The sequence below is a fragment of the Fodinibius halophilus genome, assembly GCF_011059105.1.
Classification (GTDB): Bacteria; Bacteroidota; Rhodothermia; order Balneolales; family Balneolaceae; genus Fodinibius; species Fodinibius halophilus.
On sequence record NZ_JAALLS010000002.1, the window covers coordinates 287,341 to 343,862 of the forward strand.

50 protein-coding genes, 1 tRNA gene and 1 other RNA gene (1 of these 52 running past the window's edge) are annotated in these 56,522 nt (G+C 43.6%); 26 read left to right on the top strand and 26 right to left on the bottom strand.

The annotated features are described in order from the left end of the window. On the top strand, positions 1–246 hold the 3' end of the coding sequence (gene aat, locus G3569_RS02970; RefSeq protein ID WP_165265922.1) for a leucyl/phenylalanyl-tRNA--protein transferase. Its footprint begins 354 nt before the window's first position; 246 of the gene's 600 nt are visible here — the last part of the coding sequence; its start codon lies beyond the left edge, outside the window; its stop codon occupies positions 244–246. A gap of 137 nt (positions 247–383) precedes the next feature. On the opposite strand, the gene dxs is transcribed toward aat, so the two are convergent. The 4 genes from dxs to G3569_RS02990 form a co-directional block, all read right to left on the bottom strand. Further along, positions 384–2,306, bottom strand: coding sequence for a 1-deoxy-D-xylulose-5-phosphate synthase (gene dxs / locus G3569_RS02975; RefSeq protein WP_165265924.1), 1,923 nt, complete (start codon positions 2,304–2,306; stop codon positions 384–386). A 6-nt stretch (positions 2,307–2,312) separates the two neighbouring features. Then, a complete protein-coding gene (gene xseB, locus G3569_RS02980) occupies positions 2,313–2,531 on the bottom strand; it encodes an exodeoxyribonuclease VII small subunit (RefSeq protein WP_165265926.1) in 219 nt (72 codons plus the stop codon). A gap of 57 nt (positions 2,532–2,588) precedes the next feature. Beyond that, a complete protein-coding gene (locus tag G3569_RS02985; protein WP_165265928.1) occupies positions 2,589–3,905 on the bottom strand; it encodes an AI-2E family transporter in 1,317 nt (438 codons plus the stop codon). Positions 3,906–3,974: 69 nt separating this feature from the next. Continuing rightward, positions 3,975–6,398, bottom strand: coding sequence for a DNA internalization-related competence protein ComEC/Rec2 (locus G3569_RS02990; RefSeq protein ID WP_165265930.1), 2,424 nt, complete (start codon positions 6,396–6,398; stop codon positions 3,975–3,977). 177 nt (positions 6,399–6,575) lie between these two features. Here G3569_RS02990 and G3569_RS02995 point away from each other — a divergent pair, with 177 nt between their 5' ends. Further along, a complete protein-coding gene (locus G3569_RS02995) occupies positions 6,576–7,613 on the top strand; it encodes an isoaspartyl peptidase/L-asparaginase family protein (protein WP_165265932.1) in 1,038 nt (345 codons plus the stop codon). A 57-nt stretch (positions 7,614–7,670) separates the two neighbouring features. Here the strand turns inward: G3569_RS02995 and G3569_RS03000 are convergent, their stop codons facing one another. Continuing rightward, positions 7,671–8,507: a purine-nucleoside phosphorylase gene (locus G3569_RS03000; RefSeq protein WP_165265934.1), complete on the bottom strand. Its 837-nt coding sequence runs from the start codon at positions 8,505–8,507 to the stop codon at positions 7,671–7,673. Positions 8,508–8,525: 18 nt separating this feature from the next. On the opposite strand from G3569_RS03000, the gene G3569_RS18705 reads away from it, so the two are divergent. Beyond that, positions 8,526–8,657 carry a hypothetical protein gene (locus tag G3569_RS18705; RefSeq protein ID WP_276611285.1) on the top strand — a complete coding sequence of 44 codons (132 nt, stop codon included), beginning with the start codon at positions 8,526–8,528 and terminating at the stop codon, positions 8,655–8,657. Between the two features lie 4 nt (positions 8,658–8,661). Here G3569_RS18705 and G3569_RS03005 read toward each other — a convergent pair whose 3' ends face one another. The 6 genes from G3569_RS03005 to G3569_RS03030 form a co-directional block, all read right to left on the bottom strand. Further along, on the bottom strand, positions 8,662–9,288 hold the full coding sequence (locus tag G3569_RS03005; RefSeq protein WP_165265936.1) for a DivIVA domain-containing protein: 627 nt from the start codon (positions 9,286–9,288) through the stop codon (positions 8,662–8,664). Positions 9,289–9,333: 45 nt separating this feature from the next. Then, a complete protein-coding gene (locus G3569_RS03010) occupies positions 9,334–9,702 on the bottom strand; it encodes a hypothetical protein (protein WP_165265938.1) in 369 nt (122 codons plus the stop codon). Then, positions 9,699–10,016, bottom strand: a complete 318-nt coding sequence (locus G3569_RS03015; RefSeq protein WP_165265940.1) for a hypothetical protein — start codon at positions 10,014–10,016, stop codon at positions 9,699–9,701. The genes G3569_RS03010 and G3569_RS03015 overlap by 4 nt, the downstream gene beginning before the upstream one ends. 77 nt (positions 10,017–10,093) lie before the next feature. Then, on the bottom strand, positions 10,094–10,387 hold the full coding sequence (locus G3569_RS03020) for a hypothetical protein (protein WP_165265942.1): 294 nt from the start codon (positions 10,385–10,387) through the stop codon (positions 10,094–10,096). Continuing rightward, entirely contained in the window at positions 10,387–10,704 is a 318-nt protein-coding gene (locus tag G3569_RS03025; protein WP_165265944.1) for a hypothetical protein, read from the bottom strand. The genes G3569_RS03020 and G3569_RS03025 overlap by 1 nt, the downstream gene beginning before the upstream one ends. Before the next feature lie 79 nt (positions 10,705–10,783). Further along, a complete protein-coding gene (locus tag G3569_RS03030) occupies positions 10,784–11,488 on the bottom strand; it encodes a YggS family pyridoxal phosphate-dependent enzyme (RefSeq protein WP_165265946.1) in 705 nt (234 codons plus the stop codon). 287 nt (positions 11,489–11,775) lie between these two features. Here G3569_RS03030 and G3569_RS03035 point away from each other — a divergent pair, with 287 nt between their 5' ends. The 3 genes from G3569_RS03035 (at position 11,776) to rnpB (ending at position 14,062) form a co-directional block, all read left to right on the top strand. After that, positions 11,776–12,816, top strand: a complete 1,041-nt coding sequence (locus tag G3569_RS03035) for a Nif3-like dinuclear metal center hexameric protein (protein WP_165265948.1) — start codon at positions 11,776–11,778, stop codon at positions 12,814–12,816. A 33-nt stretch (positions 12,817–12,849) separates the two neighbouring features. After that, positions 12,850–13,584 carry a zinc ribbon domain-containing protein gene (locus tag G3569_RS03040; protein WP_165265950.1) on the top strand — a complete coding sequence of 245 codons (735 nt, stop codon included), beginning with the start codon at positions 12,850–12,852 and terminating at the stop codon, positions 13,582–13,584. Positions 13,585–13,697: 113 nt separating this feature from the next. Continuing rightward, positions 13,698–14,062, top strand: an RNA gene (gene rnpB, locus G3569_RS03045) — RNase P RNA component class A. 68 nt (positions 14,063–14,130) lie between these two features. Here the strand turns inward: rnpB and G3569_RS03050 are convergent. The 5 genes from G3569_RS03050 to G3569_RS03070 form a co-directional block, all read right to left on the bottom strand. Next, positions 14,131–14,907, bottom strand: coding sequence for a M90 family metallopeptidase (locus G3569_RS03050; RefSeq protein ID WP_165265952.1), 777 nt, complete (start codon positions 14,905–14,907; stop codon positions 14,131–14,133). Positions 14,908–14,916: 9 nt separating this feature from the next. Beyond that, entirely contained in the window at positions 14,917–15,384 is a 468-nt protein-coding gene (gene smpB / locus G3569_RS03055) for an SsrA-binding protein SmpB (RefSeq protein ID WP_165265954.1), read from the bottom strand. 68 nt (positions 15,385–15,452) lie between these two features. Next, complete coding sequence (locus G3569_RS03060) at positions 15,453–15,869, bottom strand: hypothetical protein (RefSeq protein WP_165265956.1); 417 nt, start codon at positions 15,867–15,869, stop codon at positions 15,453–15,455. Between the two features lie 64 nt (positions 15,870–15,933). Further along, complete coding sequence (locus tag G3569_RS03065; protein WP_205720002.1) at positions 15,934–17,163, bottom strand: site-2 protease family protein; 1,230 nt, start codon at positions 17,161–17,163, stop codon at positions 15,934–15,936. A 13-nt stretch (positions 17,164–17,176) separates the two neighbouring features. Further along, positions 17,177–18,400, bottom strand: coding sequence for an arginine deiminase family protein (locus G3569_RS03070; RefSeq protein ID WP_165265958.1), 1,224 nt, complete (start codon positions 18,398–18,400; stop codon positions 17,177–17,179). A gap of 243 nt (positions 18,401–18,643) precedes the next feature. On the opposite strand from G3569_RS03070, the gene G3569_RS03075 reads away from it, so the two are divergent. Next, the gene (locus G3569_RS03075) at positions 18,644–19,498 is read left to right on the top strand and encodes a transglutaminase-like domain-containing protein (protein ID WP_165265960.1); all 855 of its coding nucleotides are present in this window, start codon (positions 18,644–18,646) and stop codon (positions 19,496–19,498) included. Positions 19,499–19,698: 200 nt separating this feature from the next. Here the strand turns inward: G3569_RS03075 and G3569_RS03080 are convergent, their stop codons facing one another. The 3 genes from G3569_RS03080 to G3569_RS03090 all read right to left on the bottom strand — a co-directional run bounded on the left by G3569_RS03080 (position 19,699) and on the right by G3569_RS03090 (position 24,935). After that, a complete protein-coding gene (locus G3569_RS03080) occupies positions 19,699–21,990 on the bottom strand; it encodes a glycosyltransferase (RefSeq protein ID WP_165265962.1) in 2,292 nt (763 codons plus the stop codon). Positions 21,991–22,183: 193 nt separating this feature from the next. Beyond that, positions 22,184–23,551 carry a sensor histidine kinase gene (locus G3569_RS03085; protein ID WP_165265964.1) on the bottom strand — a complete coding sequence of 456 codons (1,368 nt, stop codon included), beginning with the start codon at positions 23,549–23,551 and terminating at the stop codon, positions 22,184–22,186. After that, positions 23,541–24,935, bottom strand: coding sequence for a sigma-54-dependent transcriptional regulator (locus G3569_RS03090; protein ID WP_165265965.1), 1,395 nt, complete (start codon positions 24,933–24,935; stop codon positions 23,541–23,543). The genes G3569_RS03085 and G3569_RS03090 overlap by 11 nt, the downstream gene beginning before the upstream one ends. A 255-nt stretch (positions 24,936–25,190) precedes the next feature. On the opposite strand from G3569_RS03090, the gene G3569_RS03095 reads away from it, so the two are divergent. The 9 genes from G3569_RS03095 (at position 25,191) to G3569_RS03135 (ending at position 38,770) form a co-directional block, all read left to right on the top strand. Then, positions 25,191–26,480 carry an efflux RND transporter periplasmic adaptor subunit gene (locus G3569_RS03095; RefSeq protein WP_205720003.1) on the top strand — a complete coding sequence of 430 codons (1,290 nt, stop codon included), beginning with the start codon at positions 25,191–25,193 and terminating at the stop codon, positions 26,478–26,480. A gap of 189 nt (positions 26,481–26,669) precedes the next feature. Beyond that, positions 26,670–27,359: an ABC transporter ATP-binding protein gene (locus tag G3569_RS03100; protein ID WP_165265967.1), complete on the top strand. Its 690-nt coding sequence runs from the start codon at positions 26,670–26,672 to the stop codon at positions 27,357–27,359. An 81-nt stretch (positions 27,360–27,440) separates the two neighbouring features. Further along, complete coding sequence (locus tag G3569_RS03105) at positions 27,441–29,846, top strand: ABC transporter permease (protein ID WP_205720004.1); 2,406 nt, start codon at positions 27,441–27,443, stop codon at positions 29,844–29,846. Between the two features lie 181 nt (positions 29,847–30,027). Continuing rightward, positions 30,028–32,475 (top strand): ABC transporter permease, encoded by a 2,448-nt coding sequence (locus G3569_RS03110; RefSeq protein ID WP_165265971.1) that lies wholly within the window; start codon positions 30,028–30,030, stop codon positions 32,473–32,475. A 207-nt stretch (positions 32,476–32,682) separates the two neighbouring features. Further along, the gene (locus G3569_RS03115) at positions 32,683–34,530 is read left to right on the top strand and encodes a M61 family metallopeptidase (protein WP_165265973.1); all 1,848 of its coding nucleotides are present in this window, start codon (positions 32,683–32,685) and stop codon (positions 34,528–34,530) included. Between the two features lie 129 nt (positions 34,531–34,659). Next, positions 34,660–35,526: a DUF72 domain-containing protein gene (locus G3569_RS03120; RefSeq protein WP_165265975.1), complete on the top strand. Its 867-nt coding sequence runs from the start codon at positions 34,660–34,662 to the stop codon at positions 35,524–35,526. 300 nt (positions 35,527–35,826) lie between these two features. After that, positions 35,827–37,446, top strand: coding sequence for a peptide chain release factor 3 (locus G3569_RS03125; protein WP_165265977.1), 1,620 nt, complete (start codon positions 35,827–35,829; stop codon positions 37,444–37,446). A 108-nt stretch (positions 37,447–37,554) separates the two neighbouring features. Then, a complete protein-coding gene (locus G3569_RS03130) occupies positions 37,555–38,184 on the top strand; it encodes a hypothetical protein (protein WP_165265979.1) in 630 nt (209 codons plus the stop codon). A 79-nt stretch (positions 38,185–38,263) separates the two neighbouring features. Continuing rightward, positions 38,264–38,770, top strand: coding sequence for a YdeI/OmpD-associated family protein (locus G3569_RS03135; protein WP_205720005.1), 507 nt, complete (start codon positions 38,264–38,266; stop codon positions 38,768–38,770). An 84-nt stretch (positions 38,771–38,854) separates the two neighbouring features. Here G3569_RS03135 and G3569_RS03140 read toward each other — a convergent pair whose 3' ends face one another. Next, positions 38,855–39,646 carry a peptidase gene (locus tag G3569_RS03140; RefSeq protein WP_165265981.1) on the bottom strand — a complete coding sequence of 264 codons (792 nt, stop codon included), beginning with the start codon at positions 39,644–39,646 and terminating at the stop codon, positions 38,855–38,857. 88 nt (positions 39,647–39,734) lie between these two features. Between G3569_RS03140 and G3569_RS03145 the strand changes: the two genes are divergently transcribed. The 8 genes from G3569_RS03145 to G3569_RS03180 all read left to right on the top strand — a co-directional run bounded on the left by G3569_RS03145 (position 39,735) and on the right by G3569_RS03180 (position 46,777). Continuing rightward, complete coding sequence (locus G3569_RS03145) at positions 39,735–40,238, top strand: cupin domain-containing protein (protein WP_205720006.1); 504 nt, start codon at positions 39,735–39,737, stop codon at positions 40,236–40,238. A 202-nt stretch (positions 40,239–40,440) separates the two neighbouring features. Then, the gene (lpdA, locus tag G3569_RS03150; RefSeq protein WP_165265983.1) at positions 40,441–41,847 is read left to right on the top strand and encodes a dihydrolipoyl dehydrogenase; all 1,407 of its coding nucleotides are present in this window, start codon (positions 40,441–40,443) and stop codon (positions 41,845–41,847) included. A gap of 148 nt (positions 41,848–41,995) precedes the next feature. Further along, complete coding sequence (lipB, locus tag G3569_RS03155) at positions 41,996–42,760, top strand: lipoyl(octanoyl) transferase LipB (protein ID WP_165265985.1); 765 nt, start codon at positions 41,996–41,998, stop codon at positions 42,758–42,760. Between the two features lie 15 nt (positions 42,761–42,775). Continuing rightward, positions 42,776–43,654: a lipoyl synthase gene (gene lipA, locus G3569_RS03160; RefSeq protein ID WP_205720007.1), complete on the top strand. Its 879-nt coding sequence runs from the start codon at positions 42,776–42,778 to the stop codon at positions 43,652–43,654. 93 nt (positions 43,655–43,747) lie between these two features. After that, a complete protein-coding gene (plsY, locus tag G3569_RS03165; protein WP_165265987.1) occupies positions 43,748–44,452 on the top strand; it encodes a glycerol-3-phosphate 1-O-acyltransferase PlsY in 705 nt (234 codons plus the stop codon). Between the two features lie 4 nt (positions 44,453–44,456). Then, positions 44,457–45,467: an NAD(P)H-dependent glycerol-3-phosphate dehydrogenase gene (locus G3569_RS03170; protein ID WP_165265989.1), complete on the top strand. Its 1,011-nt coding sequence runs from the start codon at positions 44,457–44,459 to the stop codon at positions 45,465–45,467. Positions 45,468–45,619: 152 nt separating this feature from the next. Further along, positions 45,620–46,288: an AlbA family DNA-binding domain-containing protein gene (locus G3569_RS03175; RefSeq protein ID WP_165265991.1), complete on the top strand. Its 669-nt coding sequence runs from the start codon at positions 45,620–45,622 to the stop codon at positions 46,286–46,288. Between the two features lie 36 nt (positions 46,289–46,324). Next, positions 46,325–46,777: a HesB/IscA family protein gene (locus G3569_RS03180; protein ID WP_165265993.1), complete on the top strand. Its 453-nt coding sequence runs from the start codon at positions 46,325–46,327 to the stop codon at positions 46,775–46,777. Positions 46,778–47,328: 551 nt separating this feature from the next. Here G3569_RS03180 and G3569_RS03185 read toward each other — a convergent pair. The 4 genes from G3569_RS03185 to G3569_RS03200 form a co-directional block, all read right to left on the bottom strand. Continuing rightward, complete coding sequence (locus tag G3569_RS03185) at positions 47,329–48,459, bottom strand: DmpA family aminopeptidase (protein WP_165265995.1); 1,131 nt, start codon at positions 48,457–48,459, stop codon at positions 47,329–47,331. A gap of 676 nt (positions 48,460–49,135) precedes the next feature. Beyond that, positions 49,136–50,395 (bottom strand): NAD(P)/FAD-dependent oxidoreductase, encoded by a 1,260-nt coding sequence (locus tag G3569_RS03190; RefSeq protein ID WP_165265996.1) that lies wholly within the window; start codon positions 50,393–50,395, stop codon positions 49,136–49,138. An 18-nt stretch (positions 50,396–50,413) separates the two neighbouring features. Then, positions 50,414–51,319 carry an Hsp33 family molecular chaperone HslO gene (gene hslO / locus G3569_RS03195; protein WP_205720008.1) on the bottom strand — a complete coding sequence of 302 codons (906 nt, stop codon included), beginning with the start codon at positions 51,317–51,319 and terminating at the stop codon, positions 50,414–50,416. A 95-nt stretch (positions 51,320–51,414) separates the two neighbouring features. Then, a complete protein-coding gene (locus tag G3569_RS03200; protein ID WP_240894592.1) occupies positions 51,415–52,584 on the bottom strand; it encodes a Glu/Leu/Phe/Val dehydrogenase dimerization domain-containing protein in 1,170 nt (389 codons plus the stop codon). A gap of 386 nt (positions 52,585–52,970) precedes the next feature. Between G3569_RS03200 and recJ the strand changes: the two genes are divergently transcribed. Continuing rightward, positions 52,971–54,683 carry a single-stranded-DNA-specific exonuclease RecJ gene (gene recJ, locus G3569_RS03205; protein WP_165265998.1) on the top strand — a complete coding sequence of 571 codons (1,713 nt, stop codon included), beginning with the start codon at positions 52,971–52,973 and terminating at the stop codon, positions 54,681–54,683. Between the two features lie 76 nt (positions 54,684–54,759). Beyond that, positions 54,760–54,832 (top strand) — tRNA-Phe (locus G3569_RS03210). A 379-nt stretch (positions 54,833–55,211) separates the two neighbouring features. On the opposite strand, the gene G3569_RS03215 is transcribed toward G3569_RS03210, so the two are convergent. Beyond that, complete coding sequence (locus tag G3569_RS03215; protein WP_165266000.1) at positions 55,212–55,673, bottom strand: hypothetical protein; 462 nt, start codon at positions 55,671–55,673, stop codon at positions 55,212–55,214. Beyond that, on the bottom strand, positions 55,666–56,160 hold the full coding sequence (locus G3569_RS03220) for a hypothetical protein (RefSeq protein WP_165266002.1): 495 nt from the start codon (positions 56,158–56,160) through the stop codon (positions 55,666–55,668). The genes G3569_RS03215 and G3569_RS03220 overlap by 8 nt, the downstream gene beginning before the upstream one ends. Positions 56,161–56,522: the final 362 nt, after the last annotated feature.

Here is a 56,522-nt window from a genome sequence, read left to right on the forward strand (position 1 = left end):
TTGGGCGCTGCTTATTTTGGGGAATCGGTGTTTGGATGGGCTAAAGAAGCCTCCAAGGTCGCCCTGTACTGGACCCATAAAGCGTTGGAACAGGGAGGGTTTGAGTTATGGGATACCCAGTTCTGGACCGAGCACCTTGCTCGGTTCGGCTGTGTTGAGATTCCTGCTGATGAGTATGAAAAACGATTGGATGATGCGCTTAAAAAGGAGGCCTCATTTGAATCTGTATCAACGGATATGGAGTAGTATAATCTCAATATTATCGAGCCTTTCTTAATCTTTACTTATCAGAAGGATAGCTTTATGGGGTAGCGAAAGGGTTTAAAAAAAGCTCTCAGGATTTTGTTCCCGAGAGCTTTAAAAAATGATTAGTGAACTGCCTTTTAGCTTTTTAAAACAGTCGTTTTTAAAACTTCTCGTACTTTGTTTTTAATACTTTCCGGGTCAAGACCAACTTCTTGGTGAAGCTCTTTTTGGGTGCCGTGTTCTACAATGCGATCTGGAATACCCATAATGGTAGTAGGGGTATGGTACGGTTTGTCAGCCAAGAATTCTGCGACTGCGCTTCCGAATCCTCCTAACTTGGTTCCATCTTCAATGGTGATGATGTGGTCATAATTATGGCAAACCTCTTCAACCAGATAAGTATCCAGTGGTTTGGCAAAGCGCATATTGAAGTGTCCTACATTAATACCCTCTTTGGCAAGGTCGTCTGCTGCATCCATAACATAATTGCCAAACGGTCCGAAGCTTAAAATGGCTACTTCATCCCCGTCGCGCAGCTTTTGGCCTTTGCCTATCTCCATTGGTTTAAACCCTTCGGGGTAATCCATGCCGGTAGCTCGTCCTCTTGGATATCGGATGGCCCACGCTGCCTCATCATATTCAGAGGCGGTGTACATCATATCCCGAAGCTCTTCTTCGTTCATGGGAGAGGAGACAATCATGTTAGGAACTCCACGAAGATATGAGATGTCATATGCTCCGTGATGAGTTGGGCCGTCAGCACCAACAAGACCTGCTCGGTCAATACAAAATACTACGGGCAGCTTTTGAATGGCTACGTCATGAATAACCTGATCATACGCTCGCTGCAGGAAAGTAGAGTAAATAGCAGCAAAAGCTTTTTTGCCTTCTGCTGCCAGGCCGGCCGCAAAGGTTATGGAATGTTGTTCGGCAATACCCACATCAAAGGCACGGTCAGGATATTTTTCCATCAGAGGCCACAAGCTGGAGCCGCTGGGCATGGCCGGGGTAATACCGACAATATCTTCGTTTTCATCCGCCAGTTCTACCACCGCTTCTCCAAAAACATGCTGGTATTTGGGGGGCTTGGGAGTGGTATCGGGATCTAATGTTTTACCCGTAATCTTATCAAAAGGGCTGCTTTGTGCATGCCATTTCGTTTGTTCGCGTTCTGCAGGGGCAAACCCCTTGCCTTTAACAGTGACGGCATGCAGGAGCTTGGGACCAGGAATATCTTTCAGATCTTCGAGGTGGCGCCGCATGGTATCAACATTGTGCCCGTCAACAGGCCCGTAATATTTGAAACCCAGCGCCTGGAACAGGCCGCCCGGGGTAATAGCAGCAGTAACAGCTTTTTCCAGCTTTGATGCCACTTTACGCATTTTGTCACCGGCAGATTTAAAGTGTCCCAGCATGTCGTAAATTTCATCGCGCAGCTTATTAAAGGTTTTGCTGGTAGTGATATCTGTTAAATACTCTTTGAGTGCACCAACATTTGGGTCAATAGACATGCAGTTGTCATTGAGGATAACCAAGATGTCAGAGTTCATAACCCCTGCGTTGTTCATTGCTTCAAACGCCAACCCGGCAGTCATGGCTCCATCACCAATAACAGAGACCACTTTTTTATCGCTTTCATCAAGGTCGCGAGCTACAGCCATACCAAGTCCCGCTGAAATAGAGGTGCTGGAGTGGCCTACCCCAAAAGTGTCATATTCGCTTTCGCTGCGTTTGGGGAAGCCTGAAAGACCGCCATACTTGCGATTTGTGTGGAAGTTATTGCGGCGACCGGTAAGAATTTTATGGCCGTATGCCTGGTGACCAACATCCCACAATAACAGATCTTTGGGAGTGTCATATACATAGTGCAGGGCTACTGTCATCTCAACAACCCCAAGGCTGGCACCAAAGTGACCACCATGAATGGATACGATATCTACGATAAAATCCCGCAGTTCGTCACATACATCAACAAGCTGTTCGGGATCTAATTTTTTGAGATCGTCCGGAGAGTCAATTTCAGCTAATAAAGGTCCGGGCGTAATTTCTTCAAATTCCATATTCTGCTATTCATTATCATTATCGTTGGCATGTTGTTCCGCTACATTTTCAATGCGCAACTCTGCCTCTTCAAGCGTTTCTGTACAGAGGTTAGACAATTTAATACCCTCTTCGTACAGTTCGATAGACTTCTCCAGGGAGATCGATTCATCTTCCAGTTCTTTTACTATCGATTCCAGTCTAGATAAAGCCTCTTCGAAGCTTGGTCGTTCCTTCTTACTCATAAAAAAATTTATTAAGCCTATTTGTCGCAATATAGAAAACCATAAAAATAAAAAGGTTTAACCGTTGGAATCCAATTCTTTTTCCATTTCCTGCTCTTTCTTCTTTTTCTGTTTTTGGGTTTCCCGATCAAATTGCTGGATAAAGGAGTCTAATTCACTGCCACTCAAAAACGAGATCTTCTGTGTTTCCCGATATTGTTCGTAAAATACGGAAATTAATGCAGCCGAGGGAACGGCAATAAGTAAGCCCAGAAGGCCAAACATAAAACCAAATAGCAGCAATGATACCATTACAAGCAGAGGGTGGAGCCCCACATGGCGGCCTACCACTCTTGGTACAATAAATCCTGATTCCAAAACCTGTTCAATGGCAAAAACGATATAGATACCGGGCAGAAATTCGTACCAGGGTTGACCGGTAGAGATACCCACTAATGTACATAGTGTTACACTGAACCACAGCCCAAAAGTGGGGATGAAATTTGTGAGTCCTGCTACAATACCTAGTACCAAGGCATAGGGGATGCCAACAAGATAAAAACCGATACTCAGGTTTACGGCGCTAATCAGTACAACAATAAACTGTCCACGCAGGTATGCCCCTACAATTCGACTAATTTCCGTGGTATAGTCCGTAGACACATTAACAGGGGTGATCAGTGAGCGTACAAATACCCCGATTTTTTTATAGTCCCGGATCATAAAAAAGCAGAGAAAAGGCATCAGTATGATAAGAAATACTACGGTAACAATACTACCGAGCCCCGCGACATAAGTTGATGACAGGGAGGTAAGTCCACGGTAAAACTCTTGAGTAAGCAGGTTAAGCTGGGTAACGAGTTTTGTTTTTATAGATGCCGTATCAAAGCCAAGTCGCTCAAAGATGATAAGGATGCCGGAGTCTTCTACAACTGCTTCGGTATTGTTGGAGATTTCGTAGAAGAAAGAGCCCAGTTTTGAAATCTGTTCGATAAGTGGGGGGATAGCAAAAAACAGCACAAGGGCCAGTACCCCAAGGCTGGCTACGGTAAAGACGCCGGCGATAGCTCCGCGTGGTATACGGCGCCGTTCGAGCATCTCAACAAGCGGATTTATGATGAATGCAATAATATAAGCCAAGACAAAAGGAATGAGCAGGTGTCCGGAATCATAAATAAGCCAGAGTCCCGCCGAAAAAAAGGTGGCATATAAGAGGGCCCGTGCTACCGGTTGTTTCCTGATAGGATACAGCACAATGCCGATTAGCAGGCCATAGCCCAGTGGGTTAATAAGATGTTCCAAAAGGTACATCAAAAAGAGCAGGCCGGCTACTCCGCCGCCCATCAGTATTAATTGCCCGCGCTCGTTAAGCCACGAATGTGGATGTTTTGCCATAAGTATATCTGTTATTCAATGAGAAACAATTTAATTGATGCATAAGAATTGTCCAACCTTCTGGGAAAGCTATTTTAGGGGTTGTTTGGTGATATCCTGACCGTCGGAGATAAAAACGGCAGCCCCGTTAAGGCTGGTAAAATGGAGGGCAGAGATATATTTCTGAAGTCGCCTTATAGCTGCTTTATGCGGGTGATTAAACTTGTTTTTTAAGGCGAGTGATACCACACCTTTTTGCGCCGTAGTCTGTTGTAACAGGGAGGCGGTAGAGCTTGTTTTGCTCCCGTGATGGGGCACCTTAATAAAATCTGTATTCATTAATCTCGGGTAATTGGTAAGTAGCTCTTTTTCTTGCTCCTGTTCGGCGTCTCCCATAAAGAGAAATTCTGTACTGCCATAGATAAGCTCAAGTATAAGTGAACTGTTATTCATGTTAGCACTATGTTCTTGTGCGTTGGGACCATATACAAAAATTCGTATTGAGGGATCCATCGTTACTTTATTCCCGGCGCTAAGTGGTACTATCGGAATGTTCTTCTTCGCCGCTTTTTGATGGTATTGTTGATACAGTTTGGAATTATAAATAGCTCCTGAGTTATAGATGGTATCGATGGGGATTTGGTTAATGAGTTCAAGGATACCTCCAATATGGTCGGCATGCGGATGAGAAAGAAAAACGCCATTGAGTTTATCAATGCCTTGTGCTTTAAGGTGAGGCAGAAGAATGTATTTCGCACTGTTGTAGTTGGGTTGCCAGCGACCTGCATCTATAAGAAAGTGTTTGTTGTTTGGAGTACTTACCAGTGCGGCATCTCCCTGGCCTACATCAAAGACTGTTATCTTTAGTTTTTGAGGAGCTGTTTTGTGGATGATAGACTTGCCTTGGTTTGCACAGAGCAGCAGGAGTAATAGGATAAGTGTTTTCCAGCGTAGTTTTGGGATCGGGAGAGCGGCAAGAAATAAGATGGATACAGCCCAGATTCCGAAGAATAGCAGGCTGTCAATATGAACCTGAATCCAGCTTCCGGGCCAATGAGCTAACACCGTTACCAGCTGATCCAGACCTTGCAGAAAGTATTCTATTGGGAGGTTTAGCAGTTTTGCTGCTTCTGGGAACAGCATCCCAATGGGTAGCAGTAGAAGGGCCAGGGGCACAGCAATCCCCAAGAAAGGAACGACGAGTGCATTGGCAAAAGGCCCGACAAGCGAAAACTCTCCAAAGTAGTAAGCCAATAGCGGAAATAAGCCCAACTGTACAATAAAGGAAATGACAACAATCATCAGGGGCTGTCCATAGCAACGATGTTGTACCCAGCTTGGGAGCGCGATTGATATTACAGGTGCAACCAGTAGAATAATGTATACAGCACCAAATGAAAGCTGGAAGCCAATGGAAAATAGGTCGCTCGGATTTAGTAATAGAATAATAAGTGCCGCGACAGCCGTTAGGTTTTTGGAATTTCGAACTTTATAAAAGAGCTTGCCATAGGCCAACAAGCCCCCTACTAATGAAGCTCTTGTGACTGAGGCCGAAAAGCCAGTAAGGCCGGCGTAAAAGAAGAGAAAGCCAATCAGAATGGCCAGCCCCAGCTGTTTGCCAAAACGAAAGGTCCAGAAAAAGGGGATTATGACCCAAAATGGGGCCAGGATAAAACCAACGTGCAGGCCCGATACGGCCATGATATGGGAAAGCCCGGCGCGCGAAAATGCCTGTTTATCTTCTCGGGTTAGTTCATTCTTGTGACCAATAAGCAGTGCTTTGGCCAATGGGGCGGTCTGTTTGCTAAAGTTGTTATTGATAGCATCCAGTATCCGTTGCCGTATATCGGACCATCCCGGGAGGGAGGTCTTGACAGGGGCAATATGATGAATGGTCTTAATACCTGCTTGTGTATAAATACCTATTGAGGCCAGATAGTTTTTATAATTGAATTGAGATGGGTTACTTGGATCTTCAAGTGGATATATTGTAGCCGTAAAGGTAATTCGGTGACCCAATTTTATTTTGGGAGGTAAGGGAGAGTTTGTTGAGTCAAGTAGAGTTCGCAACGTGTAGGGTTTAGCCCAGCTAATATCATTTGGAAAGGTGGTTGTGTCTACATCTATATCCAGCTGGTATTTTCCGGAAGCTGTTGGCTTTATCTGCTGTATTGATCCATGAAAAGAGAGCTCCTCCCAGGTGTAGCTATTGAGTAGCTGGGCACTTGGAGGGGGTACTCTGTAGTCAAAAAAAGAATGCCAGCATCCGCCAAAGGTAATTATCATCCCCAAATAACAACAGAGGGCAATGCGGAACGAGGTAGTACGCAAAGAAACCTGATGATACCATTCACTTATGATATAGATACCGGCTAAAATTCCAAAAGTGGTGGCCCAAAAAGAGGTAGGGAGGGGCGCCTGATAGTCTATAATAATACCGGTACCCAGCAATATAAGCAGTCGTATCGCCGGGTAGGAGGCAAAAGGGAATCGATATGTTTGATGAATATCCACATAAGTATGACCGATTATTGGCCTGATCCTTACTAATTATTAATAAATAATGTTTCAGGATGAAGATGAGCTTTGAAATGGCATTGGCGGTGCTTATAATTTTAGACGGATAAAGAGCGCTACTACTGCAGTATAGCTGAGGCGTAACGATATAATTACAATTAAACTTTAAGGGATATGAAATTCGGTAAAGCATTAATCACTGTTCTTGTGCTGGGGGTTATCACAGGAGCTGTTTACATCAGTAATCAACAGGAAAAGACGACAGACACAAAAAAGAAAGATTGGGCACTGGTTATTCATGGAGGTGCTGGTACCATCTCTAAAGATAAGCCGGATTCGGTAGTAAAGGCCTATAAGAATGATTTAAGTGAAGCACTCGCTATTGGGGAAGATATTTTGAAAAGCGGGGGCTCTGCCTTGGATGCGGTTGAGAATGTGATAAACTACCTGGAAAATAATCCCAAGTTCAATGCAGGAAAAGGAGCTGTCTTTACTCATGACGGTGGACATGAGCTGGATGCGGCAATCATGCTTGGAAACACGCGTGAGGCCGGGACGATAACCGGGGTTAAAACGGTTAAAAATCCTATTTCATTGGCAAGGTTGGTAATGGAAAACTCTAAGCACGTGATGTTTGCCGGCGACGGGGCCGAAAAATATGCTGATAAGTTTGAACTGGAACGGGTAAATCAGGAATATTTTTATACAGAGCATCGTCATAAGGCATGGAAGCGAGCACTCAAAAGAGAAAAGCAGAAAGATGCACAGTCCGGGTTAATGGAACTGACTCCCAAAGAGCTGAAAGAAAAGTATGGAACTGTTGGGGCTGTAGCTGTAGATAAAGAGGGGCAGATTGTTGCAGGGACTTCTACGGGCGGCATGACAAACAAAAAGTTTGGTCGGGTTGGCGATGTCCCCATTATTGGTAGTGGTACCTATGCCAGCGATGTAGTAGCAGTATCTATGACAGGCTGGGGCGAAAAAATAATGCGCGCTGTTTCCGGCCACACGGTTAGTGCCTATATGAAGCACAAACCGGCGAGTCTTGAAGAGGCAGGAAGTTACCTGCTCGAGGATCTGCTTAATAAAGGCGAGGCCGGAATGATCGCCGTAGATAAAGATGGAAATACGTATATGGGCATGAATACACTAGGAATGTTTCGCGGAGCTGCAGACTCGGAAGGGAACCGGGAAGTGGCAATCTGGGAATAAAGAAAATAATAGAAAAGTGAGGGGCATAGGTATAACTGCTTATGCCCCTTTTCTATGTTACAGGCGTTTGAGCACTCCTGTAATAACTTGGGTCATTTGTGGTTCTGCAATACCTGCCGCTTCTAATACTTCTTCGATATTGACAGGTTCCAGGGCATCAGGGAAACATTCATCTGTTATTACCGATATTCCTAACACTTCCATGCTCATATGAACAGCAGCAATCACTTCGGGTACAGTGCTCATGCCTACCACATCGGCACCAATGTTGCGCAGAAAACGATACTCCGCTTTGGTTTCAAGAGTAGGTCCGCTTAGGGCAAGGTAAACACCTTCGTGCATTTTAATTCCTTTATCCAGAGCTACTTGCTCAGCAATGTCGCGTAGTCGTTCGGTGTATGGATCGCTCATGTCAGGAAAGCGGGGTCCAAGCTCATCGTCGTTGGGACCAATAAGCGGATTGTCGCCCAACATGTTAATATGATCATTAATAAGCATGATTTCTCCACGGCCAAAGTTTGGATTCATGCCGCCGCAGGCATTACTCACAATAAGTGTATTGGCACTGAGCTCTTTTATAACCCGAATCGGGAACGCGATCTCTTGCATCGAATAGCCTTCGTAGTAGTGAAACCGTCCCTGCATGGCAACTACATTTTTTCCACTCAGGGTGCCAAAAAGAAGGCGACCGGCATGGCTTTCAACCGTTGAAACGGGAAAATGAGGAATATCGGAATAGGAAATACTGTCTTCGACGTCAATTTCGTCTGCCAAGTCGCCAAGTCCTGTACCGAGGATCACCAAATAATCAGGTCGTTCGTCTGTTTCTTTTTGCAGAAAGGTGAGTGCTTCATCGCGTTTTTTTCGAAATTCTTCTACAGATTCTCGGTGCATAAAAGGGTAGCTGTTATTTTGAGTTGCCAATCAGAGTTGATCCGGAAAGATAAAAAAGATGCAGAGAAAACGGTATCCGAAAATAGTACGGCTTACGAAAAGGATAGCCTGTGGGGCAGTGTATCGCTGGGCTATGAGCTGAGCTTATAAGTTGCTAGTCCAGCTCGTCGATGATGTCGTCCATATCTTCGGCCCCGGGAGGTAAGGGTTGAGCCTCTTCTTCAAAATCGTTGTTTTCATTTTCGACAACACTTTGGGTCCGCCGTTGGGCCTTTTCATTCAATTTATCAGAAAATTTATCTTCATCGGCAGGCAGGTCAAAAAGTGCTGCTTCATCTTTGGAAAACTGTTCCAGCGATTCTTGGGCCATCTCCAGGTATGAGCGGATGCCACCGATTATTTCTTTTCGGCGATCAAGTAAACGGATGATACTCTGCCGCACTTGTTGGCGCTGCTGCGTAGCCTCTCGAATAATGGATTCGGCTTCCATTTCAGCCTTTTCAATTTTATTGCGTGCATCTTTACGTGCGCCTGTCAACTTCTGTTCTGCCGACTCTTTGGCCGTTTGCAAGGTCTCGTGCAGTGCTTCTTCGACACGTTCATAGTGCTTGAGTTTATCTTCAAGCTCATCAATACGGTTTTCCAACTCCCGGTTTTTGGTAACCATATGTTCCCATTCGTTGGACATGAGATTCAAGAACGCCTGAACTTCGGCTTTGTCGTAACCGCGCAGCGATTTCTCAAATTCCTGTTGCTTGATTTCAAGTGCAGTCAGTTTCATAGCTTGGGCCCTAAATAATCAGATAAATTTGTGTAATGTAACGTGCTACTCGTGTAGCATATTCTTTAAATTACTATCATCATTGGAACCGGATTGTTCCTTGGTTGTTTCTCGATCTTCTATTTCAATGCTTTTTTTAGGTGCTTCAATCTTTTTAGTGTCTTCAGAAGATGACGATTGTTCTGATTGTTCATCTGTAGCAATCGTTTCTAAATTTTGCAGACGCTTTTCGGTATTCTTTTTGTGTTCCATAAATGCTTTAGCCAACCTGTTAAACTGTTCTTCTTCAACAGAGCTGTTTTTTCTATTGATCCAGGCTTTTATTAATCCAAATGTTTTTGATGCCAGGTAGCCAACAAGGGCAAAAGCCCCCAGGGAACCTACCAAGGCAACTACCATCTCTTCAAAACTCATGATCGTATTTTTTCTTTTTCATTAAGATCGTTTGATAATTCATTCTCTGGTTCAGGCGGTGCTTCCAGTTCTATGTAAGATTCACTGCTATCTTTCTTCTCAGCAATAGCTCGTTCAATATTATTCATTCGTTGTTCCATCTTCTTCTTATGCTGTACAAAAGCTCTTGCCAGGCGGTCGAAATCTTCAGCGTCAATGGAAGTTTTTTTATTTTTATTTATCGATGACCGAACCATGTCAAACAGCTTCCACATAATTAGGCCACCCAGGAAAGTACCGAATCCTATTAAAATTAGTGCTACTAAGGTATCCATAACTTCATCCTCCTTTGTGCAGTGACATTAATATCTTCCATACGACATTCTGCTTGGGTTGATGTTGTAGTATGGAGCTAGGACCTTGTTTTTTCTCCTTGGCGAAGATCGTTGGTCAATGTGCTTTCTTCAGCCTCAGGAGCTTCAATCTGGGAATAGTGTTCCTCTTCGCCGTCTTCTTCAGTAATAATGGCTTCAAGGTTTTCTACTCTTTGCTCCATATCTTTTTTGTGTTGTACAAAAGCTTTGGCCAACCGGTCAAACTGGTGTTCCAGCTCGCTATTGTTGTTTTTCCGATTTAGCCACGACTTAATGATGCCGGTTGTACACCCTATCGCCACAAGAATAATGACAAAAACTTCACCTTCCATTATTTGGTCCTCCGTTTATCAGCCATATTTGAGACTTCTTGTTGATTCTGCTCTTTGATGGATGGTTCTTCTTCAATTTCAATCTCTTCCATTCCACGTCCTGATCCGGTTGAAAACTCTTCGGGTTCGCCGGCCGCAATAGCTTCTAAGTTCTCGATTCGGCCTTTGAGAGCATTAACGAGCTTTCGCAGATCTTCCACTTCTTCTTCATTTTGACGACTCCGGTTCATCATTGACATTTTATTTTTTTGATATTCGATGATGAAGCCGCCAATAATTGCTACGAGTGGTATAAGAACCCAGATCCAAGCTGCCATAATAGAAGTCTTTTAAGTTATCATTATGTAATGTACTAAATCTCAAAGAGATTGAAAGTACTTTTAACGATAATTTGCACTAGTAGTTACGTTCTCCGAAAATAGCGCGTCCTACACGTACCATCGTTGCTCCTTCTTCGATAGCAACTTCCATATCGTTAGTCATGCCCATTGATAATTCATCAAGTTGCACATTGTCAGCTTCAAACTTGCGGTGGTTATCTCTAATTTGGCGTAATTTCTGGAATTGTGGACGTACTTTTTCTACCTCTTCGGGATCAACAAAAGAGGCCATACCCATTAAGCCGCATACGCGCACATGATCCAGCCCCTGGGCATAGGTTAGTATTTCTTCGAGATCGTCTTCTTCACAGCCACTTTTTTGATCTTCCCCGCTGATATTAATCTGGATAAGCGTATTAATCGTTCGGTTGATGCGAGAAGCTCGTTTTTCGATTTCTCTCAAATACTTTGATTTTTCGATCGAATGAATCCAGTTAACCCGCTCAACCATATATTTTATTTTGTTTGTTTGCAGGTTTCCTACCATATGCCACTGAATTTGTTCTTCTTCGTAGGCTTCCATCTTATCTTGTAGCTCCTTCGCACGGTTTTCTCCAAAGTGGATCTGGCCGCAACCAAAAGCTTCTTTAATGTTTTCCAGCGGTTTCATTTTGCTGACTGCTACAAGGGTGATTTCCTTGGGGTCGCGCCCAGCTTGCTTACAAGCTTCGGTAATGCGGTTGTTTAGCGTAGATAGGTTTTGGCAAATATCTTCGGACATGCAGCTGTATTTTGTTTTTAGTTTTTAAAAAGATCTTCTGCATCCATTGTTATAATAAATGAATGTTTTGTGCTCGAATGATTCGATTAAAAAGTAGTCGGTATATTGTTGAAAATAAGCTTTTAAGAAAGGTATTAAAATGGTATTTTGTAAGTCTGAAAACAAAGACTCGAACATACATTGATCACTCTCACACTGAGTATTTTTTATTTCGACTCTGATATAATTGCTCATCGCCTCAGGTGCGATTTAACCACAACACCAAAGCACGGAGGGCGATAGCCAGAATGAATATTCAGGTCCGGCATATTTCCACTTTCTTACACCAGTGGGCACCGCCCAGCACCAAGCTCGATTACGACAACGTCGGATTGCTTGTTGGCGATCCCAACCAAGAAATTTCGCGAGCACTTACCTGTCTTGATGTAACCTTAGATGTTGTGGACGAGGCAATTCAAAAGGGTTGCGATCTTATCATAGCTCACCATCCCCTTATTTTTAACGGTATTGACCGTATCAATCCTACCAATGAGCAGGGGAAGATTATATTTAAGCTGATTAAAAGCGATATTGCGCTTATTGCAGCCCATACCAATCTCGACGCTGCCCTCGATGGGGTTTCTTTTGTACTTGGCAAAAGATTGGGTCTCGAAAACATGAAGTTTTTGGATAACAGCTACAATATCAGCCGTAAAATTGTATTGACTACGAACCATTCTGACAGCGAATCGGTACTAAAGCTCTTGAACTACTATTCGGCTGAAGAAGCACACTATTATAAGGTAGAAGGGAAAAAAGAAGGGCAGTTTACCTATGAAGCCATTATGGATGAACATAATGTTTCGGACCTAAAGAAGGAACTTCAGAAAAATGGCTTGTTGCGCAGCGGTAGCTTCCAGGTGATGGATGTTGCCAGTGCTTCTAACAATGTAGGTATGGGCGTAGTTGGCTTTTATCGCGACAAGGGATTGACCCAGCAACAGTTTTTGGACACCGTTTCTGAAGCATTAGATGTAGAAGCTATCCGTTTTTCAGGCTCTGTTGACCGCATTAAAAAAGTAGCAGTTTGTGGCGGAGCGGGTGTATCACTGGCACGCAAAGCAATTGGACAGGGCGCGCAGGCCTTTGTAACAGCAGATATTAAATACCACGATTATTTTACCGATACCGAAGATTTTTTACTGGTCGATGTAGGCCATTACGAAAGCGAAGTGCCTATGGTAGCGGCGCTTCAGCAGGAACTGTCTGAGGCATTTGAACAGCTGGACGTTCTTGAAACAGAAGTAGTTACCAACCCAATGCAGGTTTTTATACCTGGAAATAAATAAAATCCGCAGGAATAAACGACGATACCCTAATCTATGGAAGAAGTACTTCAACAATTAGCTAATCTCCAATATATCGACAGCAGAATCGACGAGCTAAAGCAGCTGCGCGGAGATCTGCCGGAAGAGATCCTTGATATTGAGACGGACATCAATCGGTTCGAAGCCAAAATTGAGCGGCTTGAAAATGAGAAGACAGACTTGAAGGTTGAGAAAGACAACCTTGAGCTTGAGATTAAAGACGCTCAAAATAAGATGGACAAATATGAGGAGCAGCAGATGTCGGTGCGTAATAATCGCGAATACGATGCGCTGACCAAAGAGATTGAGTCTCAAAAGCAGATTATAGAAAATGCAGAATCACGCCGAGAGGAGATCGATAAACGGTTAGATGAGATTGATCCTGAAATTGAAAAGTATCAGGAACAGCTCGAAAAAACTCAGAAGCTGCACGACGAGAAGCAAGCCAACCTCAAAGAGGTTAAAAAGGATACTCAGAAAGAAGAGGATATGCTCGAAGAGAAACGTGCTGAGGTCGAGAAAAATATCGACGATCGCTATCTCCGAAGCTATAACCGCCTTCGAAATGGGTTGTCAAACGGCCTGGCTGTTGTACCTATGGAAAAAGGTGCTGCACTTGGAATGGCGTTACCTCCTCAAACCCAAGTCGAAGTTCGTCATAAGAACAAGATTATTATCGACGAAAATAGTGGGCGTATTGTAGTGCATCCCTCTTTCTTTGAGAATGCTAAAGAGCAACTGTCGCTGTAAATAGCTGATTAGATACTGTTTTATATGGAAGATGTACGCATCTAGAATGATGTGGTACATCTTTTTTGTTTTAAGAATATAATAACGACTCTTGTAAAAGAGTTGCATATTATGAGGATGGTCGGGCAATCGCCCCGCACATAATTATGTGCGGGGAGGAAAGTCCGAACACCAACGAGTACCGTGCTTCCTAACGGGAAGATCCGGGTAACCGGTTAGCCAGTGCCACAGAAAATAGACTACCCCGCTTTGTGCAGGGAAAAGGTGAAAAGGTGAGGTAAGAGCTCACCGCTCCGGTGGTAACATTCGGAGGGCTCGGTAAACCTCACGGGGTGCAAGCTCACGCAGACCGTTGTGCTACTCGTCGCAATACGGTCGGGTGGAGTGCTCGAGCCCCGAAGTAATTCGGGGCCAGATAAATGATTGCCACCTAACGTAAGTTAGGAGACAGAATTCGGCTTACAGACTGTCCTCTCTTTTTTAATATCAGAAGGCCGCCCGTAGAGGGTGGCCTTTTGTTATTTGAAGGGCCATCAGGTTTGGAAACTAGGAGTTAAGATAGGTGGCCGGATCTTGCTGGTAGAACTGTTGTAATTGCCGATATAGCTCCGGGTGCTTTTTCTTTAGTGCCCGCGGTTGTTCAAAAAAGGATTCGGTCACGACAGCAAAAAATTCTGCAAGGTTCGTGGCACCATATTCATCAATAAGAGTATGCTGGTTTTTCCTGATAGCCTCTAGTAATTTATTGTACTCCTTACCTACTACCCAGCCCCACGACAAAAAGGTAGATTCGTCGCCGGTAGATTCTATCTCATTCGTTGCTCCATAGTCGTAATCCAGCTGGTGGGCAAATTCGTGAAATACCAGGTTGCGGCCGTCATGGATATCGGAAGCTCCATTTTGGACTTCATTCCAAGCCAGCACTACATGGCCGCGCGACCAAGCTTCGCCGTGGCGACGCTGGTATCCCTCTTCTACAAAAAAACTGTTGCGATTACTTTTGACCCGTGCAACATAAGTTTCCGGGTAGATAAGAACCGATCTTAATCCCTCGTAAAATGAGGAAAGGTCTTCAATGCCCAGTAATAGAATACAGGCTTGCGCTGCTACGGTAATACGAATTTCATCTGTTATTTCCAGGCCGGCACAGCCTTCAAAGCTCTTCTCTTTAACAAAGATATTGATAAGGCCGTTAAGCTTTTGCTCCAGCTCTGGTGGCAGATGTTGAACATAAGGGACTTGCTGATGAAGAATTTGCTTCCACTCGTCCGGGAGTGGTTTTTTCATCAATCTCTTCCGCCGCCATTTTTTAAAGCCAAACATGAGGTGGTATTACATATTTACTTTGTACGACCCTTTGTATTTGCGATCCAGTTCGCGCTTCATGTCGCGTTCTTTAATGTCTTCTCGTTTGTCATGCTGCTTTTTACCCTTACCAATGCCGATTAGTACCTTGGCGTACCCTTTTTTAAAATACAGCTTAAGGGGTACCAGGGTATATCCCTTTTTGGAGACCGCCTTATCCATATCTCGTATTTCGCGCTTGTGCAGCAGTAGCTTGCGGTCACGACGTTCATTGTGATTTTCGTATGAAGCATGTTTGTATGGTTTGATATACATATCGTGCAGCCATACCTCTCCATCTTTAAGGTAGGCAAAAGCTTCGCCTAGGCTGGCATTCCCCTCCCGAAGAGATTTAACTTCTGTTCCTTTAAGGGATATGCCCGCTTCATAGGTCTCATCGATATGATACTCGTGACGAGCTTTCCTGTTTTTTATTGTTGGCGGTGAATTGGACATTGTCGAAAAGATTAAAAGTATTGGAAATCAGAAAATTGTGCTACCGGAATGTGTTTATCCGTTGGCTGCTAGTAGTCAAACCCAAGCTCACGGAGATCACTGACGATCTCTTTTCCGGGTGATTTGTCGGGCATAGTGCTATATATTCCCATAATCTGCTTGACCTCGCTACGAGCCTTTTGGTTTTGAGGATTCAAGTTAAGCACCTTAATGTACTGCTCAAGTGCTGATGTCATGCGGTCGCGCATTGAGCTGTCTTCGGGTCCTCTGTATTCAAGATATAACCCGTAGTTCAAATATGTTTTTTCTTTAAGGCGATCCAGGTTGTCTTCTTTGGTTGGATCTGCATCGTTGAGCACCTTTATAGCTTGCGTATAATTATCTTCGGCAATGAGCTGGTCGATGTGTTCGCCCAAATTTTCGGGGGTGCTGTTGGAACACGAAATAAATAGGGTGCAAAGTACTAACAGGAAAACGTAACGCATGAAGTGGTATTGTTTATAAAGTTATGCTGGTTAAATCTGATTGTTAAAGATAAGCAAAAGATTGCTAGATTAAATATAAGGGATTGGGGCTAATACAGAGTATAAAAATGGCCATACTTACCCATCCCAATAATTTTCGGGTGGTTGTGAGTTCTCGTTCTCGTAGCGCCGGGGGATGTTCAACACCCACGAGATAGGCGATAAAGAACGACCAGACTACCCAGATTAATGAGCCTGAGGTGGCAATGTCTCCCACATATAAATAGAGATATCCGGCTGAAAGGGCCATGCTGGTACCCAGTACGGGTAAGATCCAATCCAGTTCTTCATGAAATGCTTTTCGTAACAGGGTATACAGAACCCCCGCCCAGATGATCCAGCTTAAAACCCCATAGCTGTTATCAAATTCGCCCAGTGATAAGTGGATAAAGGGGATGGCCTCTATGCCGGCCAGGGTAATGAGGATGCCAAAGAAGATACGAGCTACTTTTTTATGGGTTTCATATCCTAAAAGAGAATAGAGGATATGCCCGCCATCGAGCTGTCCTATAGGTGTCAGATTCAGAGCTGTGAAGAAGAGTCCCAGCCATCCTGCAAATAAAAAGGGATAATGATACATCTCCCACATAGGAGGTACATTTTCAAAGAAAGATGCCAGAAATCCATAAAGCAGAGTATTGCCTACCATCAGTAGTTGGCCATCCGTTTCTTGGGGTGGGCTATCGGGATAAACACCATGTTGGGCAACATACTCTTTCACTTCTTGGTGGCCCTGGAAATTTTCGATATATGAGGCATCGGGCAGTGTAGAAAAGCCGTAGAGTAAAATGACTAGCGACACCACAAAACCAGCCAAAGGACCTGCAGCCCCGACATCAAACATTTTATAGGTGTCATTGATTTTTTGTTTGATGCGGATAACAGCTCCTATGGTTCCAATACCCAGGGGGACGGGTATAAAATAGGGGAGTGTTACTTTGATGTTGTGATAAAGGGCTGCAAAATAGTGGCCAAACTCATGTACTCCCAAAAAACCAAGTAAAAGGCCGGCAAATAAGGCTCCCCGGTAGAAATCCGAGAGATTTGGCAGTCCCAGAGGGAAGAGGCTCGGTTCAAATCCCACAAAACCGGCGCCAGCCAAAGATACCGTAACAACGGTAACCAGAAAGAGTCCCAGATGTTTAGCAATGGTTTTGGGATCTAAATCTCTACGGGCTTGTTTGCCAATAGAATGCTGATTGTTAACTTGGTTGATTGTGAAGTTTTGTGTGTCGCTTGAAGTTTTGTTATCCAAAGGTAAAGGTAATTTATTTTGCTCTTGCAATAGGCATAGTCATGCATCGGGCGCCGCCGCGTCCCCGGCAGAGCTCATGACCTAAAAAGCTGATTGCAATTTTATGTTCACTGGGGTCAAATGAGGTGTTTTCAAACGCTTCTATAAATTCATATTGATTCATCAGTTCATAGCCGTGCTTTTGCAACTCATGAAATGTATTCGTGTTTCGTTCGTAACCTACAATGATGCCGGGAGCCAGTGAGAAAACGTTAGCACCGTCGGTCCATTGTTCACGAAATTGATTTGTTCTTTGTTCGCCACCGCATTTTATGAACGTAAAATCATGCCCTATAAGTTCTTCTAATGCAATTTTAAGAGAAGGCATCGACTGAGCGGTAACAGCCCCATTTTGGGAGTGTAACGCTACAATATTGTTTTTTCGTTCATTGATCGCCGGGGGGAAAGCGACACATTCATTGTCGCTGGCGAAAGTGAATATGGTGTCAAGGTGCATAGAAGAGCGCTTCTTGGGGATGTCAACGGCCAATACATGTTCTACCCCCTGCTTTAGCAGCCCTTCGGTGGCGGTCATTAGCCCACTGAATGAGGTACGCTCACTCATGCCGATAAGTACTACCTTATCTGAGGCCACCAATACATCGCCCCCTTCAATAGATTCTTGATCTGATATTTTTATCGTTTTACCTCGAAACTGTTCAAACATAGGGTGGAACCGTACCATTGTTTCGGTAAGAATAGATTCACGGAATCGTGCTTGTTTAGCGGGACGTGATAGGAGAATACTCTCATTGACCACCACGGCAAGATCTCGGGTAAACAGCATGTTGGGGGTGGGATGCATCGTAAAGCCCGGAATGGATGGGGTAGTACCTTCAACTATAAACTGCAAGAGGTCCTTAGGGGGTAACTGCAGGAGGTCTTGCTCAATGGTATGAAGGTTTTCGTGCTTTAATTCTTTTATCATGCTTTTAATGCAGTAGCTGCGGGCATCTTCATTTTGAAAGCATTCCAGGAAAAGATCCGTAATTTGATGTATCTCTCCATCTTCAGGCATTGCCACGTCAAAGATTTTGAGCATATCCTGGTGTTCCTTTCGGGCATCTTCTTCAAAGATGATATCGTCGAATAGCAGTTCATCTTTAAGTTCGGGGTTAACCAGGGATACTTCGTTCCCGGGGGTATGCACAACCACGCTTTGCAGCCGATTGGTTTCGGAGGTGATAGAAAAAGACATAAAACTTAATAGATTTTAAAATGAGCCGATAACAATATTAATGTAGGCCAATATTTGTTTTAAATGGGATAAAATGTATGCAAATACTGCCCTCAAATATACGCTTTGAATGAGCAATTTTTAAATCCTCATTCAGTTGGAATAATCTATGAAAATTTGGCTATATTTTTCCGCACGATTTATAGCTTAAAGCTGTTAAAAAGTGCAAGCATAGAACCGATGAACTTTTGAACTCGTGATACAATGTCTTCAAAATCAGAAATAGAATCTCTGGTTTATCTGTTGGATGACCCGGACCCTTATATTCACACGGAAGTTAAAAACAGACTTTTCGAGCTTGGAGAGCAAGCTGTACCGCTTTTAGATCAACATAAAAGTGAAGTGGAAGGGGAAGAGGAACGTGCGCTCATTCGTGAAATCATCCAGTGGATTACTTACAGCAGTGTCGAAGAAGATTTTTTGGATATTATTGAAGGGGGAGTAAATAATTTAAAACAGCTTGAAGATGCAGTTTTTATTTTATCTCGATTTGAAAACCCAACATTGCGCGAAAGGGAATATAAACAAAAGTTGGATCGTTTTGCGCAGATGATAGGGGATGAAGTTCGGTACTCTCTTGATGACAGTCAAAAGATGCATGCTGTACTCGATTATGTTTTTACGGATCTTGGATTTACTGGCAGTACCACGGACTATTACAATCCCGAGAATTCATTTTTACATCGTGTAATTGATCGCCGAGAAGGGCTGCCAATTTCATTGGCATTAATTGTGTTATTCCTGGGACGCAGGCTAAACCTGCCGTTTTATGGGGTCAATATGCCTATCCATTTTATGTTAAAATACAAGGGGGAGGTTGAAGAGGTGATGATTGACCCTTTTGATCACGGAAAATTGGTAAACTATAACCAGTGCTATTACTTTTTAAAGCAAAATGGTGTTGAACCTCAGAGCACACATTTTGAAACAGCCGACGAAACAGAAATTCTGGCTCGTTGTATTCGTAACCTGATCAACAGTTATAAAAAATTAGATAAGCTGGATACCGTTGAAAGCCTTAAGAAGTTACTAAGCACGGTAGAGATGTTAGCCCGATGATATCAGTAAAATAAGTGATTTTGAAGTTATGATCTTTATACCCATTTTATAGTGCGTCTTAAATGACGTCTCTCTTGATGAATAGTGAGGCTCTGCTTTGATCGGCAGGGCCTTTCTTTTTTACCCAGTTCTTAGGCTAAGCCATAGAAGTTTCACCAATCCCATATTCACAGCCATCTTTTGATGTAAAGTGGAAAGCATTAAAGCTTAAACCCAAAAGCATCCTTTTCTTCGTTAGTAAACTCAAAGGGATTGATCTGTTCAGCCAGATCATAAAAAGAGCTAGCCTCATCTTGGTTGCCGCTAAACTTATGAATATCACCGGCAAGCTTATAGAGCATCGGGTTAGCAGGCGTATGTTTCATAAGTTCTTTAAGGAGGGGAATCGCCTGGTCAAGATCTTTATTTTCTACATTGATAGCCAGCTGGTAAAGGTCGGCTCTGAGTGATTCATTCTGAGGCTTCAGCTGGCTGAGATAGTGCGTGCAGCGAGAATAGATGTTGCGATTATAATAGAAGCGCACCAGCTGATAAATAAGTGAAGCCGGCAGTTCAATATCATCAAGACGATCTTCGAGCCGACGCATAATTTCCCGTTCATCCATTACCATAAAAAGGTGAACCAGCTTACAAAGTGTTTCTGCGTCGTGGCTTGTTTTGAGGATCTCCGTTTTTAACTCATCAGTAAAGAGTTCCTGGAACTGTTTCTGGATTTCTTCTTCCGGGAAGAGGGGATTGACCAGGTCGTCGAGTGCTAAGAGTTGGTCGAAGGTACTCAGCGACTTTAGCTCTTCTTTAGAAAAGACTTCTACATCCCACTTCTCATTAAAATAAGAGACGTTTCGCCAGTACTGTTCACTTTCAGTGTCAAGGTCTAATGAAAAGGTTGTAGTGCCAAAATGGTGTTCTACGCTAACGTGAGGGGCAATACCTACTTTATGCCCCTTTTTTCGGGCCTGGAAACAGATATCAATATCCTCGAAAAAAGCCAGCTGGAACTGTTCATCCATTTTTAATTCTGTGTCTAAACGGATCATCATACAGAAGCTGTCGAGGTATTCGGTACGAACCAGTTTGGGATCGGAATCTTCTACATTTCGCTTGGCCTGCTCGGGGTTCAGGGTTTTATTGGTGCTTGGCCCAAGGATAGCAAAATCAGGGTGGGCATCCATGAGTTTCTTCAGTTGTAAGAGCGAATCACTATTGAATTCAACATCATTATGGATGATACAGGCATATCGCCCATTTGCTTTGTCAATCCCTTGGTTAACGGAGGCAGCAAAGCCGATATTCTTATTATTGGTAATTACTTTACAATTCAAGAAGTTCTTTTCTTTGAGCTCGTCAAGGTAATCATGGGTGTCGTCAAGGCTGGCATTGTCAACTACAATAAGCTCCACCCCAGACTTACTGCAGTGTTCGGAGATCGATAAAAGACAGTGTTCCAGAGCCGGTTTACCGTGTGTGGTAGTGGGAATGATCAGGCTTAATTCAATACCTTCCTCTTTTGATTCTTCTGCCCTCGATGGTTCATCGGTTTCTTCTGGTTCTGATACTTGAGACCTGTTGACTTCATGTTTAAGTTCGGAGGCTTCTACAAACCGTCGCTTTTTTTCGAGAATTTCTATTTTTAGCTGCTGTGCTTTTTGATGGCTGGGTTCACTTTCAAGCACCTCTTCAATGAGCTCCAACGCGGAATTAAAGCGCCCATCTTTTTTCATTTGCAGGGCTTCGGCCAGTAACTCGTTATCAAAACTTTCAGTTGGCGTTGTTTTTGATTTATCACTTAGGGTGTTAAGCTTGTCCAAAAGCTCACCATGGACAACTCCTGAAATATCTGCTCGACGCAGAATCGTTATCAGCAATTCTTGTTGGCTATAGCTGTTAGGCTTCGGTAAATCAATAAAGCTACTGGGCGTATACCAGTGGTCTGGTGAGTTTAAAGATGAAATATCTCCCAGTCGAGCAGCCAGCTCTATACCATGGTGCTGCTGTAGGTAGGGATTAAAGAAGTGATTGGCCGGTGAAATTACCGGTAAATTCCAGATGAACTCACCGTCGGTGAGCCAGCGGTCTTCCAATATAAGATCAACCCATTGGCGGTGGGTAGAGGGAAGGTTGTAGCTTTGAGTAAGAGCAGCACTGTCAGAGTCAAGAAGCCGACGAAGTTGTTGGGCCAGTTGTTTTTCATTAATACTTCCTATGGTCTCAGGAGCCCAGAATAATGGAGCATTACATTGTAATATAGCTTCATTTAGCGAATTACCACGTCCTACCGGTTTGCTATGAGAATAGTAAAATGTTTGCTCATGTTGGTGATAGTCCAACAGCGATTCGATAGCATCTTTACTTCCGTCAGTAGAACCATCATCAATCAAAAAAAGCTCGATTGGAATATCATTGAGTTCATACAATGATGTTAAGGTTGCTTCAATAACATCCCGTTGGTTATGAACAACAATAGCTACCGAAAGAAGCGGTTTGTTAGGCATAGGGTTACGTCAAAAATGACAAGTTAGTTCACTGAAATATACGAGGTGTAGTTTAAAAGGCGAAAATAATTCAATTTGCATACTCAGCTACAGTATAAGAATCCAATTGGTTTGGTAATAGTAGAACTGCAATAAAAAGAGAAGGGTGAGTTTTTGTTCACTAATCTTTCTAAAAAATAAAAGTAAGCACTCATTAAAATCGAAGGGTAAAGGTAGTGCCCAAATTATCTTTGGAAGAAACAGTCAGTGTTCCATTATGTTTGCGCATGATCTGGCGTGACAGGCTAAGGCCAATACCGGAGCCGCCCTCAGAAGTTGCCTTTTCAGTACTATAAAATGGGATAAATATTTTTCGGTAATTTTCAGCTTTTATACCATCACCGTTGTCTTTTACCTTAATGATAGGTTTTCCATGTTCATCCAGTCCTCCAATGAGTGTAATGCAGGCATTACCAGTGTTCTTAAGGGCTCTGAAAGCATTTTTTGTCAAATTTATCAGTACCTGTTCAATAAGGTCTGGATCGGCAGTAACTTCCAGGGAATCGGGATCAGTACAAATATTTATGGAGACGTCATGGTTTTCTGCTTCGCCTTTATGGAGGCTTTTAATGTGCTGGAGTAACTTTTTAATACTAAAGACTTGAAAGTTTGGATCTGGAATTTGGGTAAAATCCCGGTAAGAGTTAACAAAACGAATTAGTCCGTGGCTTCTGGTGTGAATTGTTTCAAGGGCATCTTTAACATCGCTAAACGATTCGTGGTCAATGCGATATGCTCCATTTTGTGTTGACAAGTTTTTTTTGAGTAACGTATGAATGGTCTCAGACAAGGAGGCAATAGGGGTAATGGAGTTCATAATTTCGTGCGCCAGCACCTGGGTGAGATTTTGCCAGGCCTCCATCTCTTTTTCTTCTAGTTCGGTGTGTATATTTTGAAATGACACCAGTTTGTAATTGTTGTCGCGCATCCGAAACTCTGTAGCCGATAGAGCCAGTTGTAAAGGTTCGTTTTGTACCGAAATGCGCGCTAGCGATCGTTGACCGCTACGTAAGCGAATAATTGTTTCATATAGCTTGGTGTCGATATCCTCCAGATCATCGATATTCCGCAGGGTGGGAATATTAAATAAACGTTTTGCCGCAGTGTTGATTAGCTCAACTTCACCTTGCTGGTCAAAGGAGATGAGGCCGATTCCAATATGTTGAACAATCGTTTGTAGATACCGATAGTTTTCATGTTTTTGGAGTCGCTCTTTTTTAAACTCATTAATAACCTTTGAAAAAGCACTGTTAAGGTTTTTAAAGGATGTGCCGAGCCCTTGGTCTCGAAAAGAACTGGAAAAATCGGAGTACCGAATAGAGTTCAAAAAACGGCTTAGTTTTTCATTTGTGTGTTCGACATAGCGAATCAAGTTGATTACTAAAAAAATGGTTACTGCCACTATCAGAATGCCGCTGATATAGTACTGGGTATGTAATAACAGGTACATCCAGCATGCAATAGTGGTGCAAATGAGAAGGGTGCGTCCAATAACTCCAATCCGAAAATTTTTAAAGGCCATACTTTTCCATTCGTCTATATAATGAAGCTCTTGAGAGCCCGAGTTCATCGGCTGATTTTGAAATATTTCGCCCGTTCTTATCTAGTGCCTTTTGAATAACCGTTTTCTCTACTTGCTCAAGATTGTAGTTGCTAAATGCTAAGGTATGGTCACCGTTATCCATTTGTGAGGTTAGTAAGAAATCTTCGGGTTGTAAAATATTATGCTCCGTCATGATAACAGCACGTTCTACGGCATGTTGAAGTTCTCTAACATTGCCCGGCCAGCGATATGATCCCAACTTGTTTAAAGTGGGCTCAGAAAGAGCATGAATCTCTTTTTCATATTTGTGGGCATACTTTTCTAAAAAGTGATTGGCCAGCAAGGGGATATCTTCGGTACGATCTCGAAGTGGGGGCAGTTGTATCTGAATGGTGTTTATTCGATATAACAGGTCTTCGCGAAATTTTTGTTGCTGTACCAGTTCTAAAATAGGTTCATTGGTGGCACAAATAAGTCTAATATCAATTTCTTTTGGTATGTTTCCTCCCACTCTTGTAACCGTTCGTGACTCAATTGCCGAAAGCAGTTTGGGTTGCAATGGAAGGGGGAGATTCCCAATTTCATCCAGAAAAAGCGTGCCTCCGGAAGCAATTTCAAAGCGTCCGGCCCTCGATTCCCTGGCATCAGTAAAGGCTCCTTTTTGATGGCCGAAAAGTTCACTTTCAAACAGATTTTTGGAGATTGCCCCCATATCTACATTAATAAAAACCTCTTCACTGCGATTAGAACGCCGGTGAAGGGCTCGAGCAACTAACTCTTTGCCAGTCCCATTTTCACCGGTAATGAGTACATTGGCATCAGTTTTAGCTACTTTTTCAATGGTCTCAAAAACATTTTGCATTACAGCACTTTGGCCAACTATATCTTGATAATGTTGATCGATATCAGCACTGAGCTGTTTTTTCTGGGTTTCCAGTGTTTCAACCTTTCGGCGCGACTTAGTAAGGTTTAAAGCAGCGTTGATGGTAGCAAGCAGCTTTTCATTCTTCCAGGGTTTGAGTACAAAGTCGGAGGCTCCACGTTTTATTGCCTTGACCGCCTTTTCCACATCTCCGTAAGCAGTTATCAGGACAACAGCTAGTGAAGGGTCGATCTGTAAAATCTTTTTGAGCCATTTAAACCCTTCTTGGCCACTGCTCACATCCTCAGTAAAATTCATGTCCAACAAAACAACATCGTAGTGGTTGTTTTTGATTAGATTAGGAATGGCATGAGGGTTTTTCTCGGTATCAACATTCGAAACATGTTGTTTAAGAAAAAGTTGGGCAGCTTGTAGTACATCCTCATCATCATCGACTACTAATAATTGGCCACTCTTTTTTTCGGTTTCAAGGATATTCATTTAAAATGGATTATGAATAATATTCAATTATGGAGTATTCTCTTGTATGCTATATGCATATCAGGGACAGTTTAATAACGATTATACGAAATAAACTGTACGTTATCGAACACCTCCTGTATAGATGCGCACACTGCTGACCTATCCAAGGTGTTTTTATAGCAATCTGAAGGCTATTTTTAATTTGGCATAATCATTGAATAGTACAATTATAAAGAATGAACAAATCATTATAATCAATTTAAGTTTCTGCTAATGTCAGAAGAGTCCGGTGGTCGTATTTCGAGTTCGGGGATGGATAGAAAAATTGAGAAAAAAAAGTGGTCCCCTAAACGTATTGCTTTTGTTGTAGGTGGGGTAGCTATTATAGCTCTATTCGTGTACAGTTTTATCTTTATGGATGATCGGTCTACACTTAATGTCGATCGAGATAAGCTGACTGTCAGTATTGTGCAAGAACGCTTGTTCCAGGATTTCATCCGTGTGACGGGTACAGTACAGCCCATACAAACAATCTATCTGGATGCTATTGAAGGTGGAGTAGTTGAGGAGATATATAGGGAGTCGGGTGCGCTGGTAGAAAAAGAAGATACCATACTAACACTTTCTAACTCAGACCTGAGGTTGCGCGTCTTGCAGCAGAGTTCGGCTATTTATGATCAGATTAATCAAACCCGAAATTCGAGACTTAATATTGAACAAAACACATTGAGTCTAAAAGAACGGTTGGCCAATGCGGAGAATAAGTTGGAAATAGCCAAGTCGAAATATGATCGACAAAAGAAATTGATGGCTAAAGATCTGGTGGCCGAGCAAGAGTTCCTGGAAACGAAAGAGAATTATGGATATCAGAAAAAACGCTACAACCTTATTTATAAGTCGTTTAAGCAAGATTCGTTGCAGTCGAGCCAACAGCTTCAACAAATAGATCACTCATTAGATCGTATGTGGCGGAGCCTTCAGGCCGTTCAAAATATCTTGGAGCGCCTGATAGTAACGGCTCCCATATCGGGTCAGCTTTCGACCATAGAGCTCAATCCCGGACAATCAATCTCTTCAGGAGAGCGTATTGGGCAGATCGATATTTTAGATAATTATAAAGTGCGGGTGGGGATTGATGAGTTCTACCTTTCACGTATTACTACCGGTTTGCGAGGGACTTTTGAATTTAATGGGGATACGCATGAGCTTAAGATTACAAAAGTGTATCCCGTAGTAGAAAACGGGCAATTTAAAGTGGATATGGAGTTTATCGGCGAGGCCCCGGAAGGGTTAACCCGTGGGCAAACGGTCCGGATTCGCCTGGAAGTCAGTGATTCTGATGAGGCCCTGCTGGTAGAGCGAGGAGGATTTTACCAGAATACCGGAGGTAATTGGATCTATCTAATTACAGAGAACGGTGAGCGCGCCGAGAAGCAAGAAATACAGATAGGCCGACAGAACCCAAAATATCTGGAAATATTATCGGGACTGGAACCGGGCGACAAGGTGATCATTTCAGGTTATGGTACCTTTGGAGATAATGAAGTTCTGAATTTAGAATAGGTTATCTGGTCGATCTGTAATGGCCAATATTGTGGAAGATTTTTGCAGTTATCATAAAAAATGGAATCCAACACCCATTATATCGGGGAAGAATTTATAAATATGTAGCGGAAAGCGAATATGAGAAATGATTAAGCAAAAAATAATATCCAAATACCTTAACACTCAATACGTTAAAACCTAGATGCTATGATCAAGACTAAAAACCTAAAGAAGATCTATATTGCTGAAGAAGTAGAGACAACAGCACTTAACAATGTGAACCTTGAAATTAAAGAGGGAGAGTTCTGTGCCGTCATGGGCCCTTCGGGGTGCGGAAAGTCAACGCTGCTCAATATTTTGGGCCTGCTCGACAATCCCACCGAGGGGGAATACCATTTTATGGGACAAGAGGTATCTGATAGATCGGAGCGTGAGCGAGCCCAATTGCGTAAGGGGAATATCGGTTTCGTATTTCAGAGCTTTAATCTTATTGATGAGCTTACCGTTTTTGAAAATGTGGAGCTCCCGCTGTTGTATTTGGGGATTTCAGGCAGTGAGCGTAAAGAAAAGGCAGAAGCTGCGCTGGAACGCATGAGTATGATGCATCGCCGTAACCACTTTCCGCAACAGCTATCGGGGGGACAGCAGCAGCGCGTTGCTATTGCCCGGGCCGTAGTAGCAGATGCAAATCTGATATTGGCCGATGAGCCTACCGGAAACCTGGATTCTGACCACGGCGACGAGGTTATGAAGCTGCTAGCTGAACTCAATGAGCAGGGTACTACCATCGTAATGGTGACACACTCCCCTTATGATGCCGATTATGCACGCCGGGTAATTAATCTTTTTGATGGGCATGTGGTCACTGAGAATATGCAAGAAGGATTTCATGTATAAAAAATAACAACTTCTTCAAGAAGAAAACGGGACCGGTTAAGTTCTAATTTGTAAGGTTAATGTCACACCAATGGTAGAACTATGTTTAAAAATTACTTTAAAGTTGCATTTCGAAATTTGAGACAGCATAAGAGCTATAGCTTCATAAATATATTTGGGCTGGCCGTTGCTATGGCTTGTTGCATCTTAATAGCACTTTATGCTCGTACAGAGCTGCAGTATGATCAGTTTCATGAAAAGGCTGATCGTATTACCTCTGTAGGTGTTGAGTATAAGTTCTTTGGCCGGATGCTTTCTACTCCACATCCACTGGCCGATGCGATGGTAGAAGAGATGCCCGCAGTTGAACAAGCAACACGAGTGGTTTCCGCCAGTAACTTGAAGCTTAGCCGAAGCGAGCAGGACTTTGTAGAGATTGGTGATGGCAAATATGCAGAGCCTTCATTTTTTGATGTTTTTTCGTTTGAGTTGATTAGGGGTAAGGCTGGGCAGGCGTTGAATAGTCCTAATAGTATTGTGCTGACAGAATCAGCAAAAGAAAAACTTTTTAATAATACTCAAAACCCTGTTGGGCAAACACTGTATTGGCAAAAGGCGGACTCCGCTCACATGCTTACCGTAAAAGGTATTGTAAAAGATCCGCCAACAGAGTCATCTATACAGTTTGAGGGATTAATATCATACAACACGCGGCCTGCGTCTCAGCGGAAACCTGAAGCCTGGATGATGTTTAACGTAGAAACATATGGTCTGTTGAAGCCGGAGGCTTCTTTCTCATCCTTAGATTTACAGTTCAAGTCTTTAGCTGAAACTCTCTACGATAGTGAAGATGAAGAGGCTTTAAAGAATAGGTTTTTTTATGTACCGTTAACGGAATATCATTTATCAGAAGAGAGCGGAAGTAAAGGATTTACCGGTAGTAAAACGTATCTCTATCTCTTTGGTTCTGTAGCCCTCTTTATTTTAGTGATTGCTTGCGTTAACTATATCAATTTGGCTACGGCAAAAACCTCGATGCGCACGAGAGAGGTTGGGGTACGCAAAACATTGGGCGGAAACCGGGGGCAGATTGTAGGTCAGTTTTTGGGTGAGTCAGTGCTTTTGTCGGTAGTTTCCTATATCATCGGAGTCGGAATCGCTCAGCTGGTACTTCCCCATTTTAATCAACTTTTTGGTACCAGTATTGCATGGCAAGCTAATGAGTTTTTTCTGCTGGGCCTCTTGGGTGCTGCTGTTTTAGTAGGATTGTTGGCCGGTTTATATCCTGCATTGTATTTATCCGGTTTTAATCCTATATCTGTCATAAGAAGTAAAGCCGGTAATGGCCCTTCCGGATCAATTTTGCGTAAATCACTGGTCGTAGGGCAATTTGCATTGGCAACGATATTAATTATCAGTGCATTGGTAGTGTATAAACAACTCGATTATACACAGACCAAAGATCTGGGTTTTAATGATGAGCAGGTAGCTGTTATTGATTTGCCCAACAGTAAAAGCTGGGACCTAAGAGAAAGTATTGCGGATAAGGTGCAAACCTTAGCCGGTGTACAAGGGGTTTCTACAGCAAATCATGCTCCCGGAGGGTTTAGCACTCGTATGGGACAAACACCAGACAATCTATCTGCCCAGCATAAGGTGGAGTCTGATGAGTCAATTATGTTCGCTCCGGCGATTGTGGATCATTACTATTTGCCACTCTTGGATATTAATTTATTGGCCGGACGTAACTTTTCACCGGATTTATCTACCGACAGGGAAAACGCTTATATCATTAATAAGAAAGCAGCTGAGAAGTTGGGTTGGTCTGTGAAAGAGGCGGTAGGCAAACCCTTCGGCCTTAGCAAGGAAGGGAAGGTTATTGGGGTGGTTGAGAATTTCCATATTACCTCATTAAAAAGTAAAATAGAACCTGTATCGCTGCAGATGTTTGAAGGTTCTTATCGGTCGTCTGGAGGTAAACTAATTGTACGTTTAGCCCCTGATAAAATTTCATCTGCGTTGGATATGATTAAAAATGAATTAGCTAACTACGCTTCATATAGCAAGTTTGAATATGAATTTTTGGACCAGGTTTTTGATTCCATGTACCGTACCGAACAGCGATTGGCTCAAATTGTTTCTCTGTTTACAATTGTGGCCATTATAATAGCTTGTTTAGGGCTTTATGGATTGTCTGCTTTTGCGGCAGAACGCCGTACAAAAGAGATAGGTATTCGTAAGGCGGTGGGGGCTTCGGTGGCTAACATCGTGATGTTGTTGAGTAAAGATTTTTTGAAGCTGGTAGGCTTGGGATTTGCGATTGCTATACCACTGGCCTGGTATGCTATGAACCAGTGGTTAGATAACTTTGTCTATAAAATTGATCTGGGAGCACAAGTTTTTATAATGGCAGGATTCCTTGCACTCATTATTGCTATTACTACAGTTAGCTGGCAGTCGATACGGGTAGCATTAACAAATCCCGTTAAAAGTTTGCAAAGTGAGTAGTGTTAGCTTTCAGTAGTAATTAAACCACATGGTTTATTGTTCCCCACTGGTTAATTGGATAGCGAAAAGTAACTTAAACATTAAATTGTTTTAATATCGGCATAATGTTGTAACATTTGTCGACTTTAATACTCTTATAGTATTAGCCATCAAGTATCTGTAGAGTATTAAAAGTGTAATAATGATTAAAAATTATCTAAAGGTTGCTCTTCGTAACCTCAAAAAAAGGGCCAGTTTTGCTGTAATCAATATTTTGGGCTTGGCTATCGGTATAGCTTGTTGTTTTCTGATTGCCATTTTTGTACTTAATGAGCTTAGTTATGATGAATTTCATAAAAAGGGTGATCGTATATACCGGGTCACTCAAAAAACAGTTACCTCTTCGAAGACAGAAGTAGGAGCAAGTACCCCCTTCCCGGTTGGTCCAACGTTAAAAAGTGATTATCCGGAACAAATAGAGAAGATGGTACGCTTCTTTGATATGCAGGAGGAGGTGCGAACTATTCTTAACCGTGAAACAGACGAATCATTTAGAGTAGATGATTTTTATGTGGCAGATTCTACCTTCTTTGATGTATTTACTGCAGAGTTGGCAATAGGAGATCCTGAAGAGGTGCTTGATGAACCGATGTCGGCCGTTATAACGGAAGAGCAGGCCGAGCGCATTTTTGGGGATACAAATCCGGTTGGAAAACAGCTGAGTTTTAAAGGGTCTGAGACCTTTACAGTAACAGGAGTTCTCAAAAATATGCCCAAAAACTCGCATTTCCATGTTGATATGCTGCTTTCCTTTAACAGCTTTAAACAGTTGTATAACAAGGACGGTTTTACAAAGCGGTGGTATTGGAATCCCTGTTGGACTTATATCCTATTGGAAGAGGGGGCACCGGTAGAAGATTTGGAGAAACAGCTCCCTGATTTTGTGGAGAAAAACTACGCTAACCGTGAAGAAGGGGAAAAAATATCACTGGGCTTACAGCCACTAACCGATATTCATTTGTACTCCGATTTGGATCTGGAGATGGAGTCAAATGGATCCATTTTCCATGTTTACCTCTTTTCAGCGGTGGCATTCTTATTATTGCTTATCGCTTGTATTAATTTTACAAACCTGAGTACGGCGCGTTCAACAGAACGATCTCGGGAGGTAGGGATGCGAAAAGTGTTGGGAGCCAGCCGATCACAACTTTTTTACCAGTTTATGGGCGAGTCTTTTTTGATGACCATGCTGGGCTTTTTGCTGGCTCTTGGGCTGGCTTACTGGAGTCTGCCGTGGTTCAGTGATTTTGTAGGTAAAGAGCTCAGTATCGGCTTCTTAGGTACAGGTTCAGTAGTAGTGTCGCTGGCGGGGCTCTTCATTTTGGTGGTACTGTTTTCCGGAATGTATCCAGCTCTTTATTTATCCGGTTATACGCCTGTGGATATAATGCAGGGAGAGGAGATTAAGAATGGAGGAGGTAAGCTCTTTCGCAAAGGGTTGGTGATCTTCCAATTCACTCTTTCAGTAATGTTAATTATAGGTACCGTAATTGTGTATTTGCAACTCCAGCATATGCAGGATAAGAAGCTGGGGTTTGATGAGGATCAGGTCGTGGTAATGCCTATCACGCAGACACTGATCGCATGGTATTACCCAAAGTTTAAGGAGAAAGCACTAAAGAACCCGGCGGTTAAGAATGTAACTGGAATGAGTAAGGTGTTAGGTTCAGACCGGCAAACATTCTCGAAGTATACTCCCGCAAATGTGCCTGGCGCTCCACCGACCAATATGATTCTGCATGTTACGCATGATTTCTTTGATACTTATAATATTAATGTGTTGGCAGGCCGCCCGTTTTCCAAAGATCATCCTACTGATCCTGACCAGGCAATTGTGATAAATAAAGCGATGCTGCAACAGTTGCAGGTTGATCATGCGGAAGAAGCACTTGGGAAAATTTTCTATTACACAAATTCGAAAGATGAACGAGAGTCTTACAAAGTGATAGGTGTTGTAGACAATTTTTACTATACCTCTATCAAAAAAGAAATTTCTCCTCTTGTTATTAATGTAGTTGAGAAAGAGATACCTCGTGTCTCCCGAATAGAATATTCATCCGTTCGATTAGCTGCTAACAATGTAAAAGAGGGGCTCGAACATATTCGTGAAGTTTGGAATGAGGTAAATCATATTGATCCTTTCACCTATACATTTCACAATGAAGAGCTAGAGAAAATTTATTCCTCAGAGAAAAAAATGAGTAGTGTCGCAGGCATATTTTCTATTCTCTGTATTTTTGTAGCTTGTTTAGGGTTGTTTGGCTTGGCATCATTTACCACCTCGTTACGAACCAAAGAGATCGGTATTAGGAAAGCATTGGGTGCAACGGTACCCAACATTTTAAGTCTTCTATCGAAAGATTATGTGAAGCTTGTCATTATATCCAATCTTATTGCCTGGCCGGTATGCTATTATCTTGCCACGCAATGGTTGCAGAGTTTTCCATCCCGTATAACACTTGGATGGAATATAGTTCCAGTATTTTTAGCGGTTGGCGTGGGTAGTATACTTATCTGTATCCTCACAGTAAGCTACCAGTCTTTGCGGGCTGCACTTATTAATCCCGTTGACAGTATCCGTCAAGAATAGTAGCTATTAAAAATACGGTTCGTGCGATTGATTTTTGAAGCCAGACTTTGCAAAAGCTCAGGGGGATTTGTGCTTCTGATGGAAGGAGTAAGCTTCGGAGCGGGGAATAGAGGTTTGTAAAGTCTTCGGGTGAAACACCTTTGTGGAAAAAACCTTAAAAAATCTTATCTAGAGGTTTAAGATCAATCAAAAGCTGATACGTTTTCTATGAAGAAGATTATTATATCTGCATGTGCTCTCATTTTGTTAGGTGGCTGCATCGCAAAGGAAGAGCAAAATCCCAATATCACTTATGATGTGCATTTTGAGAATGCCGAACATCATGAGGCCCAAATATCATTGACATTGGAGGACCTTCTGCCCGGTCCCGTAACGGTATCAATGAGCCGGACTTCTCCGGGGCGATATGCATTACATGAGTTTGCTAAAAATGTATATGATGTAACTGCAGTAAATGGGCAGGGCGATACGTTGGATATTGACCGACCGGATTTGCACAACTGGACGGTGTCTAATCATGATGGGACGCTTACTTTTAACTATACGTTATATGGTCGCCATGCTGACGGTACCTATACGGGTATTAATGAACAGCATGCCCATTTGAATATGCCGGCAACCTTTGCATTCGTACGATCGTTACCCAATGCCCCCATTACGGTCAATTTCCATCCGCCAGAAAAGGCCAGTTGGAAAGTCGCTACCCAACTTGAAGAGACAGAAGACCGTTATACCTTTACGGCACCGAACTACTATTACTTTTTGGATAGCCCTACCGAGCTAAGCAACTTTATGATGAGTGAATGGGATGCTCCACAAGATACGACGGGGCAGAAGATACAGCTGGCTGTACATCACAATGGTACCAGAGAACAAGTTGACCGGTATACGGATATGGCCAAAAAGGTCGTGGCCGAACAGGTTGCGGTGTATGGTGAGCCCGCTGATTTTGATTATGATACCTATACTTTTATTGCCGATTATTTGCCCTATGTGTTTGGGGATGGCATGGAGCACCGAAACTCTACCATATTGACGAGTCGCCGATCTTTGGAGGGAGACAACGCATTGAGAAATTTATATACTCTGTCTCATGAGTTCTTCCACAGCTGGAATGTAGAGCGGTTACGTCCCAAAACGCTTGAGCCCTTTAATTTTATGGGGGCTAATGTTTCGGATGCCCTTTGGTTTGCCGAAGGTTTTACCAGCTATTACGATGATTTGACTATCCGCCGAACCGGGCTTATTTCAAATAAAAAATATGCATCCGATTGGGCCGGCACGCTTAATTATGTACTCAACTCACCGGGCAATACGTATTATAGTCCCATCGAAATGAGTATGCAGGCTCCTTTTGTAGATGCTGCTACCTCGGTGGATGCCCAGAACAAAGCAAACACCTTTATTTCGTATTACCCATGGGGAGCAGTTATTGGGTTGGGGCTTGATTTGACGTTGCGTTCAGAATTTGAAGATGTTAGCCTGGATGATTATATGCGTGCAGTCTGGAAAAAATATGGTAAAACAGAAAAACCGTATACCATTGAGGACCTGCAACAGACTTTGGCCGAAGTAACCGATAGCAGCAAGTTTGCAAAGACCTTTTTTGATCAGCACGTTCGTGATGGAAAGCAGGTAGATTTAGCCCCGCTGTTAGCTAAGGCCGGCTTTGTTCTGCAAAAGGCACATCCCGGTGAAGCAGTACTTAGCTTTGGGGCCGGTATAAATTATGAAGAAAATACAGCTACTATTTCAGAAAATACCAAGGTAGGAAGTCCGCTTTATAAGGCCGGTCTGGACGTTAATGATGTGATCCACTCTTTGGGTGGAGAAGATATTCAAAATGCTCGGGATATGAATCGACTGTTAGCTTCCCATGAGCCTGGCGAGGAGCTTTCTGTCACCTACAGCTCATTGGGCCAAGAGTATGAGGCCGCTGTGACATTGGATGAGGATCCTGAGCTCGAACTACTAACTTATGAACAGGCCGGAAAGGAACTTACTGCCGAACAGAAAACATTTCGTGAGTCGTGGCTGGGAAGCAAGGCGAAATAGACGGCGGTTTAATGGAAACTGTACAATTTAAATTTGTTTGGAACCCAGTCCTCGGCAAACTAAATTCAATATGAGTTAACAGCTATAAAATAGGTGGACAGGCTTTGTCCGCCTTGAACTATCGTTGATATGAGTATAAGAAAATACCATCTCGGGTGTACTGTTTGGAGCCTGCGCGATTGGGTCGGTAACTTTTTTACCGATGATGCCAAGCAGAGAGAGTATCTTAAACAATACTCTTCGGTATTTAATGCTGTTGAAGGAAATACCAGTTTCTATAATATCCCGAGCAAAGATACTATTGAGAAGTGGGGGCGCGAAACGCCGGATATCTTCAAGTTCTGTTTTAAGTTTCATCGTTCTATTACCCACCAAAAGCAGCTGCAGGGTGTAGAAGATGATGTGAAGCGTTTCCTGGAAACCTTTGATCCTATTTCAGATAGGTTGGGTCCCTTTTTTATTCAGCTTCCTCCGCAATTTTCACCGCAGCAGTTTTCTCGCCTCGAGCAATTGCTCAAGATATTGCCTAGTGCCTATCGCTATGCGGTAGAAGTTCGTCATCCCGACTTTTTTGACCACGGCCGTGAGGAGCATCGTCTGAACAGATTGCTTAAAACGTACAGCATTAATCGCGTAATTTTTGATACGCGAAAATTGCATGAAATGAAATCCAATGAATCTTCAGTATTGGAGGCCAAAAAGAAGAAGCCTCAAGTGCCGGTACGGTTCGTTAATACAGCTTCACGTCCCATAGTGCGATTTGTGGGATCCAACGATCCTATTGCCAATAAGTCGTATTTAAAGGAGTGGGCTATCGTAGTGGCCGACTGGATCAAAGAAGGTTTGCATCCCTATGTATTTACCCATTCGCCCGATAAAGTAAGTCAGCCGCCTATCGCCAAACTATTTCATCAGCTGCTGTCCGACCTTATTGAGATGGACCCAATGCCCGCTTGGCCCGTTGACCGCCAAGATAAACAGATGGATCTTTTTTAAGATGATAGACATGTAGGGAGGGGGGCTTTGCAAAACCTCCAATTTTAGTTCGTCATTGCGAGTGAAGCGAAGCAATCTCCAATTAGTAACTGTAAAATGAGATCGCCGCACTCCATTCGTGACGACACCAAGGTTTTGCAAGGTCCTCACGTAGATAAAGCAGATTAAACAGGTTTAGGCAGAACGATCTGTGGCAATTCGTAAAATCTGTTGAACTCGCTTTTATTCAAAAGGGTGATAAGGGATCGATATTTTCGTATATTTACGGGCTTTTCAGAATCCAGAAACTGATGATAACAAATGGCCGAGTCAGATACGCTTACAGAACAACAGCAAGAAATTATAGAAGAGGCGAAACGACGTCGCACTTTTGCGATTATTTCGCACCCTGATGCCGGTAAAACGACCCTTACCGAAAAGTTACTGCTCTATGGAGGTGCTATTCACGAGGCCGGTTCTATTCGTCAGCGTAAGGCCAATCGTTATGCAGCCTCCGACTGGATGGCCATTGAAAAGGAACGCGGTATCTCAGTGACTTCTTCAGTGCTTCGTTTCGAAAAAGATAATATCAAGTTTAACCTGCTGGATACACCGGGACACAAAGATTTTTCTGAGGATACTCTGCGTACCCTTGTTGCCGCCGATACGGCCCTGATGGTTATTGATGTTGCCAAAGGAGTTGAGGAGCAGACTGAAAAGCTATTCGAAGTTTGTAAGATGCGGGAGATCCCGATTATTACCTTCGTTAACAAATGTGACAGGCCCGGTCTTGACCCGTTGGAAGTGATTAGTAATATTGAGAATCAGCTCGGCATAGATCCTGTTCCCGCTTCTTGGCCCTTAGGTTATGGTAAGAATTTTCAGGGCATTTATGACCTTATTGGCAGTAAGCTTCATCTGCAGAAAAAGGAGGATCACGGGGCTAAAAAGGCGGAGACAGAAGTCTATGACCTGGAAGAAGGACTTGAGCAAGCACGTCTTTCTGACCATGACGTTGAAAAATTCCGGGAAGAGGTCATGCTCACTGAAGATATGATGGAGATGATGGACGATGAGGCATTTCTGAACGGAAAAGCTACTCCCGTATTCTTTGGTTCGGCACTTAACAATTTCGGGGTTGATGTGTTTCTGAACTATTTTGCGGAACTGGCCAATCCCCCACAGGCCTATCAAGATATCAATGATGAAGAGCGCGATCTGGGAAGGGGCTTTTCCGGCTTTGTATTTAAGATGCAGGCTAATATGAATCCCGATCACCGTGATTGTGCTGCTTTTATCCGTATTACTTCCGGCAAATTTGAGCGCGGTATTCAGGTTACGGAGAGCAATACCGGTAATAACGTAAAAATGTCTACCCCCCATACCCTGATGGGTGATGAGCGAAATATTCTTGAAGAGGCCTATCCCGGGGATGTGGTATCGCTTTTTAATCCCGGCTCATTTCGTATTGGGACGACCATCTACAGTGATGATCCGGTAGAGTTTGATGTAATACCGCTCTTTACGCCCGAACACTTCATGAAGGTTTCCACCAAAGATCCCTTTAAAAGAAAACAGCTGCGTGAAGGACTCAAACAGCTGGCCGAAGAAGGGGTGGTGCACGTATTTGAAGTACCCCAAGGTGTTGGCAATGAGCTTTTGCTTGGAACCGTAGGTGCCCTGCAGTTTGAGGTCGTTGAACACCGTATGGAAACCGAGTATAACACCGAGCTACATATGAACTCAGTCTCTTACCATGCGGCGCGCTGGCTGGGAGAGGATAAAGAGGTGATAGAGGCCTTGGATAGTAGTTACTCTACCCATGTGACCACAGATATGGAGGGGCATCCCATAGTGCTCTTTGACAGTGGTTATGCGCTTTCTCAAGCCGAGCAGAAGGTTGGAGCTGAAAAACTATTCAAGTTCAAGCAAAATACGTAAGTCTTAGTTACGGAAGTATAATATCTTTTTTACCACCCTTGACATAGGGTTGTCAAAACAGCGGTTATTTTAATCATCTCACAAAATTAATAATAAAAAATAGATGAGATGATAAGACTAAATACCGCTGCATCAGTAATGGAGTTCACTTCTTTTAAGAAGAAAGATAATATTTCCGAAGATACGCTACTAGAAGCCGTAATGGATTTTGAGGATGCCTTTTTGAGCAAGCAAGAGGGCATTACTATGCACTGCCTGGTGAAAAATAACTCAGACCAGTATGCTAATGTAATGTTTGTCCGAAGTATGGAAGCGCTTGAGCAGATTGAGGAGGAAGCCCATTCCAATGAAGCTGCCCAACACTTTTTTAGTTTGCTCGATATGGAAAGCGTGGAGATGAAGTTCCATAGTATCCTAAAAGAGGAGTTCGCATTACCTGATCACTTTTCGTGCGTGGAGCATGGTACTTTTAGCCTAAATGGTTCCGGTGACAGGGAAATGCTTTTGAAGACCGCTGATAAAATAGAATCGGAATATCTTAGTAGGTACGATAATACACGAGGCTATTTTATTGGCAGGATTGATGAAAAACTTTATTCTGAAATCACGCTTGGTAAAACGTTTGACCAAACAAAGCAGATCTGCGAAGGATATCGAGAAGAGCCGGTGTGCCAGTTATTACTTCAGATGGCTGATGAGGAAAGTATGCAGTTGGGGTTTTGGTATCTCATAGCTTAAGTGACAAGGAGGTAAATATGTGGGACGATTTGCCAAATCGTCCGACATGCAATATCTACCAATACCATTAATATAAATAATGTCAGATAATGCATTGGATATGGAAGAAGCACTATTAGTAGACCGGAAAGCTTTGTTGCAAAAGTTCTCGGGCAAAGGGGGATGGACCTATGCCGACCTCCCGGAGATTTCGCCTGACGGTAATAGACCATTTGGTTGGCTTGTGGTGAAAGGGTCCATTGATGATTATGTACTTAGTCAACACAAATTAATGGCGAAAGGTGACGGTAATCTATTCTTATCGGTGAGTGCTAAAATAAGAAAGGCAATCGGTAAAGAAGCCGGGGATTACGTGCAGATCACGTTATACAGAGATGAGTCGCCGGTAGAAATACCTGAAGAGGTTATTTGGTGCTTTGAAATGGAGCCGCCAGAGGTGTTGGAGAATTTCAGGGCATTCAAAGAGTCCGAGAAAAAGGCATACCTCGACTGGATCTACGAGGCTGAGAAAGAGGAGACACGGGTACGCCGTATTACTAAGATGTTAGAGCGAGTATCAAAAAATAAAACCTTCCATCAGGATTGAGATAGGAATTGAAGAATGAGCTTTCAATTCCTAATTCTCCATTCCCCAATTCCTAATTTTTAATTTTTAATTCCTAATTCTCAATTACTTGCCTCCATTCGCCTGCAGATCGTCAATACATAAATCATCAAGAGAAGGAACACTGCCGCTAAAGTTAGAGAAGAAGTCAGTAGTCCGAACCGAAGGTTCCATCAGGCAGCCGTCGGTTGTACAGTGGGCACTGCCGCTTGTCTTATGATCAGTTTGCATAGGGCTCCCATTGCCAACTAAGCCCATATTGTGACCAAATTCATGGCGAAAGACCGTGCTTTCTATTTTTTCTTCGCTGGGATTTACAGGAGGTTCTCCGCTAATGTCTTCCATTCTTTTACCCAAAAATGCTACCGAAGTATTCCAGTAGGCTACTCCAAGAACATTTTCTCCACTGCCTTGTCCGTCACTATACTCACCATTTACCATTAAAAAATAGACATGCAGGGTATTGCCTGATGCTTTGGTGAAATTGTCGCGGTGTTTATTTTCCAGTGAGCGGATATCTTCAATTGTATATGAACTTTGTTCTCCAGAAGGAATTTGTGTTTTGTTCGTTAGTGAGATGGATTGTTTGTTAAGTCGTTCCTCTAAAAAGGTTTGCAAGCTGTTGAGTCCATCTTGCGTGGGTTCATGGCCCGGCATATAGTCAATTTCCACCTCTAATGAAGTGTATTGATTGTTACTTAAGAATGAGCGGGCCGAATCACCGGGGGCAGCTTTACTGTTAAATTCTTGGGGATCATCATCGGGATTGGTACCCGTTGAGGAATCACTGCAGCTAAAGCTTATGACACCGAGTGATAAAATTACAGCTAGTACCGTTAGTCTCTTAAAGAGTTTCATAACTATAGTAAGGCCTTTGGTAGTAATATCTAGTTGCTTATCATGTTCTATACTTCAAATACGCAGATAAGTTCCTCACAGATTGCTTATGAAAAGCGATAATATAGTAAGCCGAATTGTTTCTGAATTATCACTGGAACCTCATCCCGAGGGTGGATATTACAGGGAAACCTACCGGAGTAAAGTGGAGGTAACAGAAACGGATGAAAAAATACGGAGTGCCGGAACCGGCATCTATTTTTTGTTGCCTGCCAAGGTATGTACCAATTGGCACCGGGTTTCATCAGATGAATTGTGGCATTTTTATAAGGGAGATGACCTTGTGCTTGAGCTTATTGATGAGGAGAAGCAGTTTATTCGCTATAAATTGGGAAACAGTATTTCTGATGGGGCATTTTTTCAACAACTGGTACCGACAAATTGTTGGCAGCGGGCCTATAGCATCGGTTCCTACTCGCTGGTGGGGTGTACCGTATCCCCGGGTTTTGAATTTGAGGATTTTGAGATGCTCGGGCAAGAGGAGTTGGCAAAACAGTATCCTGAGATAGCACAAAAGATATTATTTGATCCCTTTTCTGTGTCTAATAGTTAGTCCATGGCGGCTAATATATTTTAAAGAACCTATCCTTATATCTCTCGTCTATAATTCTTAAATTAGAGCGCTTTTAAAAATGGCTGAATGATTGATTTGATGAATTGTTGTTTTGCTAAAATTCATTGTGATATATCTAAGTATTTTTGTTTAGGATCAATCATTCAACTGTTTATTCAATTAATAAATTAAATTTAGTCCCATGGCAAAAGAATTTGATGTCTGCGTGATTGGATCCGGCCCCGGAGGATATGTGGCTGCGATTCGCGCTTCCCAACTTGGTTTTAACACAGCAATTATTGAAAAGCGTCATCTCGGCGGTGTCTGCCTGAATATTGGATGTATTCCAACCAAGGCATTGCTCCGTTCAGCCGAAGTGTATGAAAGTATTGAGCATGCCGACGATTATGGCGTTAATGTTGAAGGCTTTTCTGCAGATTTTGGCGGCATGGTAGATCGTAGCCGTAATGTAGCCAACAAAATGAGCAAGGGTGTTCAGTTCTTGATGAAGGCCAATAAGATCAAAGTCTTTGAAGGTAAAGGCGTCTTTGAATCCAAAGATCTGCTTAACGTAGTAGATGAAGACGGTGAGACCCAGGAAGAGATTAAGGCTGATAGCTTTATTATTGCTACCGGAGCTCATCCGCGCGAGCTGCCTAATATTCCTATTGACGGAGAAATGGTTATCGATTCTGAAAAAGCGATGCAGCTCGAAGAGCAGCCCGATAAAATGGTTGTCATTGGAGCCGGTGCTATTGGGGTCGAGTTTGCTTACTTCTATAACACGATCGGTACTGATGTTACTATTGTAGAACTGCAAGATAGCCTGGTGCCTGTAGAAGACAAAGATGTAGGCAAAGAGCTTGGCAAAATCTACAAGAAAAAAGGCATGGACGTGCGTACCGGCAGCACCGTTGAGAATGTCGAAAAAGACGGTGACGGCGTAAAGGTAACGATCAAAAGCGGTGACGACGAAGAAGTTGTTGAAGCTGATGTGGTGCTTTCGGCTGTTGGTGTTTCCGGTAACGTTGAAGGGATTGGGCTCGATAAGATCGGCGTGAACTATGATCGCGGAGCAATCGAAGTTGACAAAGAAACCTATCAGACTAATGTAGATGGAATTTATGCTATCGGTGATGTTGCCGGCGGACCATGGTTGGCGCACAAAGCTTCGCACGAGGGTATTGTTTGCGTTGAAAAGCTGGCCGGAGAAGATCCCCTGCCAATCAACTATAACAACATCCCGGGCTGTACCTATTGTGAGCCTCAAATTGCTTCTGTAGGATATACCGAAGAGCAGGCCAAAGAGGAAGGCTATGATGTGAAAGTGGGTAAGTTCCCATTCTCTGCCAGCGGTAAAGCAACCGGGCTGGGCCACGAAGAAGGTTTTGTAAAAGTAGTCTTTGATGACAAATACGGCGAATGGTTGGGTTGCCACATGATCGGTTCGCACGTTACCGAGCTGATCGCCGAAGCAGTTGTAGCTCGTGATCTCGAAACAACAGGACATGAGATCATTAGCGCTGTACATCCGCACCCAACGATGTCTGAAGCTGTGATGGAAGCAGTTGCCGAAGCGTATGGCGAAGGCGTCCACCTGGGCAGCTAATAAATAGCACAAATTCTTTTTCGGGAATCTGTGTTGATGTAGTTAGCTGACAAACAGAAAATCCTAAGTTAGGAATAAGGAATTAGGAAATGAGGGCAAATAGTGTCCCTCATTCCTGATTCTTAATTTTTAATTCCTAATTGGTACTATGAATACCGTTGAATTTTACGATTTAGGTCCCGCTCCCTATAAGCCCGTATGGGATTTACAGACTGCTATTCAGCAGCGTTTGGTTGATGAAAAGCTAAAGCGCCGCAAAAAGCAGAAACTGTACAAGCCCGGCGAAGAAAGCAATGATGTGCTATTATTCGTAGAACATCCCCATGTGTATACGTTGGGCAAGAGTGGTGATAAGGCCAATATGCTGAAGGGTATGGCAGAGCTGGCCGATATCGATGCCGAATTTATCGAAATAGATCGCGGCGGCGATATTACTTACCACGGACCCGGACAAATCGTGGGTTATCCTATCTTTGATATGGATCGGCACTTTACCGATATCCACAAATATTTGCGCTACCTCGAAGAGATTATTATTCGCACTTGTGCCGAGTATGACATAGAAGCGGGCCGCATTGAAGGACTTACCGGCGTTTGGGTAGGCGATCAAAAAATCTGTGCCATGGGTATCCGCTGTTCACGTTGGGTAACTATGCACGGTTTTGCCTTTAATGTGAATGCTGATCTGGACTATTTTAATCATATTGTGCCCTGCGGTATTAGCGATAAAGAAGTAACAAGCCTGCAAGAGCTTTTGGGCCGTAAAATTGACGAAGAAGAAGTTAAAGAACATCTTAAAAAGCATTTCGGAGAAGTCTTTGATATCGATATCAAAGAAGTGGATTCCCTGCCTGAACTGGACGATCAATTTTCGTATCTTACCCCTTCTGCAACAAAAGCTGCACCCCATTAATATTATATTTGCACCATGATCAAAGAACTTAATGTTGTTGACAACAAAGAGACTACAAAGCGTCGCCCCGATTGGTTGCGCGTAAAATTGCCATCCGGCAAAAAGTTTAAAGAGGTCTCGAAGACGATCCAGAAACATTCACTGAACACCGTTTGTTCAGAAGCCCGTTGCCCCAATATGGGCGAATGCTGGGGACGTGGTACGGCAACATTTATGATTCTTGGGGATGTTTGTACGCGATCATGTTCGTTTTGTGCGGTTAAGACAGGCCGGCCGGTGCAGGGGCTGGATTGGGATGAGCCACGGCGCGTAACTGATGCTGCTGTCAAAATGGGACTCAAGCACGTTGTGTTGACCTCAGTGAACCGAGATGAGCGTAAAGACGGAGGGGCACCTATTTTTGCCGAAACGCACAAGCAGCTTCGCGAGGCCATTGACGGGGTTACTATAGAGTCATTAATTCCTGACTTTAGAGGCGACTGGGAGGCACTGCAGATTGTTATTGATACGCCCCCTGATGTATTGAGTCACAACCTGGAGACGGTGCCCGAGCTGTATCGAACCATTCGTCCACAGGCTACCTATGAGCGTTCCCTGGAGCTGTTGCAGCGCGTGAAAGATCAGGGCATTAAATCCAAGACCGGTATTATGGTTGGGTTTGGCGAAAAGCGCGAACAGGTTATTGAATTGATGCAAGATTGTGTAGATCACGATGTGGATGTGTTGACTATTGGGCAATATATGCAACCGACTAAGATGCATCAGCCGGTAGAAGAGTGGGTGCATCCCGACCAATTTGCCGAGTACAAAGAGATTGGAGAAGAGCTGGGGATAGGGCATGTAGAAAGCGGTCCGCTTGTTCGATCTTCGTACCATGCCGAAGAGCACGTATAGTTGTATTCGAAAGTTCTCTGAAATTTCAGTCGAGATTAAACTCTGATCCGTTATATTAGGAGCGATCAGTTACCTTCCAATTAATCACATTATATGCTAGCACTTGGTGTTGTACTACTGTTAAGTTACCTGGTTGGATCAATCCCCTCATCAATATGGGTGGGTAAGCTTGTTAAGGGGGTAGATATTCGAAATCACGGCAGTGGTAATGCCGGTGCTACCAATACATTTCGCTTGCTGGGTTGGCCATCGGGCGTTACCGTATTGGGTATCGATTTTTTCAAAGGCTTTGCCAGTTCGCTCTGGATAAGCCAGCTTGCCTATTATATTGCTTCAGGTCCCGTTGCCCTCTTCGACTTTTGGAGCGTTGATCCTTTCTTGAGTATTACCTGTGGCCTTGCAGCAATTATTGGCCATATGTTTCCACTGTATGCTAACTTTGACGGTGGCAAAGGGATGGCTACCGCGGCGGGTATGCTATGTGGTATTGAGCCTGTATCGGTAGGAATTGCAGCAGTCGTTTTTACCGTTGTGATGGTAGCCAGCCGGTATGTATCATTGGCATCACTGGTGGCTGCTTTTGTGTATCCACTGGTTTTAGTGATGCTTCGTTTCGGCTTTGGCTGGGAACTGGATGGAAGTATCTTGATTTTTGGAGCCCTTGCCGGTCTCGGTATCATCGTAAAACACCGGGGCAATATAAAGCGGCTCTTAAACGGAACAGAAAATCAGGTAAGTTCCTTTAAACCGGCAGTAGGGTGGTTGAACAAAGAAGAAAAATCTCAATCCCAGAGCTAGTATTGTGAAAAAGATAACTATTATCGGGGCCGGCAGTTTTGGTACGGCCCTTTCCATTGTTTTAGCCCGTGCAGGAAATAAAGTGCAGCTATGGGCTCGAGAATCTGAGGTGGCATTCGGTATCAATAACCAGCACCGCAATCCGGCCTATATCTCTGATGTGACTTTGCCGGATACTGTAGAGTGTTCTACTGATCCCGAAGAGTGTTTTGACGATCCGGAGATGGTCGTTTTTGCCACCCCTTCGCACACCATGCGTGAGATTGCCACCAATATTAAACCCTACTTAAATGGGGATGAAAGAATTGTTAGTGTAGCTAAAGGCATTGAAAACGACACCTTTATGACGATGTCGCAGGTGTTGTCTGAGGTGTTGGAAGGAAAAATTATTGATGATCACATCGGCGTGTTATCAGGTCCCAGCCATGCCGAAGAGGTCAGTAAGTTTAAGCCTACCACCGTTGTGGCCAGCTCCTATTCCAAGCGTACGGCAGAAAATATTCAGCAGACCTTTTTGACACCCATGTTTCGGGTTTACTTAAACTATGATATTATAGGCGTAGAGATTGGAGCATCTGTTAAAAATATTATGGCTATTGCCGCCGGTATTGTAGACGGGGCCGAGCTCGGAGATAACGCTACGGCAGCTCTTATCACTCGCGGATTGCACGAAATGAAACGCCTGGGCATGAAGCTGGGGGCCTCGCAAGATACTTTTTCCGGTCTGTCGGGAATGGGCGACCTCGTTGTAACCTGTACCAGTGAACACAGTAGAAATCGTTTTGTAGGCTATAATATCGGCCAGGGAAAAAGCCTGGACGAAATTATCGATACCATGGATATGGTTGCCGAGGGAGTGAAAACAACAAGATCTGTGTTAGAATGGAGTAAGAAACTTAATGTAGAAATGCCAATTACGGCAGCGGTGCACCGGGTGCTGTTTGAGCAGGAAGATCCTAAAGATATGCTCTATGATCTTATGACCCGAAATCCCAAAGAAGAGATCGTGATATAGTTAATCTTTGGCATGAACTGCTAAAGCTAGGCAGGAGGTGTCATAGAAGCACCACTTGCTGGTTGACTTCGAAATTATCGTCCGGTTGTTCATTATTACTTAATATTTCGTGTTTACCTTCGTTAGCAAGTGAACCCAAAAACGGAGCGGCTATGTATTCTGAAAATCGAAGCACGGCTTCACTGTCAGAGATGGATTACCTGGATGTCAAGAATTTGGCACAGACAGGCGAAGGTACTTACTTGGAATTTAAACGCACCATCCCATCCGCATACAAGATAGCGCGGGAAATAGCGGCATTTGCCAACACGCAAGGCGGTACGCTACTGATCGGTGTGGATGACGACAAGTCGCTGGTGGGCGTGCTGGGTTACCAGGAACAAGAATATCTGCTTAAAAAGGCCACGGAAGAACTTTGTCGCCCCAAAGTGGATATTGTGATTGAGATCGTTCATTTTGGGGACCGGGATCTGCTGGTTATAAAAGTACCCGAGGCTGATAATAAACCTGTTTTTGTGCACGATGAAGATGAAGAAACCGTATTTATGCGGGAAAAGGATCAGAATAAGGTAGCCAGTGAGGAACTTGTTAAGATTATTGAGAAAAGGAATTCTGATGAAGGAGTCACTTTTGAGTATGGTCCCAAAGAGCAAAAATTGTTTCGCTATTTGAATGAGTACGGCGAAATTACTGTTGAGAAATTCGCACAGCTTGTTGATGTATCCAGGGCGAGAGCTTCAGGGACGCTTGTAGATCTAGTAACAGCCGATATCCTGAGCTTGTTTCGCAAAGATAATGTAGACTATTTTACGTATTCATAGCACGGTGAGACCTAATTTTTAAATTGAACTATTGTAATGCCTGTTGAAGAAGAAAATTTAGATGATGTGATTTCTGACCTGGTTGATGAGGATACCGGGGATGATAATGGTGAGACCGGTATTCAAGGATTACCTACCCCTGATGATGTGGAATTCTCAGGTCCTCCGGTATCACTGACCGAACGTGCAGCCGAACAGGTGCGTAATATTCGTGAGGATGAAAGCCTGGAAGATGATCTTAAGCTGCGTGTTGCAGTAGAAGGAGGGGGTTGCTCAGGACTAAGTTATAAACTCGGTTTTGACCATAAGACTGAAGATGACGAGGTAGTGGTAAGCCAGGGAATTGAAATTGTGGTAGATCCCAAGCACATGATGTACCTGAAGGGCATATCTGTTGACTACCCCGATGGACTTGATGCACGTGGCTTTACCTTTGACAACCCCAATGCCTCTGAGACCTGTGGCTGTGGCAGCTCCTTTGCTACCTAGCATTGTATAGAGCAGGGTTTAATATTATCAATTCTTGTATTTTGCTGGAGATGGAAAGTTTTTAAAACTTTCCATCTCTCCTAAAAATCTTTTAATGGGGGTAAGGTGGTGATTAAAGGAATGTCGAAGGTGGATTTTGAATTTTGAAAGACAGGATCCAGTATGGATAGATGGCTTATTTTATCTCCCCTTGAGGGGAGTACCGCGAAGCGGGCGGGGTGTTTTTGAGTGCAAAGCAACTAAGTAAGACCAAGGGTTTGGCGACTGAATTGTTACGGTCATTCCTCCTTGGAGAATAGCCTGTCCGCTCACCGGCGGAAGGACAGGATGAATTGAATGATCTCTTCACATTTCACTTATAGCGCGAGCGTCTCGCTCCTGCTATGTTGACTCACATCTGCGTTACCAGTTCTTTATTTTGGGAAAATTGATAATTTCGAGCAGTAAATAAGCTACATGTCATTTCGAACCGCTGTAAGCCGGTGAGAAATCTCATCCGCATACCATGCCCACAAAGAAGTGAAGAAGATAATCGATTGGAAACTCATTCATCACCTTTCATAGCGTTCCATAAGCTTAAGCACCGAATCCACCGGCAGTTCATTAATTGTATGTCCATCACGCCCCGTCATAGTTTGGGCATGGAACAGGGAGTTAATAATAGCTTCCTCCGTGGCCTCGTTTACAGCCATAAACAGGGGAGACATTCTGTTATTTCTCAGTACACTCTTTTGTTGGACCGCTTCGGTTGCTCGATAGGGAATGCGATTTTCTTCAGCAGTAGAAAAAGCGATGATATAATCCCCACTGCCATTAGAGGCAATACCTCCCGTTTTGGCCAGGCCCAGGGCTGCTCGTTTTGCCAACCGCTCGAGGTTTCTGGCATCCAAGGGTGCATCGGTAGCCACGATAATCATACAGGATCCGTCCGGTGATTCATTAAGGCGATCACTGAGATAGTATTTGTCCAGTTCTTTGCCCACGGGCACGCCCGCAACCTGGAGCACACCTCCAAAGTTAGCTTGCACGAGTACCCCAACGGTATATCCGCCCATCTTTTCAGGAAGCCTGCGCGACGAAGTGCCAATCCCGCCTTTGAAGCCAAAGGCCACTGTACCGGTGCCCGCTCCAACGTTGCCTTGTTCGACGACACCGTCTTCTGCATTGTTGATGGCTGTGAGTACATCTTTCTTAGTGACATACCGTCCCCGAATATCATTGAGATAGCCATCATTCGTTTCTCCAACTACAGGATTAACAGATCGAACATTACGGTTTTCTTCAAAACTGAATGTGTAGTCGATTAAAGCATCGGCAGCGGTTGGTACGCTAAGGGTATTGGTTAGTATGATGGGCGTTTCAAGGTTGCCAAGCTCCTTAATTTGTGTTGAACCCGCCAGCTTACCGAATCCATTCTCTATATAGACAGCGGCCGGTACTTTCTGTTGGAAAATGTTTTCCGGATGAGGAAGAACGGCCGTAACGCCGGTACGGATGTGGTTACCTACAATCATAGTTTGGTGCCCAACCTGCACCTCTCCAACATCAGTGATACTATTCAGAGGACCCGGTTCCAGTACGCCGATCTCAATTCCATACTGCCGTATATTTTGGTCTTGAGCAGAAACATTCGTTGTGCTGCATAAAATTATAAGGAATGCAATGAAATGTATGGTTTTCATAAGGATATGTTTTTTATGCCTGCAATTCGCCTACGGTTAATGAGCCTGTAAGCCAGAGTATCGATTTTTTCAAAGAGATCCCAATAAGACTACTTAAAAGCGCAATGGTTAATTGAAATGGAATGGGTTGCTATATCAGATGTTTTTATAAGGTCCTAATAGTTGTGAAATAAAAATCAAGCTGCTTTAAAAACCTTTTAAAGGTAGTTTTCTGGGATAGGTTAAAGTGCAAAAAAAGTCCTTGTTGTGGCACTATCGGAGAGAGGCCGGGAGTGTAAATTGAAGGAGGTGCAGCTATGTGCCTCGAAGTTTTAACGTAGTGGCAGAGGATGGCCAGTATAGTATAAAAATGAGCAATGGATTATCTCCCCTTGAGGGGAGTACCGCGTAGCGGGAGGGGTGTTCTTTTGAGTGAAAAGCAACTAAGTAAGACCAGGGGTTTCGTGACTGAAATGTTACGGTCATTCCTCCTTGGAGAATAGCCTGTCCGCTCACCAGTGAAAGGACAGGAGGAATTGACTGGTCACTTCACATTTCATTTATAGCACGAGCGGGACGCTCGCGCTATTTAACGATTGAATGTCTCTGACGGTTGACGCTATCTCTTTTCAGCTTTGAAAAGGTCAGAATTAGTAAGCAGCTTCCAGTATCTGGTAGCCAGTCCGGTATTGGGGGATCAATCCTTTTCGGTGAAACGGTCGGTGATGAGGCGTACGCCTCTTTTGAAGGTAAAATAATGCCACATCCATTCTGCAAATACACGGAACCGACTCCGGAAGCCGATGAGAAACAAAATGTGAACGATCGACCACAGTATCCACGCAAAGAAACCGCTGAACTTAAAGCCGCGAATATCGGCAATAGCTTTGGCACGGCCGATGGTTGCCATCGTACCTTTGTCGGTATAGTAGAAGGGCGTTCGCTGCTCGCCGGAAATTTCTCCCTTGATAAGCTTGCCAATATATTTTCCCTGCTGCATGGCAACCGGCGCCAGGGCAGGTAATGGATTGCCGTCTTCATCTTTTTTATGGGCCGCATCACCAATCACAAAAATATTTTCATCATCCGGAATAGAAAGGTCGTCCGTTACTTTAACCCGGCCCGTTCGGTCCTGATCGGTATCCAGTGCAGACAACAGAGGAGAAGCAGCAACACCGGCAGCCCATATGATATTGGGCGTTTTAATAGCTCCCTCAGAGAAAGCTACTTCATCTTCACTGATATCAGTCACCGGTGTATCGGTGAGTACGCGCACGCCCATATCTTCGAGCGTCTGCTGCGCCTTTTCGGCAAGAGATTCGGGATAGCCGTTAAGAATACGGGGAGCGGCCTCAACCAGGAAAATACGCGTTTCATTTTTGCTGAACGTACTGTAGTCGCGCATCATGTTGCGCTTGGCAATTTCGCCGATGGCCCCGGCCATCTCCACGCCCGTAGGTCCGCCGCCGATAATAACGTACGTCAGATAAGGCTCTCGGAGCTTGGGATCGTCGAGCTGCTCGGCCTGTTCCAGGGAGAGTAAAATTCGTTCCCGTACCTGCAGGGCATCACCAATAGATTTGAGGCCCGGGGCATGTTTTTCCCAATCCTCATTGTCAAAATAGTTGTACTGGGCACCGGGGGCTAAAACAAGATAGTCGAAGCTGATTTTTCTGCCCTCTTCCAGCTCTACATAGCGTTCCTTTTTGTTGATGTTGATGACGTTGCCAAGCAGTACCTTCATGCCCTTATGTTCTCCCAGGATAGCCCTAATGGGTACGGCAATATCGCCGGGAGAGAGGGCGGCTGTTGCAACTTGATATAGCAGGGGTTGGAAAAGGTGGTGGTTCGACTTGTCGATAAGTGTTACATCAACATCTGCTTTTTTGAGCTGTTTGGCCGCCATGATGCCGCCAAATCCGCCTCCCACAATGACCACATGCTTGCGCTCTGCCATAAAAAGTAAAGTATCTACTTAATTCATTTTAGCCTTTGTTTCCATCAACAGTTTTTCAATCTCTTCCTGAGTGATATTATACTGCTCATTACAGTAATGGCATACCAGTTCCTGCCCTTCGTCACTAATCTCTTTAAGATCTTCGTAACCGAGCATGGCCAGGGCATTGATAAATCGTTCTCGGGTGCATCGGCAGAAAAAGTCTACGGGCTGACGATCCAGCTCTTTGACTTCGATGGGATCCATCGCCATCTCCATAATATCATCAATATAGTTACCCTCGGCCAGCAGAGTATCGATAGATTCAAACTCCAGCATCTTTTCCTGCAGCTCTTCGATAGTTCCTTCAGGAGCATCGGGCATGCGCTGGATGATAAGTCCGCCGGCTTCGTTTACTTTGCCTTCGTCGGTCATTCCCACATCAAGTAGTACTGCTGAGGGAATCTGTTCCGACTGAACCATATAGTAGGCCAGGTCGTCAGTGACGTTCCCGCTGATCAGTTCAATGCTGCTTGTTCGAGGTTCGGCTTCGTTATAAAGTATTTTGCTGAAGGTCAGTACCCCAACACCGAGAGCATCACTGATATCTACATCCTCTCTGCTGTAGTCGAGCTCAACGTGTGGGTTTTGAACATAGCCGCGAACTTCGCCTACGCGATTGGCTTCGGCGGCCAGCAGGCCCACAGGCCCTTTACCCTCAATACGCATCTTAACGCGCTCTTCGCCCTTCAGCTCCGAGGCCATAAGCGCGGTTGCTGTAAGGGCACGCCCCAGCAGAACCGTATTGAGAAGGGAGAGATTGTGCTTCTTTTGAGCAGTTTTGACAACATCTGTTGTCTTAACCACCGAAATTTTAAGATGTCCGTTTTTACTAATGCCTTTAATAAGGCGGTCTTTGGTAATAAAATCGTCTTTGGAAATCATAGGGGGATAAATATCTCGCTTTCAATGGGTATGTGCAACAAAAAAGGCGACCCAAAAATTTGGGTCGCCCTAAAAAATATTACCGGTAGAATATACTACACATTATTCTTGTAGAGTTCTCCGATATGGCCCGAAAATTTACTGTCGGATGTATAGATATTGTGGATCTGTCCGACATTTGCAATGCGTTTTTCAGCCAGGATATTTGACGCTACAAAAGTAGGAGTGTTGTTATCCTCGGAGTAGTTGAGGATATCTAAAATAGTATCATAAATTTTAGATGCCTGCTTGTGAGCTCGCTCTTCGTTATAGCCTTCCAGCTCGCTGGCTACATTGATAAGTCCACCGGCATTGATGACATAGTCGGGAGCATAAAGAATATCATTATCGAGCAGCATCCGGCCGTGCTTATCCTCATTATCAAGTACATTATTAGCTGCACCGGCAATAATATCACACTTAAACTGATCCATTGTGTCATCATTAACTACTCCGCCCAGTGCACAGGGGCTAAAGATGTCAACATCCAGTCCGTAGATCTCATCAGGGTCTACCACTTTGGCACCGGTCTCTTCGGCAACAGCATTGACCTTATCCTCATAAATATCACAGATAAAAAGTTCTGCATCTTCTTTGCTGAGGAATTTAGCAAGGTGAGAACTTACGTGACCTGCTCCCTGTATAGCAATACGTTTGCCTTCCAGCGAGTCGGAGCCGTATGCCTTTTTAGCGCTGGCTTTCATCCCCTGATACACCCCATACGCCGTTACAGGGGAAGGATCGCCGCTTCCGCCAATCGATTTTGGGAGGCCGGATACATATTTAGTCTCCATGCGCACCCACTCCATATTTTGCACGTTGATACCAACATCTTCGGCCGTGATATAGCGTCCGCCGAGACTGTCAACATAACGACCGAAAGCGCGAAAGAGGCTTTCATTTTTCTCTTTGCGGGGATCTCCGATGATAACTGCTTTTCCGCCGCCGAGATTTAATCCCGAAATAGCAGCTTTGTACGTCATCCCGCGAGAGAGACGAAGCACATCGCGGATCGCTTCCTGCTCATTATTATAGGGCCACATGCGAACGCCGCCGAGTGCAGGCCCAAGTGTGGTATCATGAACGGCAATAATAGCTTTGAGCCCTAAACTGGGTTCCGAGCACACAACAATCTGTTCGTGTTCATAATCTTGCAGCTTGCCAAAGAGTGGAAAATTTTCACTAATATCGGCATCTGTTTCGTTAGCTGTCATAGTAGATTGCATAGTAAATGGGGTTAAATCATTAACACTTTTATTCAAACGCTAAGGCAGTATTATAGCTGTAGTCGGCAGCTGACCCTTAATACGTTAGCCGGTAACAATAATTGCAAATTAGGACAAAAAAATTTCACCGGCATGAAAAAACTTTCATTAAGCAAAGTATCCAAAGGTAAAAAAAGAACGGCAGAATTGGTAGTTCGTTGTGCTTATTAAAAAGTGTTGTGAATTGGAAAGATTCCGGAAATAAGTGAGACCGAATGATGAATTTTGTTCGTGAAATTGTATTTTAATACTGATGGAATTAATAACGCTGCTACAGGCAGTTGTATAGCTGTTCGGTTTGACCGCCGGGAGTCTATTTATGACAAAAAAGAAAAAAACAGATAATTATGTCTTTTCGCTGGGTATATGCAGAGCCAGAACAGGAAGAGACTGTATCAACCTTACAAGAACAGCTGGGCGTTTCCGAAAAAATAGCCCACCTGTTGGCGTTACGTGGTATAGACTCTTATGACAAAGCAAAATCATTTTTTCGTCCCGAGCTAGCAAAAATTCATGATCCCTTTTTGATGAAGGATATGGATAAGGCCACCGAACGACTGGCCAAAGCTATCCGCGAGGGACAAAAGATTTTGGTATACGGAGATTACGATGTTGACGGGACCACCTCAACATCTATTCTCTTCATCTTTTTAAAGAGATTCGGAGTGGATGTCGATTTCTATATCCCCCATCGCTTTAAAGAAGGCTATGGGATTAACCAGGAGGGAATTGACTATGCTATTGAAATTGATGCCGACCTTATTGTGTCGGTAGATTGCGGTATCACCGCTGTCGAAGAAACAGAGCAGGCCAAAGAGCACGGAATCGATGTCATTATATGCGACCATCATAATGTGGGCGATCGTATCCCCGATGCGGTAGCTGTTCTCGATCCCAAGCGTAAAGATTGCAACTACCCCTTCGACGGACTTTCGGGGGCGGGTGTAGGCTTTAAGCTTATTCAGGGCACCATCAAAAAGCTGGGCCTTAGCGAAGATATGGCTTTTGAGCTGCTGGACCTGGTGGCGATTTCCATTGCTTCGGATATTGTGCCCATCCAGGATGAAAACCGAATCCTTATGGCCGAGGGGCTCAAGCAGATTAACAGCGATCCGCGGGTGGGCGTCAAGGCCCTGCTCGATCTTATTAATCTGGATATCGGATCTATCAGTACTTCTAATATCGTCTTTTCTATCGGCCCCCGGATCAATGCGGCGGGACGTATGGGCGATGCTACCAAAGCAGTATTGCTGCTTATTTCTGAGACTCGCACGGAGGCACGGTCGCGGGCGAACGAGCTGGAAAGTATTAATGTGGCTCGCCGCGACAAAGACAGCAAGACGATGGAAGAGGCCCAGGCTATTGTTGACCAGGATTATAACCTGGACAAAGTTTCGTCGATGGTGCTGCACCAGCCCGACTGGCACCTGGGCGTGATCGGGATCGTAGCTTCCCGGCTTGTTGATACCTATGGTCGTCCCGCGGTAATGCTGAGTACGGTAGACGGTAAAATTAAGGGCTCGGCCCGCAGTATTGATGGCTTTAATATCTACGAAGCGTTCAAAAAATGTGAAGACCTGCTCGAACAGTTTGGCGGACACGAATATGCCGCAGGACTGACGATTCGCGAAGAAAACCTGAAGGAGTTCCGTCGCCGTATCGATGAAATTGCGGCCGATAATCTGTCGGACCAGGATTTCATTCCCGAACTTAAAATAGATTGTGACCTGGACCTCAGCGAGGTTGATATGGGATTCTGGAAACTGCTGAGCCAGTTCGAGCCTTTTGGCCCCGGCAACCTGCGGCCCATTTTTGTGAGCCGCGATGTGGATGTTGAGGGTGTTCCTACGGTTGTAGGCAAGGGGCACCTGAAGATGAAGGTCTCACAGAACGGCTCCGGTGCTTTTGATGTGATCGGCTTTAATATGCATGATTGCCTGCCCAAAGTTCGGAGCAGCGACGACAAAAAGCTGGATATTGCCTACTCGCTGGAAGAGAACCACTGGAACGGACGCCGGACCCTGCAGGTGCGACTGCGGGATGTGAAAATAAGGGACTAAGAAATTCCAAAAAATCCGGTTTTCTGCTTTGGATAAAGTGGAAAAGGTTTTATATTTGGCAACTCTTATTGCACTCGGGACTGTAGCTCAGTCGGTAGAGCACGCGACTGAAAATCGCGGTGTCGCCGGTTCGATTCCGGCCGGTCCCACGCAAAGCCCTGTAACTCCTTGAGTTGCAGGGCTTTTTTATTTTGGGGATGGTTTTAATAAACAGCTATGCAGGTAGTATTGGTTGTTAGTATCGTTCTAACTCTTCCTATATCTCTTCTCTTTTCCTCAATCTATTGAGTGTTTTTAGTTGTGTCCCGCCTATTTATGTGCGAGAAGTTTGTATCATCTCAAATGGAATCACCCTGATGGGTGTTACAGATATGTTTTATGACCATTTCCTGGAGTTGATAACGTAGGTTTGCTATGCAGGTGTCAACTAATGCCTTCAAAACTTATTAGACGGGTTATCTGAATTGCTTTGACAATTATCTCTCAGATTGGACAGGATGAGGGGATTAGTATACTTAATAATTGATATTACTTCTCTTCAAACTCAAATTCTTGTTGGATGGGCATCAAGCTATTATATCCCTGGCTTTTCATGTATCCATCAATAGATTTTATAGCTCTTTCGCATTTGTAAAATCTACTCTTTAAATAGTTAGTTCTATTTTTAGGATCAATAAACCCGGTATATCTGGCATCTTGGGCTGCATTGTAAAGTACGTTGTAAGAATTGTAGCAGTGACGTTTGACAGGATACTTTGATTGTCTTCCTTGAGGATTGATAGCTTTCCGTAGGGCAGCATGGGAAGGGGAAACTTCAATTTCATTTTCTGCCATTAAAGCCCTTAGTAAATGCGTAGCAGTATAGAACAAGACAGTGATTTTCCAATCATAAAAGGCTTTTGGGAGTTTAGAATGGACCTCACAAAAGAATTTATAATTATGGATCGCTTGATTATAATGCTTTTGTACTTCGTCGGCCGACTTATCCAACGGTTAATTCTTTGCTTAAACTTGCGTCTTCCAGATGTTCTTTACTGGGGAAAGAAATAACTAATGGGAATCGTTGAGAAATGGGAGTATCATCGTAATCCATTTTGAACTCGAGTATTTCACCCTCGTTATTAATAGTATCTTCTTTTAATACAATTGCATAATGAAGGCTGTTTTCTGAAACTATATAAGCGCTATCAATGAGATGGCTCTTAGTTTGGATAAATTCGATGAATTGTTCTTGCATCATATTGATAATAGATTCTTCTATTGATTTTAACGCCTGAAAATTAGAAATAACAGGCGAACCTAATCCTTTCTTAATAGTTTCTGCCCATTCATTAGTTATGTCAAGCTGGTTAAGTTCAACACTGGTGGAAGCAGTATGATGTAGTTCTCCCATCATATCTCGGACCATTTCGAGAAGTTTTTGGAATTCCTCACCTTGGACTTCTGGATGATCAGGTTGTAAAATCGATTCTCCCATAGATTTTAAAATTATGCCAATTTATGTACCCAAATATTAGTTGCTACAACCAATTAGCATATAATTACAGCAAAGCTTCTTTTTATTAAGCATTTCGCTGGAAATATAGCTTCCATTACTATAATTAACAAGTAACTGGTAAACGTTCCCTTTGGGACAACATTGTGTGAAGGTTACATGTCCAAAATTCCGGCATTTGTGGGTTTCTGTGGATAATTAGTATTTGCCAACAAAATTGTTCTTTATTGCCTAAACTGTATTATCGACCATTTTGTCTTAAAATTAAATTCAAAAGAGGAGAATTACACCAGTAAGACATAAACTATCTTCTGAGTTCAAGTAGTAAATGCAACATGAAAGAA

Coding starts and splice junctions, on each gene's coding strand:
- dxs (WP_165265924.1), bottom strand. CDS start 2,306: ATGGAATTTGAAGAAATTACGCCCGGACCTTTATTAGCTGAAATTGAC.
- xseB (WP_165265926.1), bottom strand. CDS start 2,531: ATGAGTAAGAAGGAACGACCAAGCTTCGAAGAGGCTTTATCTAGACTG.
- G3569_RS02985 (WP_165265928.1), bottom strand. CDS start 3,905: ATGGCAAAACATCCACATTCGTGGCTTAACGAGCGCGGGCAATTAATA.
- G3569_RS02995 (WP_165265932.1), top strand. CDS start 6,576: ATGAAATTCGGTAAAGCATTAATCACTGTTCTTGTGCTGGGGGTTATC.
- G3569_RS03000 (WP_165265934.1), bottom strand. CDS start 8,507: ATGCACCGAGAATCTGTAGAAGAATTTCGAAAAAAACGCGATGAAGCA.
- G3569_RS03005 (WP_165265936.1), bottom strand. CDS start 9,288: ATGAAACTGACTGCACTTGAAATCAAGCAACAGGAATTTGAGAAATCG.
- G3569_RS03010 (WP_165265938.1), bottom strand. CDS start 9,702: ATGAGTTTTGAAGAGATGGTAGTTGCCTTGGTAGGTTCCCTGGGGGCT.
- G3569_RS03015 (WP_165265940.1), bottom strand. CDS start 10,016: ATGGATACCTTAGTAGCACTAATTTTAATAGGATTCGGTACTTTCCTG.
- G3569_RS03020 (WP_165265942.1), bottom strand. CDS start 10,387: ATGGAAGGTGAAGTTTTTGTCATTATTCTTGTGGCGATAGGGTGTACA.
- G3569_RS03025 (WP_165265944.1), bottom strand. CDS start 10,704: ATGGCAGCTTGGATCTGGGTTCTTATACCACTCGTAGCAATTATTGGC.
- G3569_RS03030 (WP_165265946.1), bottom strand. CDS start 11,488: ATGTCCGAAGATATTTGCCAAAACCTATCTACGCTAAACAACCGCATT.
- G3569_RS03035 (WP_165265948.1), top strand. CDS start 11,776: ATGAATATTCAGGTCCGGCATATTTCCACTTTCTTACACCAGTGGGCA.
- G3569_RS03040 (WP_165265950.1), top strand. CDS start 12,850: ATGGAAGAAGTACTTCAACAATTAGCTAATCTCCAATATATCGACAGC.
- G3569_RS03050 (WP_165265952.1), bottom strand. CDS start 14,907: ATGTTTGGCTTTAAAAAATGGCGGCGGAAGAGATTGATGAAAAAACCA.
- smpB (WP_165265954.1), bottom strand. CDS start 15,384: ATGTCCAATTCACCGCCAACAATAAAAAACAGGAAAGCTCGTCACGAG.
- G3569_RS03060 (WP_165265956.1), bottom strand. CDS start 15,869: ATGCGTTACGTTTTCCTGTTAGTACTTTGCACCCTATTTATTTCGTGT.
- G3569_RS03070 (WP_165265958.1), bottom strand. CDS start 18,400: ATGTCTTTTTCTATCACCTCCGAAACCAATCGGCTGCAAAGCGTGGTT.
- G3569_RS03075 (WP_165265960.1), top strand. CDS start 18,644: ATGTCTTCAAAATCAGAAATAGAATCTCTGGTTTATCTGTTGGATGAC.
- G3569_RS03080 (WP_165265962.1), bottom strand. CDS start 21,990: ATGCCTAACAAACCGCTTCTTTCGGTAGCTATTGTTGTTCATAACCAA.
- G3569_RS03085 (WP_165265964.1), bottom strand. CDS start 23,551: ATGGCCTTTAAAAATTTTCGGATTGGAGTTATTGGACGCACCCTTCTC.
- G3569_RS03090 (WP_165265965.1), bottom strand. CDS start 24,935: ATGAATATCCTTGAAACCGAAAAAAAGAGTGGCCAATTATTAGTAGTC.
- G3569_RS03095 (WP_205720003.1), top strand. CDS start 25,191: ATGTCAGAAGAGTCCGGTGGTCGTATTTCGAGTTCGGGGATGGATAGA.
- G3569_RS03100 (WP_165265967.1), top strand. CDS start 26,670: ATGATCAAGACTAAAAACCTAAAGAAGATCTATATTGCTGAAGAAGTA.
- G3569_RS03105 (WP_205720004.1), top strand. CDS start 27,441: ATGTTTAAAAATTACTTTAAAGTTGCATTTCGAAATTTGAGACAGCAT.
- G3569_RS03110 (WP_165265971.1), top strand. CDS start 30,028: ATGATTAAAAATTATCTAAAGGTTGCTCTTCGTAACCTCAAAAAAAGG.
- G3569_RS03115 (WP_165265973.1), top strand. CDS start 32,683: ATGAAGAAGATTATTATATCTGCATGTGCTCTCATTTTGTTAGGTGGC.
- G3569_RS03120 (WP_165265975.1), top strand. CDS start 34,660: ATGAGTATAAGAAAATACCATCTCGGGTGTACTGTTTGGAGCCTGCGC.
- G3569_RS03125 (WP_165265977.1), top strand. CDS start 35,827: ATGGCCGAGTCAGATACGCTTACAGAACAACAGCAAGAAATTATAGAA.
- G3569_RS03130 (WP_165265979.1), top strand. CDS start 37,555: ATGATAAGACTAAATACCGCTGCATCAGTAATGGAGTTCACTTCTTTT.
- G3569_RS03135 (WP_205720005.1), top strand. CDS start 38,264: ATGTCAGATAATGCATTGGATATGGAAGAAGCACTATTAGTAGACCGG.
- G3569_RS03140 (WP_165265981.1), bottom strand. CDS start 39,646: ATGAAACTCTTTAAGAGACTAACGGTACTAGCTGTAATTTTATCACTC.
- G3569_RS03145 (WP_205720006.1), top strand. CDS start 39,735: ATGAAAAGCGATAATATAGTAAGCCGAATTGTTTCTGAATTATCACTG.
- lpdA (WP_165265983.1), top strand. CDS start 40,441: ATGGCAAAAGAATTTGATGTCTGCGTGATTGGATCCGGCCCCGGAGGA.
- lipB (WP_165265985.1), top strand. CDS start 41,996: ATGAATACCGTTGAATTTTACGATTTAGGTCCCGCTCCCTATAAGCCC.
- lipA (WP_205720007.1), top strand. CDS start 42,776: ATGATCAAAGAACTTAATGTTGTTGACAACAAAGAGACTACAAAGCGT.
- plsY (WP_165265987.1), top strand. CDS start 43,748: ATGCTAGCACTTGGTGTTGTACTACTGTTAAGTTACCTGGTTGGATCA.
- G3569_RS03175 (WP_165265991.1), top strand. CDS start 45,620: ATGTATTCTGAAAATCGAAGCACGGCTTCACTGTCAGAGATGGATTAC.
- G3569_RS03180 (WP_165265993.1), top strand. CDS start 46,325: ATGCCTGTTGAAGAAGAAAATTTAGATGATGTGATTTCTGACCTGGTT.
- G3569_RS03185 (WP_165265995.1), bottom strand. CDS start 48,459: ATGAAAACCATACATTTCATTGCATTCCTTATAATTTTATGCAGCACA.
- G3569_RS03190 (WP_165265996.1), bottom strand. CDS start 50,395: ATGGCAGAGCGCAAGCATGTGGTCATTGTGGGAGGCGGATTTGGCGGC.
- hslO (WP_205720008.1), bottom strand. CDS start 51,319: ATGATTTCCAAAGACGATTTTATTACCAAAGACCGCCTTATTAAAGGC.
- G3569_RS03200 (WP_240894592.1), bottom strand. CDS start 52,584: ATGCAATCTACTATGACAGCTAACGAAACAGATGCCGATATTAGTGAA.
- recJ (WP_165265998.1), top strand. CDS start 52,971: ATGTCTTTTCGCTGGGTATATGCAGAGCCAGAACAGGAAGAGACTGTA.
- G3569_RS03220 (WP_165266002.1), bottom strand. CDS start 56,160: ATGGGAGAATCGATTTTACAACCTGATCATCCAGAAGTCCAAGGTGAG.